51 protein-coding genes (2 of these 51 running past the window's edge) are annotated in these 57,462 nt (G+C 75.3%); 9 read left to right on the plus strand and 42 right to left on the minus strand.

The features are described 5' to 3' along the window. Positions 1-36, plus strand: the 3' end of a protein-coding gene (locus ABD994_RS07055; RefSeq protein ID WP_285647969.1) for an RNA polymerase-binding protein RbpA. The gene continues 309 nt to the left of window position 1, outside the view; the window shows 36 of its 345 coding nt (coding positions 310-345); the start codon falls outside the window, past its left edge; the stop codon is at positions 34-36. Between the two features lie 54 nt (positions 37-90). Here ABD994_RS07055 and ABD994_RS07060 read toward each other — a convergent pair whose 3' ends face one another. From ABD994_RS07060 to ABD994_RS07075, 4 genes are all read right to left on the minus strand, one after another. Continuing rightward, positions 91-852 (minus strand): polyprenol monophosphomannose synthase, encoded by a 762-nt coding sequence (locus tag ABD994_RS07060; RefSeq protein ID WP_345412267.1) that lies wholly within the window; start codon positions 850-852, stop codon positions 91-93. Then, positions 849-2,384: an apolipoprotein N-acyltransferase gene (gene lnt, locus ABD994_RS07065; protein ID WP_345412269.1), complete on the minus strand. Its 1,536-nt coding sequence runs from the start codon at positions 2,382-2,384 to the stop codon at positions 849-851. Before lnt ends, ABD994_RS07060 begins: the two co-directional genes overlap by 4 nt. A gap of 41 nt (positions 2,385-2,425) precedes the next feature. After that, positions 2,426-3,532 (minus strand): M24 family metallopeptidase, encoded by a 1,107-nt coding sequence (locus ABD994_RS07070; protein ID WP_345412272.1) that lies wholly within the window; start codon positions 3,530-3,532, stop codon positions 2,426-2,428. A 78-nt stretch (positions 3,533-3,610) separates the two neighbouring features. Next, complete coding sequence (locus ABD994_RS07075; RefSeq protein ID WP_345412274.1) at positions 3,611-3,817, minus strand: hypothetical protein; 207 nt, start codon at positions 3,815-3,817, stop codon at positions 3,611-3,613. A 143-nt stretch (positions 3,818-3,960) separates the two neighbouring features. Between ABD994_RS07075 and ABD994_RS07080 the strand changes: the two genes are divergently transcribed. Continuing rightward, complete coding sequence (locus ABD994_RS07080; RefSeq protein WP_345412276.1) at positions 3,961-5,916, plus strand: DUF2339 domain-containing protein; 1,956 nt, start codon at positions 3,961-3,963, stop codon at positions 5,914-5,916. Here ABD994_RS07080 and ABD994_RS07085 read toward each other — a convergent pair. Continuing rightward, complete coding sequence (locus ABD994_RS07085; RefSeq protein WP_345412469.1) at positions 5,811-7,172, minus strand: FAD-dependent oxidoreductase; 1,362 nt, start codon at positions 7,170-7,172, stop codon at positions 5,811-5,813. The two genes, ABD994_RS07080 and ABD994_RS07085, sit on opposite strands and share 106 nt — an antisense overlap. Before the next feature lie 100 nt (positions 7,173-7,272). On the opposite strand from ABD994_RS07085, the gene ABD994_RS07090 reads away from it, so the two are divergent. After that, entirely contained in the window at positions 7,273-8,289 is a 1,017-nt protein-coding gene (locus ABD994_RS07090; RefSeq protein ID WP_345412278.1) for a 5'-3' exonuclease, read from the plus strand. Here the strand turns inward: ABD994_RS07090 and ABD994_RS07095 are convergent. From ABD994_RS07095 to pafA, 10 genes are all read right to left on the minus strand, one after another. After that, complete coding sequence (locus tag ABD994_RS07095) at positions 8,286-8,690, minus strand: MmcQ/YjbR family DNA-binding protein (protein ID WP_345412280.1); 405 nt, start codon at positions 8,688-8,690, stop codon at positions 8,286-8,288. The two genes, ABD994_RS07090 and ABD994_RS07095, sit on opposite strands and share 4 nt — an antisense overlap. Beyond that, on the minus strand, positions 8,690-9,571 hold the full coding sequence (locus tag ABD994_RS07100; RefSeq protein WP_345412284.1) for a DUF4333 domain-containing protein: 882 nt from the start codon (positions 9,569-9,571) through the stop codon (positions 8,690-8,692). Before ABD994_RS07100 ends, ABD994_RS07095 begins: the two co-directional genes overlap by 1 nt. A 3-nt stretch (positions 9,572-9,574) precedes the next feature. Next, on the minus strand, positions 9,575-12,427 hold the full coding sequence (locus ABD994_RS07105) for a DEAD/DEAH box helicase (protein WP_345412287.1): 2,853 nt from the start codon (positions 12,425-12,427) through the stop codon (positions 9,575-9,577). A 39-nt stretch (positions 12,428-12,466) separates the two neighbouring features. Continuing rightward, positions 12,467-13,462 (minus strand): twin-arginine translocase subunit TatC, encoded by a 996-nt coding sequence (gene tatC / locus ABD994_RS07110; RefSeq protein ID WP_345412290.1) that lies wholly within the window; start codon positions 13,460-13,462, stop codon positions 12,467-12,469. 6 nt (positions 13,463-13,468) lie between these two features. Continuing rightward, positions 13,469-13,735 carry a Sec-independent protein translocase subunit TatA gene (gene tatA / locus ABD994_RS07115; protein ID WP_345412292.1) on the minus strand — a complete coding sequence of 89 codons (267 nt, stop codon included), beginning with the start codon at positions 13,733-13,735 and terminating at the stop codon, positions 13,469-13,471. Positions 13,736-13,765: 30 nt separating this feature from the next. Then, positions 13,766-13,963: a hypothetical protein gene (locus tag ABD994_RS07120; RefSeq protein ID WP_345412295.1), complete on the minus strand. Its 198-nt coding sequence runs from the start codon at positions 13,961-13,963 to the stop codon at positions 13,766-13,768. A 183-nt stretch (positions 13,964-14,146) separates the two neighbouring features. Further along, on the minus strand, positions 14,147-15,136 hold the full coding sequence (locus tag ABD994_RS07125) for a helix-turn-helix transcriptional regulator (RefSeq protein WP_345412297.1): 990 nt from the start codon (positions 15,134-15,136) through the stop codon (positions 14,147-14,149). Further along, on the minus strand, positions 15,133-16,122 hold the full coding sequence (locus ABD994_RS07130) for a helix-turn-helix transcriptional regulator (RefSeq protein ID WP_345412299.1): 990 nt from the start codon (positions 16,120-16,122) through the stop codon (positions 15,133-15,135). Before ABD994_RS07130 ends, ABD994_RS07125 begins: the two co-directional genes overlap by 4 nt. Before the next feature lie 63 nt (positions 16,123-16,185). Next, positions 16,186-17,904: a serine/threonine-protein kinase gene (locus ABD994_RS07135; protein WP_345412301.1), complete on the minus strand. Its 1,719-nt coding sequence runs from the start codon at positions 17,902-17,904 to the stop codon at positions 16,186-16,188. Between the two features lie 182 nt (positions 17,905-18,086). Further along, the gene (gene pafA, locus ABD994_RS07140) at positions 18,087-19,445 is read right to left on the minus strand and encodes a Pup--protein ligase (protein ID WP_345412303.1); all 1,359 of its coding nucleotides are present in this window, start codon (positions 19,443-19,445) and stop codon (positions 18,087-18,089) included. A gap of 183 nt (positions 19,446-19,628) precedes the next feature. Between pafA and ABD994_RS07145 the strand changes: the two genes are divergently transcribed. Beyond that, a complete protein-coding gene (locus ABD994_RS07145; protein WP_425550039.1) occupies positions 19,629-21,164 on the plus strand; it encodes a bifunctional phosphatase PAP2/diacylglycerol kinase family protein in 1,536 nt (511 codons plus the stop codon). Between the two features lie 8 nt (positions 21,165-21,172). Then, a complete protein-coding gene (locus tag ABD994_RS07150) occupies positions 21,173-22,630 on the plus strand; it encodes a bifunctional phosphatase PAP2/diacylglycerol kinase family protein (RefSeq protein ID WP_345412307.1) in 1,458 nt (485 codons plus the stop codon). A 13-nt stretch (positions 22,631-22,643) separates the two neighbouring features. On the opposite strand, the gene ABD994_RS07155 is transcribed toward ABD994_RS07150, so the two are convergent. The 18 genes from ABD994_RS07155 to ABD994_RS07240 all read right to left on the minus strand — a co-directional run bounded on the left by ABD994_RS07155 (position 22,644) and on the right by ABD994_RS07240 (position 41,391). Then, a complete protein-coding gene (locus ABD994_RS07155; RefSeq protein ID WP_345412309.1) occupies positions 22,644-23,522 on the minus strand; it encodes an ABC transporter permease in 879 nt (292 codons plus the stop codon). A gap of 3 nt (positions 23,523-23,525) precedes the next feature. Continuing rightward, entirely contained in the window at positions 23,526-24,386 is an 861-nt protein-coding gene (locus tag ABD994_RS07160; RefSeq protein ID WP_345412311.1) for an ABC transporter ATP-binding protein, read from the minus strand. 53 nt (positions 24,387-24,439) lie between these two features. Then, positions 24,440-25,486, minus strand: coding sequence for an ABC transporter substrate-binding protein (locus tag ABD994_RS07165; protein WP_345412313.1), 1,047 nt, complete (start codon positions 25,484-25,486; stop codon positions 24,440-24,442). Continuing rightward, complete coding sequence (locus tag ABD994_RS07170) at positions 25,483-26,607, minus strand: amidohydrolase family protein (RefSeq protein WP_345412315.1); 1,125 nt, start codon at positions 26,605-26,607, stop codon at positions 25,483-25,485. Before ABD994_RS07170 ends, ABD994_RS07165 begins: the two co-directional genes overlap by 4 nt. After that, positions 26,604-27,707 carry an amidohydrolase family protein gene (locus ABD994_RS07175; protein WP_345412318.1) on the minus strand — a complete coding sequence of 368 codons (1,104 nt, stop codon included), beginning with the start codon at positions 27,705-27,707 and terminating at the stop codon, positions 26,604-26,606. The genes ABD994_RS07170 and ABD994_RS07175 overlap by 4 nt, the downstream gene beginning before the upstream one ends. Further along, positions 27,704-28,168: a Rieske (2Fe-2S) protein gene (locus tag ABD994_RS07180; protein WP_345412320.1), complete on the minus strand. Its 465-nt coding sequence runs from the start codon at positions 28,166-28,168 to the stop codon at positions 27,704-27,706. The genes ABD994_RS07175 and ABD994_RS07180 overlap by 4 nt, the downstream gene beginning before the upstream one ends. Then, a complete protein-coding gene (locus ABD994_RS07185) occupies positions 28,165-28,632 on the minus strand; it encodes an aconitase X swivel domain-containing protein (RefSeq protein WP_345412322.1) in 468 nt (155 codons plus the stop codon). The genes ABD994_RS07180 and ABD994_RS07185 overlap by 4 nt, the downstream gene beginning before the upstream one ends. Continuing rightward, the gene (locus tag ABD994_RS07190; protein WP_345412325.1) at positions 28,629-29,909 is read right to left on the minus strand and encodes an aconitase X; all 1,281 of its coding nucleotides are present in this window, start codon (positions 29,907-29,909) and stop codon (positions 28,629-28,631) included. Before ABD994_RS07190 ends, ABD994_RS07185 begins: the two co-directional genes overlap by 4 nt. Before the next feature lie 11 nt (positions 29,910-29,920). Beyond that, on the minus strand, positions 29,921-31,237 hold the full coding sequence (locus ABD994_RS07195; protein ID WP_345412327.1) for an FAD-dependent oxidoreductase: 1,317 nt from the start codon (positions 31,235-31,237) through the stop codon (positions 29,921-29,923). 86 nt (positions 31,238-31,323) lie between these two features. Continuing rightward, entirely contained in the window at positions 31,324-32,280 is a 957-nt protein-coding gene (locus tag ABD994_RS07200) for a LysR family transcriptional regulator (RefSeq protein WP_345412330.1), read from the minus strand. Positions 32,281-32,340: 60 nt separating this feature from the next. Continuing rightward, positions 32,341-33,153 carry a proteasome subunit alpha gene (prcA, locus tag ABD994_RS07205; RefSeq protein ID WP_345412333.1) on the minus strand — a complete coding sequence of 271 codons (813 nt, stop codon included), beginning with the start codon at positions 33,151-33,153 and terminating at the stop codon, positions 32,341-32,343. A gap of 52 nt (positions 33,154-33,205) precedes the next feature. Continuing rightward, a complete protein-coding gene (gene prcB, locus ABD994_RS07210; protein ID WP_345412336.1) occupies positions 33,206-34,039 on the minus strand; it encodes a proteasome subunit beta in 834 nt (277 codons plus the stop codon). A 157-nt stretch (positions 34,040-34,196) separates the two neighbouring features. After that, positions 34,197-34,391 (minus strand): ubiquitin-like protein Pup, encoded by a 195-nt coding sequence (locus tag ABD994_RS07215; protein WP_274194800.1) that lies wholly within the window; start codon positions 34,389-34,391, stop codon positions 34,197-34,199. Between the two features lie 148 nt (positions 34,392-34,539). Beyond that, positions 34,540-36,057: a depupylase/deamidase Dop gene (dop, locus tag ABD994_RS07220; RefSeq protein WP_345412343.1), complete on the minus strand. Its 1,518-nt coding sequence runs from the start codon at positions 36,055-36,057 to the stop codon at positions 34,540-34,542. Between the two features lie 10 nt (positions 36,058-36,067). Beyond that, complete coding sequence (locus tag ABD994_RS07225; RefSeq protein ID WP_345412345.1) at positions 36,068-37,261, minus strand: multidrug effflux MFS transporter; 1,194 nt, start codon at positions 37,259-37,261, stop codon at positions 36,068-36,070. Next, positions 37,258-38,508: an esterase/lipase family protein gene (locus tag ABD994_RS07230; protein ID WP_345412347.1), complete on the minus strand. Its 1,251-nt coding sequence runs from the start codon at positions 38,506-38,508 to the stop codon at positions 37,258-37,260. The genes ABD994_RS07225 and ABD994_RS07230 overlap by 4 nt, the downstream gene beginning before the upstream one ends. A 38-nt stretch (positions 38,509-38,546) precedes the next feature. Further along, positions 38,547-40,364: a proteasome ATPase gene (arc, locus tag ABD994_RS07235; protein ID WP_345412350.1), complete on the minus strand. Its 1,818-nt coding sequence runs from the start codon at positions 40,362-40,364 to the stop codon at positions 38,547-38,549. A 157-nt stretch (positions 40,365-40,521) separates the two neighbouring features. Beyond that, positions 40,522-41,391, minus strand: coding sequence for a tRNA (adenine-N1)-methyltransferase (locus tag ABD994_RS07240; protein ID WP_345412352.1), 870 nt, complete (start codon positions 41,389-41,391; stop codon positions 40,522-40,524). Between the two features lie 199 nt (positions 41,392-41,590). Between ABD994_RS07240 and ABD994_RS07245 the strand changes: the two genes are divergently transcribed. Together ABD994_RS07245 and ABD994_RS07250 are read left to right on the plus strand one after the other, a co-directional pair. Beyond that, positions 41,591-42,424, plus strand: a complete 834-nt coding sequence (locus tag ABD994_RS07245; protein ID WP_345412355.1) for a RecB family exonuclease — start codon at positions 41,591-41,593, stop codon at positions 42,422-42,424. 5 nt (positions 42,425-42,429) lie between these two features. Beyond that, positions 42,430-43,230 carry a thioesterase family protein gene (locus tag ABD994_RS07250; protein ID WP_425550040.1) on the plus strand — a complete coding sequence of 267 codons (801 nt, stop codon included), beginning with the start codon at positions 42,430-42,432 and terminating at the stop codon, positions 43,228-43,230. A gap of 4 nt (positions 43,231-43,234) precedes the next feature. Here the strand turns inward: ABD994_RS07250 and hisG are convergent, their stop codons facing one another. From hisG to metH, 4 genes are all read right to left on the minus strand, one after another. Then, on the minus strand, positions 43,235-44,131 hold the full coding sequence (hisG, locus tag ABD994_RS07255; RefSeq protein WP_345412357.1) for an ATP phosphoribosyltransferase: 897 nt from the start codon (positions 44,129-44,131) through the stop codon (positions 43,235-43,237). Positions 44,132-44,165: 34 nt separating this feature from the next. Further along, positions 44,166-44,429: a phosphoribosyl-ATP diphosphatase gene (locus ABD994_RS07260; RefSeq protein ID WP_345412359.1), complete on the minus strand. Its 264-nt coding sequence runs from the start codon at positions 44,427-44,429 to the stop codon at positions 44,166-44,168. Between the two features lie 203 nt (positions 44,430-44,632). Further along, a complete protein-coding gene (locus tag ABD994_RS07265) occupies positions 44,633-45,346 on the minus strand; it encodes an HAD family hydrolase (RefSeq protein WP_345412362.1) in 714 nt (237 codons plus the stop codon). Next, positions 45,339-48,896: a methionine synthase gene (metH, locus tag ABD994_RS07270; RefSeq protein WP_345412365.1), complete on the minus strand. Its 3,558-nt coding sequence runs from the start codon at positions 48,894-48,896 to the stop codon at positions 45,339-45,341. Before metH ends, ABD994_RS07265 begins: the two co-directional genes overlap by 8 nt. A 128-nt stretch (positions 48,897-49,024) precedes the next feature. On the opposite strand from metH, the gene ABD994_RS07275 reads away from it, so the two are divergent. Then, positions 49,025-49,906: a PAC2 family protein gene (locus ABD994_RS07275; RefSeq protein WP_345412473.1), complete on the plus strand. Its 882-nt coding sequence runs from the start codon at positions 49,025-49,027 to the stop codon at positions 49,904-49,906. Continuing rightward, on the plus strand, positions 49,903-51,027 hold the full coding sequence (locus ABD994_RS07280) for an MFS transporter (RefSeq protein WP_345412367.1): 1,125 nt from the start codon (positions 49,903-49,905) through the stop codon (positions 51,025-51,027). The genes ABD994_RS07275 and ABD994_RS07280 overlap by 4 nt, the downstream gene beginning before the upstream one ends. Position 51,028: 1 nt before the next feature. On the opposite strand, the gene ABD994_RS07285 is transcribed toward ABD994_RS07280, so the two are convergent. The 5 genes from ABD994_RS07285 to ABD994_RS07305 form a co-directional block, all read right to left on the minus strand. Next, complete coding sequence (locus ABD994_RS07285; RefSeq protein ID WP_345412370.1) at positions 51,029-52,186, minus strand: MFS transporter; 1,158 nt, start codon at positions 52,184-52,186, stop codon at positions 51,029-51,031. A gap of 114 nt (positions 52,187-52,300) precedes the next feature. Continuing rightward, positions 52,301-53,716 (minus strand): type VII secretion protein EccB, encoded by a 1,416-nt coding sequence (gene eccB / locus ABD994_RS07290; RefSeq protein ID WP_345412372.1) that lies wholly within the window; start codon positions 53,714-53,716, stop codon positions 52,301-52,303. A 51-nt stretch (positions 53,717-53,767) separates the two neighbouring features. After that, a complete protein-coding gene (locus tag ABD994_RS07295; protein WP_345412374.1) occupies positions 53,768-54,124 on the minus strand; it encodes a DUF2237 family protein in 357 nt (118 codons plus the stop codon). Between the two features lie 18 nt (positions 54,125-54,142). Continuing rightward, positions 54,143-55,393, minus strand: coding sequence for a cysteine--1-D-myo-inosityl 2-amino-2-deoxy-alpha-D-glucopyranoside ligase (gene mshC, locus ABD994_RS07300; RefSeq protein ID WP_345412376.1), 1,251 nt, complete (start codon positions 55,391-55,393; stop codon positions 54,143-54,145). 302 nt (positions 55,394-55,695) lie between these two features. Next, on the minus strand, positions 55,696-57,462 hold the 3' portion of the coding sequence (locus ABD994_RS07305) for a VWA domain-containing protein (RefSeq protein ID WP_345412378.1). It continues 222 nt past the right edge of the window; 1,767 of the gene's 1,989 nt are visible here — the last part of the coding sequence; its start codon lies off the right edge, out of view — the gene reads right to left on this strand; its stop codon occupies positions 55,696-55,698.

The raw sequence follows: 57,462 nt of genomic DNA on the forward strand, positions 1-57,462 counted from the left end.
GGCCTGCTCAAGGAGCGCCGCTCCGAGAGCGCCTGAGCCTCAGGACACCAGGGCCGTCCCGGCATCGCCGGGGCGGCCCTTTCGTGTTCCTCAGCGCGGCCGGGCGCGGCGGCGACGGACCAGGTCGCGCAGACCCCAGGAGGTCGTGCGCCACAGCGCCTCGCGCACCACGGCGCCGCTCATCTTCGACTCGCCCTGGGCGCGCTCGACGAACGTGATCGGCACCTCCCGCACGCGCAGGCCCGCCCGGTGCACCCGGAAGGCGACGTCGACCTGGAAGCAGTAGCCCTCCGACGCCACCGTCGCCATCCCGAGCTCGGCCAGGGCGGCCCGGCGGAAGCACCGGTAGCCGCCGGTGACGTCGTGCAGGGGCAGGCGCAGCACCCGCCGCGAGTAGACGTTGCCCGCCCGCGAGAGCAGCCGGCGGTGCCACGCCCAGCCCTCGGTGCCGCCGCCGGGCACGTACCGGGACCCGAGCACGACGTCCGCGTCCCGGGCCGCGGCCAGCAGGCGCGGCAGCTCCTCGGGGGCGTGCGAGCCGTCGGCGTCCATCTGCACGACCCACCCGACGTCGGCGGACGCGTCGTCGAGCACCCGGGAGAACGCGTCGACGTACGCCGCGCCCAGGCCCGCCCGGGGCCGGTGGTGGTGCACCCGCACCCTCGGGTCGACGGCCGCGATCGTGTCCGCCAATGCGCCCGTCCCGTCCGGGCTGCCGTCGTCGACGACGAGGATCCGCAGGCCGGGCAGGGTGTCGAGCAGGCGCGTCACGAGCCCGGGCAGGCTCTCGCGCTCGTTGTACGTCGGGACGGTGACCAGCACGTCCGACCCGTCGGGGCACGGACCGCTCACGCGCGCGACCCCCGGCGTGCCACGACGACGCCCGCGATCACCGCCGCCGCGCCCAGCCCCGCGAGGACCCACTCCGGCCCCGGGCCGAGCCGGGTGGCGAGCGTCGTCGTCGTGCGCAGCGGCACCCGCTCGACGAGCAGGCCCGGGGTGAACAGCGGTCCCGTGCGCGCCACCAGCGTCCCGTCCGGCGCCACGATCGCGCTCTGCCCGCTGGTCGCGGCGATGACGACGGCGCGGTCGTGCTCGATCGCCCGGATCCGCGACATCCCCTGCTGCTGGTAGGTCATGTCGCTGTAGCCGAAGGTCGCGTTGTTGGTGGGCACGGTCAGCAGGTCGGCCCCGCCCCGGACGGCGTCGCGCACGGCGTCGTCGAAGACGACCTCGTAGCAGGTCACGACGCCGAGGCGCGCCGGCCCGGCGGTCAGGACGCCCGAGCCGGTGCCGGGCTCGAAGTCGGTGACCCGGTCGACCAGCGACGACACCGCCCGGGCGACCGGGCGCAGGGGGATGTACTCGCCGAACGGGAGGATGTGCCGCTTCGTGTACGTCGCCGCCGGGCCGGTCCCCGGCATCCAGACGATCGCGGTGTTCCGCGGCCCCTGCACGATCGTCCCGTCCGGGTCGCGGGTGCCCGACAGCACGGCGCCGACGACCACCGGGACGCCGACCTCGTCGGTCACCGCCTGGATCTCCGCGCCGGCGTCGGCGTTGCGGATCGGGTCGATGTCCGAGGAGTTCTCGGGCCAGATCACGAGGTCGGGACGCGGGGTGCGCCCGGCGCGGACGTCGTCGGCGAGCCGGCGGGTCTGCGCGACGTGGTTGTCGAGCACCGCGCGGCGCTGGGTGTTGAAGTCCAGCCCGGCGCGCGGCACGTTGCCCTGCACGGCGGCGACGGTGATCGTCGGTCCGGGCGGGTCGGCGGCCACCGACGGCCACGTCGCCAGGCCCGCGATCGGCCCGAGCAGCAGCGCGACGAGGGCCCCGGCGAGCGTCGCGGCCCGGCGGCGGCTGCGCAGCGTCCGGACCAGCGCCCACAGCCCCGCGCCCGACAGCGCCACCGCGAAGCTCACCAGCGGCGCGCCGCCCAGGGACGCCAGGGGGGCGAACGGTCCGCCGGGCTGGCCGAACGCGAGCTTGGCCCACGGGAAGCCGGCGAACGGCCACCGCTCGATGACGGCCTCGCCGGCCACCCACAGCGCGGCCGCCCACAGCGGCGCCCCGGGCAGGCGCAGCACCAGCGGCGCCAGCGCGACCGGCACGGCGACCACCACCGTCAGGGCCACCAGCAGCAGCAACCAGACGCCGCCGACGTACTCGCCGGTCCAGTGCAGCAGCGGCCACTGGTACGCCACGCCCGTGAGCAGCCCGAGCCCGAACGCCGTCCGCACCCGGCGGCCCTCGACGACCGCGAGCACCAGGGCGATCCCGAGCGGCGCCGCCCACCACGCCCCCAGCGGCGGGAACGCCACGTAGAGCAGCAGGCCCGCGACGACGGCGCCGGCGACCCGGACCCACGCGCCGCGGGAGCGCACGCGCCGCTCGCCCCCGACCGACGGGCTGCGTCGTGGCGTCGTCAGCACGACAGCAGGTCGTGCGGGCGCCGGTTGACCGCCTCGCACCCGGTGTCGGTGACCACGACGATGTCCTCGATCCGCGCGCCCCAGCGGCCCGGGAAGTAGATCCCCGGCTCGATGCTGAACGCCATCCCCGGCTCGAGCACGAGGTCGTTGCCGCCGACGATGTAGGGCTCCTCGTGCACCTCGAGCCCGATGCCGTGGCCGGTGCGGTGCACGAAGTACTCGCCGTAGCCGGCGTCGGCGATGATCGCCCGCGCGGTGTCGTCGATGCTCGCGGCCGTCACCCCGGGCCGCACGGCGTCGACCGCCGCGGCCTGGGCCCGCTGCAGCACGTCGTAGACCTCGCGGACGTCGCCCGCGGGCTCGCCGACGACGTAGGTGCGCGTGGAGTCGGAGTTGTAGCCGTCGGGCAGCGGCCCGCCGATGTCCACGACGACGACGTCCCCGGCCTGGATCACCCGGTCGGACACCTCGTGGTGGGGGCTCGCGCCGTTGGGCCCCGAGCCGACGATGACGAACGCGGCCTCCGCGTGGCCGGCCTCGACGATCGCGCGGGTGATGTCGGCGCCGACCTCGGCCTCGGTGCGTCCCGCCACCAGCCAGTCGGGCACCTGGGCGTGCACGTCGTCGATCGCGGCGCCGGCCTGGCGCAGCGCCGCCACCTCGGCGTCGTCCTTGCGCATCCGCAGCTGCCGCAGGATCGGCGTGGCGAGCTCGAGCGTCGCGCCGGGCATCGCGTCCCGCAGGCCCAGCACGTGCAGGGCGGGCATGTCCGAGACGACCGCGACCCGGCGCACGTCGCCCAGCCGCGACGCCACGAGGGCGTGCGGGTCGACACCGTCGGTCCAGGTCAGCGCGTCCATGCCGTCGACCGCCGAACCCGCCAGCCCGGGCCGCTCCAGGGTCGGGACGACGAACGCGACGTCACCCTCGGCCGGCAGCAGCAGGGCCGACAGGCGCTCGTGGGAGTGCTTGACGACGCCGGTGAGGTACTGCAGGTCGGGCCCCGGGGTGACGACGAGGGCGTCCACGCCGGCCTCGCGGGCCGCCGCGCGGGCGCGGGCGAGTCGGGCCGTCACGGGGTCGGGGGCGCTGCCGCTCATGGTCGCCGAGCCTAGGTCAGCGCCGCGCGGTGCGGGCGCGCCCTGCGCGGACGCGCCCGCGACGCGCGGGTGGCCGGATCAGTCGGCGAGCTTCGCGATGGCCTGGGCCCAGAGGAAGTACTTGTTGGTGCCCAGGTCGCGCACGGTCTTGATGTTGAACGCCTCCTTGAGCTTCTCGGCGTCGCCCTCGCTGACGCCCTTGAGGGCGTCGACCGGCGCGTCGGCGATGTCGGAGACGGACTTGTCGGCGTAGGCCTTGTCGACCTTGTCGGTGATGTCGCTCATGGATGAGCTCTCCTCTCCTCGTGGCCGGCCGGGCGCCGGCGACGGGCCTGTGCCCGATCCACCCGCCCGCCACGCGGGCCGGCGGGGGCGACTAGGTAGTTGTCCCCTGGGCGACCGATCGGCGGTCCGGGACGCTGCGCTCCATGACCACACCGCTGTCCCCCGACGCCCTGATCGCCCGGCTCGACGACGACCTCGCCGGCGTCGGCCGCGAGGTCGCCCGCATCCGCGCCTCCCTCGACGGCCTGCGCAGCGCCCGGGCCACGACCACGCCGCCCCCGGCCTCCGCCCCGCTCGCGCGGCCCGCTCCCCCGCCCGCGCCGCCCCTGGGCCCCCCGCCGGCCCCACCCGGCTGGTCGCCCCCGCCCGCCGGCACCTGGGCGCCCCCGCGCGGCTGGCCCGTCCGGCGCCCTGGGCCCCCGGTGCCACCGCCCGCCGCGCCCCGGACCCCGCGGATCGCCTGGTCCCCGGCCCGCCTGCTCGCGGTCACCGGCGCCGCCATGACGGTGCTGGGCATCGTGCTGCTGCTGGTCCTGGCCGCCAACCGCGGCTGGCTCGGCCCCGAGGCGCGCGTGCTCGCCGGTGCCGCGCTGGGCCTGGTGCTGGCCGGCATCGGCGTGCGGGTACGCGAGCGCGCCGTCGACGGGGCCGTCGCCCTGGTCGTCACCGGCGTCGCCGCGCTCTTCCTCGCCGACGCGGCCGCGGTCTCGCTCTACGCCTTCCTGCCCGTCGCGGTCGCGGTGCCGATCGCCCTGCTCGTGACCGCAGGCGGGTTCCTGCTCGCCGACCGCTGGCGCCACGAGGGCCTCGCCCTCGGCGTGCTCGTCGCCTCGGCCCTGGCCGCGCCCCTCGTCGTCGGCGCGCTGACGCCGACGCTGGTCGCCCTGCTGCTCGGTGCGCAGGTCGGCGCCGTCGTCGTGGCCCGCCGCCGCGCCTGGCCGCGGGTCGCGACCGTCGCCGCCGTGGCGTCGACGGTGGCGGCGCTGGGCGCGGCGGTCCGGCTGCTCGCGGGCGGGGCCGACGTCATCGACGCCGACCTCCCCACGACGCTCGCCGTCGTCGCCGTCCTCGTCGCCGGGGGCGTCACCGCGGTCCTGCTCGGGGCCTCGAACCAGGCCGTCGCCGTGTCCCTGCTCGGCGGCCCGGTGCTCCCGGTGCTGCTCGTGGCGATCGGGTTGGCCCGCGTCCCGGGCACCCTGCTGGCCGGGCTGGTCGCCGTGGCACTGCTCGCCCTGGTGACGGGATTGGACCGCGTGGGCGCGCCGACCGGGCACCGCGCCCTCGCCCTGGTCGCCGGTGGCGGCGCCACCGCCGCGCTGCTCGTCGCCACCGCCGTCGCGATCGGCTCCGGCCCGCTGGCCGTGCCGGTGCTCGCCGAGGCGGCCGTCCTCGGCGTCGCCGCGGCCGCCACCCGCCGCACCGGGCCGCTCGTGGCCGGCGCGGTGTTCGGGCTCGTCGGCCTCGTCGCCGCCCTCGGGACGGACGCCCCGGTCGACCTCGTCGTCGACTTCCCCGTCTCCCCGTTCGTGGTCACCGCGCCGGGCGGGACCGCGACGGCCGGCGCCGTCGGCGCGCTCGTGGGCGCCCTGGCGACCTCGCTGCTGCTCGCGGCGGCGGCGGTCGTCGGGCTCGTCGCCCTCGCGCGGCTGGGCCTGCTGGCCGACCGGTCGCGGGCCGCGGTCGCGGGCGCCGGGCTGGGCGTCGTCGGCCTCTACGGCGCGACGGGCACCGTCATCAGCGCCGCCCTGCTCGTCTCCCCCACCCGCGACGCGTTCCTGGTCGGCCACGTCCTCGTGACGGTCTCCTGGACCGCGCTCGCCCTGGTGCTGCTCGTCCGGGGCCTGCAGTCGTCGCTGCCCCGCGTGCTCGGCGGCGTGCTGGTGGTGTCGGCGCTGGTCAAGCTGCTGCTGTTCGACCTCACCGCCCTCGACGGCCTCGCCCGGGTCGCCGCCTTCCTCGGCGCCGGGCTCGTGCTGCTCGCGGCGGGGACGCGCTACGCGAAGGCCGTCGCCGCCGGACCGGAGGACGCGGCGACCAGCTCCGCGAGCTCGTCCACCGTCGGCCCCCGCACGAACCCCGGCCGCCACCCCGAGGCGTAGATCTCCTGCACGCGCGGGTGCACCGCCGTGAGCGTCGCGGGCAGGGCGGACATGTCGAGGTAGGGGCCGACCACCGGCATCAGCGACGGGTCGACCTGGGCGGCGGCCGCGACGAGGTCCGAGGTCGGCGGGCGGGCGGGGTCGACGTCGACGCCGGCCCAGCGGTCGAGCTGGGCGGCGTCGACGGCCAGGTGGTCCTCGTACCAGGGGCGGATCCGCTCGGTGCACCAGGCGTCCAGCGCGAGGACGGCGTCGGCGGCGTCGGCGGGGTGCTCGTCGAGCAGGGCGAGGAGCCGCTCGACCTGCATCAGCGACGTCGCGATCCCGCGGCCGGCCGTCGGGTTGGTGGTGCACACGGCGTCGCCGAGGAACACCAGCCCCGGCAGCGGGACCCGGCCGTCGGGGTCGAGCTGGCCCCGGTAGGTGTTGTGGAGGCGCCCGCCCGGCAGGACGGGGGTGACGGGGACGGCGCGTCCGGGGTCGGTCCAGGTCGCGAGCAGCGGGACCGCCCGGGCCGCCGCCTCCCACGCCGCCTCGTGGCGCAGCGCGGTGAGGCGGGCGTCGGTGACGGGGCGCGCGATGAGCGCCGAGAACACCCCGTCGTCGTGGGGGAAGACCACCGCCGCGTAGCCGTCGTGGCCCGCGAACTCGAGGACCGGGAACCCCATGGGCGGGAACGCCGCGCCCGGCCGGAGCCGGTACTGGCGCGACACGTAGGCGACGCCGCAGTCGGCGGACTCCCCGGGCGCCCGCAGGTCGTCGGCGAGGTGCCCGGCGCGTCCGGTGGCCAGCAGGACGAGGTCGGCGTCGAGCCGCCGGTCCCCCACGCGGACGCCACGCGCCCGGCCACGGTCGGCGAGGACCGCGTCGGCGCGGCCGAGGACCGTCGTCACGCCCGGCTCGCGCTCGGCGACCCGGCGCAGCTCGCGCTCGACGACCATCCGCCGGGACCGCAGCCCGGCCCCGGCCGGCACGACGCCACCGGTCGTCGCGACGGTCCCGGTCCGGTCGATCGGCTCGGCGCCGCGGGCCACCATCGCGCGCACCGCGTCGGGCACCTCGCCGGACAGCACCGCGACGGCCTGCGGCCGGAAGGCGTGGGGGTGGTGGAACTGCATGACCCCGCGCCGCTCCCAGCGCTCCTCCGACGCGGGTCCCGGGTCGTTGTCGACGAGCGCCACCCGGTGACCCCGCCGGGCCAGGCCGACGGCGCTCACCAGCCCGGTGGGTCCCGCACCGACCACGGCCACGTCCATCACGTCCACCAGGCCAGAGCACTCCTCCCCCGGGGGTGCGTCAACCCCCGTTGACCGTGTGCGGCCGGGCGTGCGCGGGGGGTCGTGGGAGGCTCTCGCCATGGACGCGAAGCGCAGCGGAGCCGGACCCTCGAGCCCCGTCGCGCCGGTGATGCTGCTCGACTCGGCCAGCCTGTGGTTCCGCGCCTTCTACGGCGTGCCCATGAGCCTGACCGCCGACGACGGCACGCCGGTCAACGCGGCCCGCGGGTTCTGCGACATGGTCGCCCGCCTCGTGCGCGAACGGCAGCCGGGCGCGGTCGTCGCCTGCCTGGACCGCGACTGGCGCCCGGCGTTCCGGGTGCAGGCGCTCCCGTCGTACAAGGCCCACCGGGTCGACCCCTCGGCCGGCGACCCGTCCTCCCCCGTCGGCGGCGCGCCCGACGCGGAGGCCGCCCCGCCGGAGCTGGGCGCGCAGGTGGACATCATCCTCGAGGTGCTCGCCGCGGCCGGGATCCCGACCGCCGGGGCCGAGGGCTACGAGGCCGACGACGTCATCGGCACCCTGTGCGCCACCGAGGCCGCCGACGCCGTCGAGGTCGTCAGCGGCGACCGCGACCTGCTCCAGCTGGTGCGCGACGAGCCGACGCCCGTGCGCGTGGTCTACATCGCGCGCGGGGTGTCGAAGTACGAGCTCTACGGCCCCGAGGACGTCGCCGCCCGGTACGGGGTGCCGGTGGACCGCGCCGGGGCGGGCTACGCGGAGATGGCGATGCTGCGCGGCGACCCTTCCGACGGGCTGCCCGGCGTGGCCGGGATCGGGGAGAAGACCGCCGCGCAGGTGGTGTCCAAGTTCGGCTCCTGGGACGAGATGATCGGCGCCGTCCTCGACCGCTCGGACCAGCGGATGTCCTCGGCGGTGCGGGCCAAGATGGCCAAGGCCGGCGACTACCTCGTCCAGGCCCCGAAGGTCGTGGTCGTCGCGCCCGACGCGCCCATCGACTGGACCGGCGAGCGCCGGACCCTCCCCCACGGCCCCGTGGACACCGACGCGCTCACCGCGCTCGCGGAGCGCTGGAACCTCACCGGCTCGGTCGACCGGCTCGTCGCCGCCCTGAGGGGCGAGGACGCGCCCTAGCCGCGGCCCTGCTCGGCCAGCCAGGCCGCCGAGACGGTCCGTGGGGCCCGCTGCAGCCAGGCCTCCTCGACGAGCTCGCGCAGCTCGTCCTCGCCGATCCGCTCGAGGCGCACGAGCACCGCGGGGTAGCCGTCGAAGTGCGGCGTCGTGAAGTAGACGTCCGGGTCGTCGGCGAGCAGGGCCTGCTTGACGCCCTCGTCGGCCACCCGCACGCCCAGCACGTCACCCACGGGCAGCGGCACGCCGGCGGCCCGCAGGGCCTCCTCGTCGCCCCGGCGCAGCGGCCGCTCCCACACGAAGCCCTTCGACGACACCGTCCAGTGCGCCGAGCCCCACGACTGCTTCTCGCCGGTGCGCGGGAGCGCCAGCGCGAGGCGGCGGACGTCGTCGAGGGTGGCCATCAGCGTGGCTGGCCGACCGAGTACGTGCCCTGCTGGTCGAGGATCGCCACGGGCACCTGGGCGGGGCGCCCGTCGACAGTCGCGGAGCAGGTGAAGCGCACGCCCGGGCGGACCTCCTGGTCCGAGGGGCACGAGACCCCCGTGATCTGCCGGCGCCAGTCCTCGGTGACGACGCGCGTGACGCCCTGGGCCACCGCGTCACCGTCGAGGACGTCCACCCGCGCGAACTTCGGACCCACCACGAACGCCAGCAGCCCGACGACGACCAGCGCCACGAGCAGCAGCGCGCCGAGCACGATGCCGACGACCTTCCACGGGAAGGGGCGGCGCGTCCGCGGCGGGTACGGGCCGCCCCAGCCCTGGGTCGGCTGACCCCATCCGGGCGGCGCGCCGCCCTGCGCCGGGGGCGCCGCCCACACCGAGGTGCCCTGCGGGCCCGGCTGCGGGAACTGCCCGGTGCCGGGCGGGGCGCCGTGCGGGGGTTGGACGCCGTAACCCTGCTGGCCGTAACCCTGCTGGCCGTACGGCTGCTGGCCGTAGCCCTGCTGGCCGTAGCCCTGCTGGCCGTAGGGCGCCTGGCCGTAGGGGGCCTGGCCGTAGGGGGCCTGGCCGTAGGGGGCCTGGCCGGGCGGCGGCTGGCCGTAGGGCTGCTGGCCGTGGCCCGTCGGCTGGCCCCAGCCGCCCGGACCGGCCGCACCGGGCGTCGTCGGGGCCTCGCCGCCGCCCGGGCGCGCGAAGGCGGGGTCGGTCGGCCGGTGCTGCGCCTGGTCCGGCTGCTCGGTGGGCTGCTCGTCGGTGCCCCGCTCGGCGGGCACCGACCCGTCCGGACGGGCCCACGGGGACGCCTCCCCGGTGCCCGGTTCGTCCGGCGGCGTGCTCATGCCTCAGCCCTCCCCGACGGCGACCACCCCGCGCCGGATGGCGCGGACCGCGTCCGCGGCCGCGCGCCCGACGGTGTCCTCGGTGCCCGCGACGGAGCGGATCTGGTCGAGCAGGTCGACGACCTGCCGGCACCAGCGCACGAAGTCTCCCGCGGACAGCTCGATGCCGTGCGCGTGGGCCCCGGCGAGGACGCTCGCCAGGGTGTCGCCGCGGACCCACCGGTGCACCGGCCACGCGAAGCCCAGGTCGGGCTCGCGGGTGCGGTCGAGGTGGTGACGACGCTCGTCGGCGACGAGGCCCGACCACAGCGCCACCGTCGCCTCGATGGCGGCCGTCGCGTCCTCGGGCACCCGCGGGACGCCGCCGTCGTCGCGGCGGCTGTCGTAGACCAGCGACGACGCCACCGCGGCGATGTCGGCCGGCCCCAGGCCGCGCCAGATGCCCTGGCGCAGGCACTCGGCCACCAGCAGGTCGGACTCGCCCCACAGCCGGGAGAGCCGCCGCCCGTCCTCGGTGACGCCCTGCTCGGCGTCGGGCGCGTCGTCGAGGTAGCCGCGCTCGTGGAGCAGGCCGCGGATGCGGTCGAAGTTCCGGGCGAGCGAGTGCGTCGTGGAGCGCACGCGGTGCTGGAGCTGGTCGGTCTCGTGCTCCAGGCGCTGGTGACGCTCGTACCAGCGGGCGCGCTCGTCGCGGTCGGGCGCCTCGTGGCAGGGGTGGGCGCGCAGGGCCCGGCGCAGCGTCGCGAGCTCGACGTCCTCGTTCTCCGCGCCCCGGCGCCGCCGGGCCGAGCCCGTGCGCGTCGGCGGCTCGAGCCCGGTCTCGCGCAGGGCGTTGGCGACGTCGCGGCGCACCCGCGGGATGCGGTGGTCGACCTTGCGGGGCAGCTTCATCGTGCCGAGCACCCCGACCGGCTCGGGGAAGTCGGCCAGCGAGAGCCGCCCGGCCCACCGGTCCTCGGTGCACACCAGCGGCCGCGGCTCCATCCCGCGCGGGCTGCGGTCGATGCCCGGGTCGAGCACCACGGCCAGGCCCGCGCGCTTGCCGCCCGGCACGGCGATGACGTCGCCGGGCTTGAGCGACTCCAGCGACTCCGCCGCCTCCGCCTTCTGCGCCGAGCGGCCCTGGCGGGCGAGCATCTTCTCGCGCTCGGACACGCGCCGGCGGAGGTCCATGTACTCGGCGAACGACCGGAAGTCGGCGTCGTCGCCGGTGCGCCCGCCGGCGGCCTCGGCGTACCCGGCGAGGGCCTCGCGGTTCTTCTCCAGCCGCTTCGCCAGCCCGACGACGCTGCGGTCGGCCTGGAACTGCGCGAACGACTGCTCGAGCAGCTCGCGGGCGTCCTCGACCCCGAGACGGTCGACGAGGTTGACGGCCATGTTGTAGCCCGGCCGGAACGACGAGCGCAGCGGGTACGTGCGGGTCGACGCCAGGCCGGCGACCTGCTCCGGGTCCACCCCCGGCGTCCACACGACCACCGCGTGGCCCTCGACGTCGATGCCCCGGCGCCCGGCCCGGCCCGTGAGCTGCGTGTACTCCCCCGGCGTCAGCTCGACGTGCGCCTCGCCGTTGTACTTGACGAGCTTCTCGAGCACGACGGTGCGCGCCGGCATGTTGATGCCCAGCGCGAGCGTCTCGGTGGCGAACACCGCCCGCACCAGGCCGCGGACGAACAGCTCCTCGACCGTCTCCTTGAACGCCGGGAGCATCCCGGCGTGGTGCGCCGCGACCCCGCGCTCGAGGCCCTCGCGCCACTCCCAGTAGCCCAGGACCTCCAGGTCGGCGTCCGGCAGCCCCGCCGTGCGGCGCTCGACCACCTCGCGGATGACCGCCACGTCCTCGGGCGCGGTCAGCCGCAGGCCCGAGCGCACGCACTGCGTCACCGCGGCGTCGCAGCCGGCCCGGCTGAAGATGAACGTGATCGCCGGCAGCAGCCCGGCCGCGTCGAGGCGCTCGATGACGTCCACCCGCGACGGCGGCCGGAAGCCCGACGGACCGCCGCGTCCCGGCGGACCCTGCCGGCGCCCCGGGCCCCCGCGCCGGTCGCCGTTGCGCCCCGGCGGGCCGGAGCGGGCCCGGCCGCCCCGGACCGAGGGCCCGCGGTCGATCTCGGCGACGGCCCGCACGAGCGTCGGGTCCACCTTCAGGGCGGCCGTGCCGCCGCGGCGCTCCTCCGCGAACAGGTCGAACATCCGGTGCCCGACCACCATGTGCTGCCACAGCGGCACCGGCCGGGTCTCGTCGACGACGACCGTGGTGTCGCCGCGGACGGTGACCAGCCAGTCGCCGAACTCCTCGGCGTTGCTCACCGTCGCGGACAGCGACGCCAGCTGGACGTGCTCGGGCAGGTGGAGGATGACCTCCTCCCACACGGCGCCGCGGAAGCGGTCGGCGAGGTAGTGCACCTCGTCCATGACGACGTAGGCGAGGCCCTCGAGCGCCGGCGCCTCCGCGTAGAGCATGTTGCGCAGCACCTCGGTGGTCATCACCACCACCGGCGCGTGCCCGTTGATCGCGGCGTCGCCCGTCAGCAGCCCGACCGCGTCCTCACCGTGGCGTTCCACGAGGTCGGCGTACTTCTGGTTCGACAACGCCTTGATCGGCGTCGTGTAGAAGCACTTCTGCCCGCGGGCGAGCGCCAGGTGCACGGCGAACTCGCCGACGACGGTCTTGCCGGCGCCGGTCGGGGCGCACACCAGCACGCCGTGGCCCTGTTCGAGGGCCAGGCAGGAGCGGCGCTGGAAGTCGTCGAGCTCGAACGAGAGCCCGGCGGCGAAGCGGGACAGCTGAGGATGTGCGGAGCGGGTACGAGCCTGCTCGTAGGCCTCGGCGGGAGAGCGCGTGGCGCGAGTGGCCATGGTCTCCACAGTGTCACATCTCGGGCTGCTACCTCTGGCTCAGGTGACGTCCCACCGGTCGGACGAGGGCTCCTGCGGCGGGAGGGGCTGGATCCGCGGCGCGGGACCGGGCGGCGGCGACGTGGATCCGAGGCGGTCGTCGAGCGGGGAGGGCTGGTCGGGGTCGATCCCGTCCCAGCCCTGCTCGAGGCGCCTCTGGGCGACGCGCTTGTCGTGCACCCGCGCGACCTGGATCGAGAACTCGAGCAGCACGACCAGCGAGACGCCCAGCGCGAGCATCGAGATGGGGTCCTGGCCGGGCGTGGCGACGGCCGCGAACACGAACAGCCCGAAGATCAGGCCCCGTCGCCAGCGCTTGAGCTGCGCGTACGAGACCACCCCGACGCGGTTGAGCATCACCACCAGCAGCGGCAGCTCGAAACTCACCCCGAAGATCACCAGGAGCGCGACGAGCAGGCTGAAGTAGTCCGAGCCCCGCAGGACGGTCTCCTGGATGTCACCGCCGACGGTGAACAGGAACTGCAGGGCCTGCGTGACCACGAAGTACGCCAGCACGGCGCCGGCGGTGAACAGCACCACCGCGGTGCCCACGAACGTGTACGCGAAGCGCTTCTCCTTCGCGTACAGCCCGGGCGTGATGAAGCCCCAGAGCTGCGCGAACCAGATCGGGCTCGACATGATCACGCCCGCCGCCGCGCCGACCTTGAGGCGCAGGGTGAACTGCTCGAACACCCCGAACGCGACGAGCCGGCACTCCTGCCCGCCGCCGAACTGGACCCGGTTCTCGGGCGGCAGCGCGCAGTAGGGCTCGGTGAGGATCTGCCCGAGCGAGGGCAGCCCGAACGGGTGCGCGGTGTACCAGACGAAGCCGAGCACCGTGCCCACCGCGACGGCGAACAGCGCGATCGCGAGGCGCCGGCGCAGCTCGTAGATGTGCTCGACGAGCGTCATCGTGCCGTCGGGGTTGGCCCGACGGCGCGCCCCGGGCCAGCGCAGGCTGCGCCACCACCGGGCGCGGGACCCGGAGGACGTCACCACCGACTACGAGGAGCTAGAGCCCGGCTGCGGGGACCGCGCCGTGTCCTGCTGGGGGGCGCCGTCGGGGGCCTGGTCGATCTGGCGGCCGGGCGCCTGCGGCTCGGCCGAGGCGTGGCCGCCCTTCGACGCCTGCTCGTCCTCGCGCAGCCCGCGGGTCTCGGCCTTGAAGATGCGCATCGACTGGCCCAGCCCCCGTGCCATGTCGGGCAGCTTCTTGGCGCTGAACAGCAGCACCACGCCGACGATCGCGACGATGACCCATTCGCTCACGGTGTGGCTCCTTCCACGGTGGGGCCGATGCTACGCGCGGCGGTCGGCGAGGCGGACCTTGAGCGCGGCCACCCGGGCGTTGACGAGACCCGCGTCCCGGCCGAGCTGCTCCCGCGCCGCGCCGGCGACCACGCCGAACCGCTTGACGGGCCCGAGCAGCGCGGCGACGACCACCCCGAGCACCACGAGCGCGGCGACCACCGCCACGACGCTCCACAGGTACGGCACGTCCTCGACCCTAACGCCCTGCCGTGACCGGACGGTGAACGGCCGAGCGCGCGGCGTCCGCGCCCCAGCGGCCGCCCGGACCAGCGTGCACACCCGTTCGCGCGCCGTCCCCCAGAACGAACGGCGCTCTCGCTGCTTGCGAAGCCGCGAGAGCGCCGTTCGTTCCTCGAGGAGGCGCCGGTCCTACTCGCCCTCGCCGTAGGCGGCCAGGGCCTCGCGGGCGCGGGCGGCGCGGGCGTCGACGAGCTCGGGCGGGGCGAGGACCTCGACGGCGTCGCCGAGTCCGAGGAGCAGGCGCACCATCCAGTCGCGGTCGCCGTAGCGCATCGTGATCCGGGCCGAGCCGTCGTCGGCGGCGTGCAGGCTCTCGACCGGGTAGTACTCGGCGACCCAGCGGGCGGCCGGGCCGAGCACGAGGGCGGCGACGTGCGCGCCGTCGTCGGGGCGCAGGAGGTCCTCCCCCGACCCCTCGCGGCCGCGGGCCCCGGGCGGCGGGGCGGAGGGCTCGTCGAGCACCTCGGCGTCGTCGACGCGGTCGAGCCGGAACAGCCGCACGCCCTCGGCCTGGCGGCACCACGCCTCGAGGTAGGCCGAGGCGTCGACGAGCAGGAGGCGCATCGGGTCGACGACCCGGCGGCCGACGGCGTCGCGGGAGGCCGAGTAGTAGGTCAGGCGCAGCGCCCGCCCCGTCTCGACGGCGCGCCGCACCGCGTCCTCGGCGCCGCCGGGCACCCGGCCCAGGCCGACGGCGACACCGTCGCCACCGGGCTCGGGGTCGTCGGGCGCGGGGCTGCCGGCGCGGCCCGCGGCGTCCTCGATCTTGGCCAGGGCGCGCTGGACGGCGTCGGCGTCGACCATCCCCGGCGCGTCGGCGAGCGCCCGCAGCGCCACGGCGAGGGTGGCCGCCTCGGCCCCGGAGAGCCGCAGCGGGCGGCGCATGCCGGCGTCGAAGGTGACGGTGACGGTGTCGCCCTCGAACGAGAGGTCGACGAGGTCGCCGGGCCCGTAACCGGGCAGGCCGCACATCCACAGCAGCTCGAGGTCGCGGCGCAGCTGGGCCTCGGCGACGCCGAAGTCGGCCGCCGCCTCCGCCACCGGGATGCCGGGCCGGGCCAGCAGGTAGGGCACGAGCGTCAGCAGCCGGGGCAGACGCTCGGAGACGCCGGCGGTCACGGCGCGCTCGCCGCGTGCTCGGGGGCCGGGTCCAGCGAGCCCCGCAGCAGCGCCACCACGGCCTTGCGCAGCTCCGGGGGCTCGAGGACGACGGCGTCCGGGCCGTGGCCGGCGACCCAGCGGGCGGCGGTGTCGACGCGGGAGAGGTCGATCTCGACGACGTCGGGGTCGCCCTGCGGGTCCGGGTGGGCGCCGCGGCGCAGGCCCTCGGCGCGCCCGGGCGTCAGGCGGATCCGGGCGCGGCCCGTCGGCGGCGGCGGGCCGGCGGACGCGGCCACGAGCGCCACGAGGTCGACGCCGGGCGGTGGCGTCACCGCACCCCGCGGCCCGACCGCGCGGACGTCGTCGCCGATGCGGGAGAGGCGGAAGCAGCGCACGTCCTCGCGGTCGCGGTCGTGCCCGACGAGGTACCAGCGGCCCCGCCACGACACGACGCCCCAGGGCTCGACGGTGCGGGTGCGGGCCTCGGCGGTCGGGTTCGACCGGTGGGTGAAGGTGACGACGCGCCCGGCCCGGCTCGCGGCGAGCAGGGGCGCGAACGCCTTCTCCGCGGCCCGCAGCCGGGGCTGGACGGCCGACGCCGCGTCCGGGTCGACCGCGATGCCGGCCGCGCGCAGCTTCTGCAGCGCCGTGCGGGCGGCGCCGGCCAGCGCCGGGGAGTCCCACAGGCGGGCGGCGAGGGCGACGGCGGTGGCCTCGTCGGGGGCGAGGTCGATGTCGGGCAGCTCGTAGTCGCCGCGCGCGATCCGGTAGCCGTCCACGGGCTCGGCCAGCGTCGACCGCCCGGTCTCGAGCGGCACCCCGAGCTCGCGCAGCTCGGACTTGTCCCGCTCGAACATCCGGAAGAACGCCTCGTCCGAGGCCACGTCGGAGTACCCCGGCACCGTGGCGCGGATCCGCTCGGCGCTGAGGTACTGCCGGGTGGACAGCAGGCAGAGCACGAGGTTGACCAGGCGTTCGGCACGCGCGGACGGGCTGGTCGTCACGGCGGAGAGCCTACCGAGGTCTCGCCCAGGTGTTCGAACGCCGTGCCCGGCGCGTCCGAGCGATCAGCTGGAGTCCGAGCTGCGCTGGGCACGCTGGATGCGCAGCTGGCCGTCGTCGTCGCGGTCGACCTCGAACCGGTAGTTCTCCCGGGTGCTGCGCCCGCCGGCGGTGGTGAACTCGATGTCGGCGGTCACGACGTCGCCGCGCTCCGACACGTTCGTCGCCCGGACGTCGCTGATGCCCGACCAGAAGCGGCGGTAGCCGTCGTAGCCGCCGGACTCGTCCTTGGCCTGGTCGGACAGCACCCCCCAGGCGCCGTCGATGTCGTCGGGCAGCGACGCGTAGTAGGCGGTGACGACCGTGGCCGGGTCCGCGGACGCGGCCGGGTCGGCCGGGTCGCTCGGCGAGAGGGGCGCGGCGACGCTGGGCGTCGGGGTCGGGGTGTCGGGCGCGCCGGCGCCGCCCAGGGGATCGGCCGGTGCCGTCGTCGTCGGCACGCCGGGCTGGGGTGCGGACGGCGCGGCGACCGTGCTCCCGCCGGTGCCGGCGGCCACGGCCACCCCGATCCCGGCGGCCAGCACGGCCCCGGAGGCGGCCGCGACGACGGCGACCCGCCGGCGCCGGCCCTCCCGGCGCCGCTCCATGCCGAGCGCCGGGGTCATGAGGGGGCTGATCCTCGGGGCCGCAGCCGCCGGGGTGGCCGCCGCGGCCGGAGCGGACGCCGCCGCAGGCTCGTCGGCCACGGCCGGCGCCCCTCGATGGGTCGAGCTCCGCTCCGCTGCGTCTCCCGCCCCGGCCGTCGCGGGCAGGTCCGCGGTGTCGACGCGCGGGGCGGGGACCGCCGGGGCCACCGGGACCGCTGAGGGCTCGGGGGCCTCGGCGGCCTGGCCCTCGGCGGGGGCCGAGCGCGGCGGCGGCACGAACGGCGTGGTGCCGGCCCGGGCGCGCAGCGCGCGCTCGACGGCGCCGGTGCCCGGCCGGTGCTCGGGGTCGAGGCGCAGCATGGCCGCCAGCGGGCGCCCGAGGACGCCGGCGCGGGTCGCCGGGCGCAGGCGCCCCTCGGCCATCGCGTGGAGCACGGCGAGGGTGTTGTCGTGCCGGCCGCACACCAGCTCGTTCTCGACCGCGGCGTAGAGCGTCGCGCCGAGGGAGAAGATGTCGGACGCGGGCGTCGGGTCGCCGCCGCGGGCGACCTCGGGCGCGAAGTAGCCGGGCGTCCCGGCCACCATCCCGCCGCCGGTGGACGTCGTGTCCCACGTGGCGCGGGAGACCCCGAAGTCGGTGATCTTGGCGGTGCCGTCGTCGGTGATGAGGACGTTGCCCGGCTTGATGTCGCCGTGGACGATCCCCGCCTCGTGCACGGCGCCGAGGGCGTCCGCCACCTGGGCGCCGACCCAGGCGGCCTCGCGCGGCTCCAGCGGGCCGCTCTCGGCGAGCAGGGCGGCCAGCGAGCGCGACGGCAGGTACTCCATGACCAGCCAGGGCCCGCCGCTGATGCCGCCGTCGTCGACCACCACGTCGAGCACGGCGATCGCCCGCGGGTGCACGACGCGGGCGGCGATGCGGCCCTCCCGCATGGCCCGGGCGCGGGCGACGCGCTCCTCGGTGGCGTCGCGGTGGCCGCGGGCGGCGAGCTGCTTGACCGCGACCGTGCGCCGCAGCCGCCGGTCCCACGCCGTCCACACCACGCCCATCGCCCCGGCGCCGATGCACTCGCCGATGCGGTAGCGGCCGCCGAGGACCGTGCCGACGACCGCGTCGTCGACCGGCGCCGGGGGCACGTCGTGCAGCGTGCTCGGTGCTGCGTCACCCGGGAGAGGGCCCGGCTGGTGCAGTCGGGAGGTGCGGGGCTGGTGCTCCATCAGCGTTCTCGTGCCGTCCTCGGCGTCGTCGGGCAGTGCGTGCTGGGGCCGTCCCGGGTTACCTCGTGCGCCCCCGACGCACGCCGCCGACGTGTCCCTCGTTACAAGGTCGCGATCAGGCGGTCGACGCGTTCGTCGACGGCGCGGAACGGGTCCTTGCAGAGGACGGTTCGCTGGGCCTGGTCGTTCAGTTTGAGGTGCACCCAATCCACGGTGAAGTCGCGGCCGGCGGCCTGGGCGGCGGCGATGAAGTCGCCGCGCAGCTTGGCGCGCGTGCTCTGCGGCGGGGTGTCCTTGGCCGCCTCGATCTCGCCGTCGTCGGTGACGCGGTCGACCATGTCCTTGCGCTGGAGCAGGTCGAAGATCCCGCGGCCGCGACGGATGTCGTGGTAGGCGAGGTCGAGCTGGGCCACCCGCGGGCTGGAGAGCCCGAGGTCGTTGCGGGACCGGTAGCGCTCGACCAGGCGGTGCTTGATCGCCCAGTCGACCTCGCGGTCGATCAGCGAGAGGTCCTGGCGCTCGACGGCGTCGAGCGTGCGACCCCACAGCTCGACGACACGGTCGGTGATCGGGTCCGAGCCGCGGCGCGCGACGTGCTCGACGGCGCGGGCGTGGTACTCGCGCTGGATGTCCAGCGCGCTCGCCTCCCGTCCCCCGGCCAGGCGCACCGGGCGTCGGCCCGAGAGGTCGTGGCTGATCTCCCGGATGGCACGGATGGGGTTGTCGAGCGTGAAGTCCCGGAACTGCACGCCCTGCTCGATCATCTCGAGCACCAGGTGGGTGGTGCCCACCTTGAGCAGCGTGGTGACCTCGGACATGTTCGAGTCGCCGACGATGACGTGCAGGCGCCGGTAGCGCTCGGCGTCGGCGTGCGGCTCGTCCCGGGTGTTGATGATCGGGCGGCTGCGCGTCGTGGCCGACGAGACGCCCTCCCAGATGTGCTCGGCGCGCTGGGACAGGCAGTAGACGGCGCCCCGCGGGGTCTGCAGCACCTTGCCCGCACCCGCGATGAGCTGGCGGGTGACGAGGAACGGCAGCAGCACGTCGGCGATGCGGGAGAACTCGCCCGAGCGGCCGACCAGGTAGTTCTCGTGGCAGCCGTAGGAGTTGCCGGCCGAGTCGGTGTTGTTCTTGAACAGGAAGATGTCGCCGCCGATGCCCTCGTCGGCCAGGCGGCGCTCCGCGTCGAGCAGGAGGTCCTCGAGGATGCGCTCGCCGGCCTTGTCGTGCGCCACGAGCTGGGTCAGCGAGTCGCACTCCGCGGTGGCGTACTCCGGGTGGCTGCCGACGTCGAGGTAGAGCCGCGAGCCGTTGCGGAGGAAGACGTTCGACGAGCGTCCCCACGACACGACCCGGCGGAACAGGTAGCGGGCGACCTCGTCCGGCGAGAGCCGCCGCTGGCCGTGGAAGGTGCAGGTGACACCGAACTCGGTCTCGACCCCGTAAATCCTCCGCTGCATCCCTCCACCCTAGGTCAGTGGAGCGGGCTGCGGAGGACGCGGAGCGCAGCGGAGCCGGACCGGTCTGGAGGCTCGGCGATCGGCCGGGTCACGGTGCGTCGGGACCGGATCACTACGGTCGGTGCCGTGGCGCTCCCGGGACGCGAACTGGCATCGGACATCTCCCACGGCGTGGGGCGCCGGGTGCGCCAGGGGGCGCGCGGGAGCCGTCGCCGCCTCGCCGACGTCAACGACCAGGACTGCCGCATCACCACCGCGATCGGTCACCTGCCCTACACGGTGGCGGACCCTGCGCTGGGTGCGCTGACGCGCTCGGCCAACCACAGCAAGCTCTGGTTCGTGGCGGCGGGCGTCCTCGCCGCGGGCACCCGGCACACCCGCCGGGGCGCGCTGCGCGGCGTCCTCGCCATCGCCGGCGCGAGCCTGCTGGCCAACGGCGTGCTCAAGCCCCTGGTCCCCCGCCGCCGGCCCGCCGCCGAGCTCCTGCCGTCCCACCGGTCCCTGGACGACCCGCCGACCTCGTCGTCGTTCCCCTCCGGCCACGCGGCGTCCGCGGCGGCCTTCGCGACGGCCGTGGCCATGGAGAGCCCGAAGGCGGCGTCGTGGGTGGTCCCGCTGGCCGCCGCCGTCGCCTACTCGCGGGTGCACGTCGGCGTGCACTGGACCACCGACGTCGCCGCCGGCGTCGGGCTCGGCACCCTCGCCGCCCTGGCCACCCGGCGCTGGCTCCCGATCCGCGACATCGACGAGGCCGCCGCCCGCCCCGTCGCCGGCGCCCCCTCGCTGCCCGACGGCGAGGGGCTCGTCGTGCTCGTCAACACCCGTTCGGGCAAGGCGGGCGTCGACCCCCACGACACGCTGGCCACCGCCCTGCCCCGCGCCCGGGTGCTGCGCCTCGAGGACGGCGCCGACCTCGTCGAGACGCTGTCGTCGGCGGCGCGCGAGCCCGGCGTCCGCGCGCTCGGCATCGCCGGCGGCGACGGGTCGGTGGCCGCCGCCGCCCGGGTCGCCGAGGACCTCGACCTGCCGCTGGCCGTCGTCCCGGCGGGCACGCTCAACCACTTCGGACGCGATGTCGGGGTCTACGACACCCAGGAGGCCATCGACGCGACCGGCGCGGGCGAGGCCGTCGCGGTCGACCTCGGCGAGCTGCGCGTCCACGCCGACCTGGAGGGTCGCCAGGAGCCCCGGCGCATCGTCTTCGTCAACACCTCGGCGTTCGGCGGCTACCCGGAGATGGTCCGGCTGCGCGAGGAGTGGCAGAAGACCTGGGGCAAATGGCCCTCCGCGATCGCCGCGCTGCTCGTCACGCTCAAGCGCAGTCGGCCCATCCGTGTCCGCCTCAACGGCGTGGAACGGTCGGTGTGGATGCTGTTCGTCGGCAACGGGCCGTACGTCCCGACCGGGATGGTGCCGTCGTACCGCCCCCGGCTGGACACCGGCGTGCTGGAGGTCCGTTACCTGCGCGCCGACCGGCGGTTCGCCCGCGTCCGGGCGTTCCTCGCGCTGGCCACGGGCGTGCTCGGGCACAACCGGATCTACCAGGAGAGCGCCATGCGGTCGCTGGACATCGAGCTGCTCGACGGCCCCGTCGACGTGGCGGCCGACGGCGAGGTCGTCGGCCGCGGCCGGCGCCTGCGCTACCGCGTCGCCGACCACCCCGTGCCGGTCTACCGGCGCGACGAGGCGCTGTGGCCGCAGCGCGCGACCGGCCGCTGAGCCGGCCCGTGACCTCCCGCCTCCCCCTCTGGCTCGAGCGACTCGACCGCACCGCGGACCGCGGCCTGCTCTGGGCCGTGGTCGCCGGCGGTCTCGTGGCGTCCGGGCGGGGACCCCGCCGACGTGCCGGCGTGCGCGGCGTCATGGCCGCCGCGGCGACCTCGGGGATCGCCCACGGGCTGGCCAAGCCCCTGCTCCCGCGGGCCCGCCCGTGGGGACGGCGGTTCCCGTCGGCGCACGCGGCGTCGTCGTCGGCGTTCGTGCTGGCCGCGGCCATGGAGTCGCCCGTGCTGGGCGCCGCGCTGGTGCCGGTGGCGGTCGGCGTGTCCGCCGCGCGGATCTCCCTGGGCGAGCGGACGGTCGAGGACGTGCTGGCCGGCGCCCTGCTCGGCGCCGGCGTGGCGGCCCTGACCCGGCGCTGGTGGCCGGTGGTGCGCCACGCGCCCGCCCGCGCCCGCCCCGCCGGCGACGCCCCGCCGCTGGCCGACGGCTCCGGGCTCGTCATCGTGGCCAACAGCTCGGCCGGCACCCCGGGCGCGCTGGAGACGCTGGGCCAGATCGTGGCCCCCGTGCTCGGCGCCGACGAGCCCGAGGAGGACGCGCCCCCGGCGCCGCCGTCGGCGATCCACGAGGTCCTCCCCCGCGCCCAGGTGATCGTCCCCGAGGCCGGCGTCGACTTCGTCGAGGAGGTCGAGGCGGCCCTCGACCGCCCGGCCCCCGACGGCATCGCCCCGCGCGCGGTCGGCGTGGCCGGCGGCGACGGCTCGGTGGCGGCGCTGGCCGGGCTCGCGCAGCGCCGCCGGGTTCCCCTGGTGGTGCTGCCCGAGGGCACGCTCAACCACTTCGCCCGCGACGTCGGCATCGACGACACGCCCTCGGCGCTCGCCGCGGCCCGCGACGGCGAGGCCGTGCTCGTCGACGTCGGGGTGGTCGACATGGCCTCCACCGAGAACGGGGTCGACCGCACGGTCGCGTTCGTCAACACCGCGAGCCTCGGCGGCTACCCCGACATGGTCCGGCTGCGCGAGCAGTGGGAGGACCGCTGGGGCAAGTGGCCGTCGGCGGCGTTCGCGCTGGTCCGCGTGCTGGCCGAGGCGAGCCCGCTCGTCGTCGAGCTCGACGGCCGCCGGCACACGATCTGGCTGCTCTTCGTCGGCAACGGCGGTTACGAGCCCCGCGGCATGGCCCCGCTGTTCCGTCCGCGCCTCGACGCCCGGGTGCTCGACGTGCGCTACCTGCGGGCCGACGTGCCCTTCTCCCGCACCCGGTTCGTGCTCTCGGTGCTCGGCGGGACGCTCTCGCGCAGCCGCGTCTACACGGCGATGTCGCGCACGCGGCTCTCGGTGCGCGTCGTGGGCCCGGCCGTCGGGCTGGCCACGGACGGCGAGGTGCAGCCCGACGCGGACCGGTTCACCTTCCGGATAGCGCCGGGTGCCATCCCGGTCTACCGCCCGCCCGAGGTGTAGCCCGCCTCCCTGCTCAGACCCCGGTGCGCACCGAGTCGTGCCAGGGGATCACGAGCTTCTTCACCGTCGTCACGGCGACGTAGAGCAGCGAGCCCAGCACCGCGAGCAGGACGATCACGGCGAACAGCCGGGGCGCGTCGAGGGCGTTGAGGCTCGACACGACGAGGTAGCCGAGGCCCTCGCTGCCGCCCAGGTACTCGCCGACGATCGCGCCGATCACCGAGAACACGATGGCCACCTCGGCGCCGGCGAAGACGTAGGGCAGCGTCGTCGGCAGCTCCATGTCGCGGAACGTCGCCCACCGCCCCGCGCCCAGGCCCCGCATGACGTCGCGGTGCCCGCGGTCCACCGAGCGCACCCCGAGCATCACGTTGAGCATGATCGGGAAGAACGCCAGCAGCGCCGCCATGATGATCTTCGAGGTGGGCCCGAACCCGAACCAGATGACGAAGATCGGGACGAACGCCACCTTCGGCACGACCTGCAGGGCGACCAGCGCCGGCTGCACCGCGCGCTGCAGCCAGGCGATGCGCCCGAGGGTCGCGCCGACGGCGACCCCGACCACGAGGGCGATGCCGAAGCCCGCCAGCACCTCGAGCAGCGTGACGCCGATGTGGCCGCCGATGTCGGGGTCGGCGAACAGGTCGCCGAGCGCCCCGACGACCGCCGCGGGCGCGGGGAGGATGAACTCCGAGACGCCGACGACGGACACCGCGAACTGCCACACCCCGAGCAGCGCGAGCAGCATCAGCGGCCCGCTGACCCACGGCAGCCGTCGCATCCAGGGCGACTCGCCCTCGGCCGGGGTGGCGTCGGCGTCGAGGGGGCGCGGCGGGGCGCCGTCGGTGCGGGTGTCGGTGTCCCGGGCCGGAGAGGTCGTCGAGGTCGTCACCGTTCAGTCCTCCTCGTCCAGCTGGCGGCGCAGCCCGACGACGAGCTCGCCGAACTCCGGGGTGGCCTCGACCTCGACAGTGCGGGGCCGCGGCAGGTCGATCGGGGTGATCGACCGGATGCGCCCGGGCCGCGGCGTCAGGAGCACCACCCGGTCGGCGAGGAACACCGCCTCGCTGATCGAGTGCGTCACGAACACCACGGTCGTCCCCGAGGACGCGTGGATGTGCTGCAGCTCGAGGTTCATCCGGTCGCGGGTCATGGCGTCCAGCGCCCCGAAGGGCTCGTCCATGAGCAGCACCGACGGGTCGCAGGCCAGGGCGCGCGCGATCGCCGCCCGCTGGCGCATGCCGCCGGAGAGCTCGCGGGGGTAGGAGTCCTCGAACCCCGTCAGCCCGACCGTCGCGCACAGCTCGCTCGCCCGGGCCCGCCGCTCCGCCCTGCCGACCCCGCGCAGCTTGAGCGGCAGCGCCACGTTGTCGACCACCGTGAACCAGGGGAAGAGGTTGGCCTCCTGGAACACGAGCCCGAACTCGGCGAACACCGCGTCGTCGCGGCGCCCGGCCACCCACGCGGGTCGGTCCCCGGCCTCGACCGTGCCCGCGGTCGGCGCGAGCAGGCCCGACAGGACCCGCAGCAGCGTCGTCTTCCCGCACCCCGAGCGCCCGACCAGCGAGACGAACTCGCCCCGGGCCACCTCGAGGTCGATGCCCGACAGGGCGTGCACGTCGCCGCGCCGCGTCGTGTAGGTCTTGTCCACGCCCGCGACGCGCAGCCCTGCGGCGCGCGGGACGCCGGGCTCGGTGGCCTCCTCGGCCGGTGGTGGTGGTGCCCACGTCGCCGTGGGGGCCTGGTGCGTCGTCATCGCCGCCTCCTTCACCTGGTGCGGTGCGTTGCTCGGGTGGCCGTCCGTCCCGGTCAGGACGGTGCGGCGGGCGCGAGGGTGGTGTCGATCCAGCGGTTCGGGTCCAGGCCCCCGGGGAGCTGCCCGACGCCGACGATCTCGCCGTAGGTCTGCTGCCAGCGCTGGGGCGAGATGCCCGTCAGGCTCGCGCCGCCGGTGTAGGAGTCGACGTAGCCCGCGAGCGCGAGGCGCGCGGTCTCCGGGTCGCGCAGTGCGGGGACCTGGTACTTCCCGCCGATCGCGGCCATGGTCCCGGCGAAGCCGTTGGCCTCGTCGGCCACGATGAACCGCACCGCGTCGTCGATGGCGGCGAGGTAGCGGCGCAGCTTGTCCTGCTCGGCGGGGTCCTGGGCGGTCCGCGCGGACGTCGCGTAGATCTGCGAGCCCGCCGAGATCGACTGGTTGGGGTCGAGGACCACGGCCTGGGGGCGCGTGCGCTGCAGCAGCACCGCGGTGTCCAGGGAGACCATGTAGCCGTCGATGCGCCCCGAGGTGAGCAGGTCGAACACCCCGGGCGCGAGCCCGACCACCTGACGCCGGACCTCGGCCGCGGGCACGCCGGCCGACGCGGCGAGCAGGTCGAGCGTGATCGAGCTCGTCCCGCCCTCCGACGGGGTCCCGATGAGCTTGCCGCGCAGCTGGGCGGGCTGGGTGATCGGGTCGTCGTTCGCCGAGACCACACGGATCGTGCCGCGGTGGATGACCTCGCCGATCCCGAGGAGCGGCGCCTGGCGGTTGCCCGCCGCGATCATGGTCTCGATGTCGCCGATGCGGCTGATCTCCGCGGACCCCGCGAGCAGCGTCTGGATCGCCGGGGCGGAGCCCTGTGTCGTCTCGAACCGGACCTCGAGCCCGCGGGCGGCGAAGAACCCGCGCGTGTCCGCGATCAGCTCCGGGGCGTAGGACAGCGACTCGAGCGGCAGGATGTTGAGGAACGTCATCCGCTGCCGGCCGTCGTCGGTGGTGTCGCCCTGCCCGCAGCCGGCGAGGACCGCGCACGCGACGAGCACGGCCGCGAGCACGCGGAACCAGGGTCGGCGGAGCCTTCGGGTGGGGGTCATCGGGGGGCCTCCTCGCGCCGCTGCGATGGGGTGGACGTGCCGGTGCCGCGACCGCGGCGGAGCAGGAAGTCCTCGGCGGTGCCGCCCAGGACCGCGGCGCGCCCGGCCGGGTCGAGCGCCGCGAGCAGGCGGGCGGCGCCGTCGCCGTGGACGTGGGGGTGGTCGCCCGCGTACATGACCAGCCGGTCGGCGCCGATCACCGCGAGCGCGTCGGCGAGCTCGCCGGCGGCGGCCGGCAGGTGGGCCGGGGTGCTGGTGAAGCGCACCTGCTGCTGCAGGTACGACGACGGTGGGCGGCGCACCCAGGGCACCTCGCGCCAGATGCCCTTCCACTCCTTGTCGAGCCGCCACAGCAGCGGCGGCAGCCACGAGAACCCGCACTCGGCGACGACCACCCGCAGGTCGGGCAGCCGGTCGAGGGCACCCTCGACGACGAGGCTGGTGAGCTGCGCCTGGGCGAGGTGGCCCTGGGAGAGGTAGTCGGCGAGGTAGGTGTGGGTGAACCCGGTGGGGGTGGCCGCGCTCCCCGCCCGGCCCCACGCGTGCAGGGTCACCGCGAGCCCGGCCGCCACCGCGGCCTCCAGCACGGGCAGGAAGCGGCGGTGGCCGTAGCGGTGGTCGTGGCCCCGGACCGGGAGCAGCACCTGGACGAACCGCGGGTCGTCCGCGCGCCGATGGATCTCGGCGACGGCCGCCTCCGGGTCGCCGGACGGGACCGCGACGCTGCCGCGCAGCCGGTCGTCGCGGTCGAGGAAGTGCTCGACGACCCAGTCGTTGAGGGCCCCGCACAGGGCGGCGTCGTAGTAGGGGTTGCGGCTGACGTCGAACGCCGAGGTGGCGCTGAGCACCGCCGCCCGCACCGGCACCCCGCCGGGCGCGGGCACGTCGAGCACCCGCTCGCGCAGCGTCGCCAGGTCCGCCGGGGCGGGGCCGTCGGTCGCGCCGGGCGGGTAGGCACCGGCCTGCGCGGGGTCGAGGCGCAGGGCGGCGCCCTCCGCGTAGTCGCGCCAGAACGGGGCGAGGTGGGGCATCAGGGCGTCCAGCGACGCCGGCGCGACGTGGGTGTCGGTGTCGACGGCCCCGGCCACCACGTCCACCGCGTCCACCGCACCGGCCGTCACGGCGTCCCCTCGGGCAGTTCGAGGCCGTAGAGCGCCGCGCCCGTGCGCGCCATCATCGGCCGGCGCAGGTCGGCGGGCAGGACGCGCAGCGCCGTCACCGGGTCGTCGAAGTCCCAGTGCGGGTAGTCCGAGGCGAAGAGGATGCGCTCGGCGAGCCCGCTCTGGCGGATCGTCACCGCGAGGTGCTCGAGGTTCTCCGGCTCGTCGATCGGCTGCGTGGTGAACCAGCACCGCTCGCGCACGACCTCCGAGGGCGGGCGCCGCAGCCACGGCACGTCGTCTCCGAACCGCGCCCAGGCCTCGTCGAGGCCCCACAGCATCGACGGCACCCACGTCAGCCCGCCCTCGACGAGCACGAGGCGCAGGTCCGGCACGGCGTCGAGCACGCCGCCGGCGACGAGCGTGGTCAGCGCCATCGCCATCGCGTTGCCGTACCAGCCGTGCTGTTCGAGGTAGAACGACGGCCAGCCGTCGCCGCGGTGGCTCTCCGTGCCGCCGAGGTGCATCCCGATCGGCAGGCCGGCCTCGGCGGCGGCGGCGAGCACCGGGCGGTACTTGGCGTCGGTGAGCGGGAGGTGCGTGCCGCTGGGGAAGAGGACCTGGACGAACCGGGGGTCGCCGGCCCGGCGCTCGATCTCGGCGATCGCCTGCTCGGGCGACTCGTGGGCGAGGCAGATGCTGGCGCGCAGGCGCGGCTCGGGGTCGAGGAAGTCGGCGACCAGCACGTCGTTGAGCGCGCGGCACAGGGCGGCGGCGAAGTCCGGCTCCTCGGCGCCCCAGGTGTGGCCCTGCAGCGGGATGAGCACGCCGGCCAGCACGTCGTAGGGGTCGAGCAGCTGCTCGCGCAGCATCCCGAGGTCGCTGCCCGGGGGCCCCGCGGCGGGGTGGGAGTCCGCGCGCATGCCCCCGTTGCGGGTCCGCGGGTAGATCGCGGGCGGCGGGGCCCCGCGCACGCCGAAGCGCTCGTAGCGGCGCCGCCACGGCTCGGGCAGCTCGCGGGCCAGGCGCTGCGGCGTCACCGCGGGGTGGATGTCGGCGTCGACGACGGGCGTGCGCGACGCGCGGCGGGGCCGGGCGGCGGCCGGCAGGGTGTCGGTCACGGTGTCTCCTCCGCCCCGGCGGCCGGGGCTGGTCGACGTGCGGAGGTGTCGACGACGACCACGCGGTCCTCGACGGTCACGGCGTAGGTGTCCGCGACGTAGGGGCCGGGGACGCGGCCGGTGGCGGGGTCGGCGGGCGCGACCTCGGCGGGGTAGCTGCGCACGGGCGCCTCGCCCGGGCCCAGGAACGACTGGCCGGTGGTGACGTCGTACTCCCAGCCGTGCCAGGGGCAGGCGACGAAGAGCCGGTCGGGGTCGAGCGCGACCTCGCCGGGCGCGCCGGCGGTGGCGAGCGGCGCGACGCGGCCGCGGCACAGCGGGCCGCCCTGGTGCGGGCAGTGGTCGGCCAGCGCGTAGTACTCGTCGCCGACGCGGAACACCCCGATCGAGCGCCGCCCGACCTGCACGACGCGGTGCTCTCCGGGGGCCAGCTCGTCGGCGCGCATCACCGCGACCCTCATCGGTCCTCCCCCGCCGCGGTGGCCGGGCGGTCCAGCAGCTCGACGACCCCGGCCGTCGCGTCGAGCCGGATGCGGTCGCCGGTGCGCAGGACCGCGACCGGGTCGGCGTCGAGGTCGCTGAGGGCCGGCACGCGGGTGACCACGGCCCCGAGCGCCGCCTTCGTCGTCGTGACCGCGAAGACCATGCCGATCGGCGCGGTGCCCACCAGCCGGGTGGTCTGGAAGAAGCCGGACCAGCCCGAGGACCCCTTCGCGCCGGGGAAGACGAGGATCTTCCCGGAGAAGCAGACGCCGGCCAGCGGGTGGCGGGCCTCGATGATCGTGCCGGTGGCGGGGTCGATGCCGCCCCAGCCCGAGATCGTCTCCGGGGACACGAGCGCCTCGCCGGTGACGACGCCGGGGACGACGGTGCGCCCCCGCAGGACGACGTCGGGGCGGATCGCGGGGCGCTGGAGGTCGGTCACCGCAGCTCACCCCGCCAGCGGCCGGTGACGGCGGCGTCGACGCACTCGGCGGTGGTGCCGAACCACGCCTCGATGCCGAGGATCGCCGGCAGGTAGTGCGCCTGCTTCGCCGAGTCGGTGGCGAACACCCGGGTGCCGTCGGGCGCGGTGCGCGACATGGCCGGGCACGAGTCGGTGAGCACCCGCCCGCCGGCCGCCTCGATCAGCGCGGTGTAGCCGGAGCGCTCGGCGACGGCGGCCAGCGCCCGCGGCGCCATGATCCACAGCTCGGTGCCGTCGGCGAGGTGCCGGCCCTCGAGGGCGCGGGCGGCGTCGCGGATCTGGTCCAGCGACGCGTGCGGGCAGCCGAGCAGCACGAAGTCGACGTCCTCGCTGCTGCCCTGGTCGTTGAGCCGCGCGTAGGCGGCGCGGCGCTCGGCCGCCCCGAAGACGACGGTCTCGGGCGGCGTCCGGCCCCCGAACGCCGCCGCGGTGTCCGGCGCCTCCGGGGTGATCCCGGGGACGTGGTACATCTCCACCCCGCCCGACGACGCCGCGGCCGCGCCGAAGTGCTTGAGGTCGGTGAGGTCGGGCAGCGCGAGGTCGCCGGTGACGACGGGCCGGCCCTCCTGCACCGCGTCGCCCACCGCGTAGCCGAGCAGCCCCCAGTCGAGGAAGGTCTCGACGGGGGTCTCGACGCGCACGTGGTGGGTGCCGAGGCGCTCCTCCTCGCGGTGGTTGCCCCAGCACGGGATGCGGCCGGTCAGGCTCGCCGCACCGGTCGACGCGCCGCCCTCGCAGTTGGTGCGCGCACCGAGCACGCTGTTGGCGTAGACGACCGCCGAGGACTCCATCCAGGCGCAGTGCTCGCCCCGCACGGGCAGGTTGCCGACCTGGTAGGGCGTGCAGGTGGCGAGCACCGAGACCCCGCGGGCCCCGACGAACGCCTCGCCGTCGTCCTGCAGCGCCACCATCTCGGGGGCGTAGGGCGCGACACCGAGCGCGTCGCGGCCGAAGCCGTGCTGGAGCTGGCAGGTGGGGACGGCCATCGGCGGGATCGGCAGCGTCTCGTCGGCGTCGAGGTTGATCAGCGAGAACGCCCGGTCCCAGCCGCCCTCGGCGACCAGCCGGGCCTTCACCGGGGAGGGCTGGGTGGTCGTGCCCGCGACGTTGCGGACGTCGCAGAGGCGCTCGGCGTCCAGGGCCTCGCCGTAGCGGACCAGCAGGTCCATCGCGGCCGCCACCGCGGGCCCCTCGTCGCCGTCGCGCCGGCGGCGGTCGTCGTCGGTGAGGATCATCGCGGGTCGCCTCAGCCCTCGACGTTGGGGCGGATGCGGTCGGTGAGCTCCGCGGTCCGGCGGGTCGCGACGTCGTGGACGGTGCCGTCCGGACCGGCGAGGTCGAGGACGTGCGCCGCCGCGTGGCCCATCGCCGCGCAGGGGCCCATCACCCGCACGCTGGAGAGCGCGGCGGCGTCGCCGTCGACGCAGCGGCCCGCGACCAGCAGGTTCGCGGTGTCCGGCGGCGTCATCGCGCGCAGCGGCACGTAGTGCACGTGGTCGGGCCCGAAGGTCTCCCACACGTAGCCGGCGGGGGTGTCGTGCAGCTCGATCGGCCAGGCCGTGCGGGCCACCGCGTCGGGGAAGCGGGTGCCGGCCCGCACCTCGTCCACCGTGAGCTGGTGGGCCGCCGCGACCCAGCGCGTCTGGCGTCGCCCGGGCAGCCCGTACGAGCGGACCGTCGCCTTGCCGAACACCTCGGGGAACTCGGCGCGCAGGAACGCCACGACGCGGTCGGCCTGCGCCTTGCCCTCGAGCTGCGCCTCGGCGGCGGCGATCGGGTCGAGCGGGGCCTCGATGTGGGTCATGTTGAGCACGGCGGTGCCGCGGCCGGGGAAGTAGAACGCGAGGCCGTCGTGGCGGCGCAGCCCGTACTCGGCGGCCTTCGCCGCGACCCGCGCCGCGAGGTCCGCCGGCTCGGGCGGGTCGGACTCGTCGAGGTGCTCGACGACCAGCTGCTGGCTGCCGTAGATCTCCCGCTCCGGCAGCCGGCAGGGCAGCCCCGCGGCCCAGCACAGCGCGGCGTCGCCGCTGGCGTCGACGAACCCGTGCGCCCGGACGTCGACCGCCCCGTAGCGGGTGGCGAACCGCGCGCCGACGACCCGCTCGCACTCGCGGTCGACGCCCACCAGCGAGGCCCCGGTGAGCACCTTGATGCCGTGCTCGCGGACGGTGTCCTCCACCCAGCGCCCGAGCCGGACCTCGTCGTAGCCGACCGTGACCGTGTGGCCGACGCGGTAGAAGAGGTCCCCGCTCGCCCCGAGGTCGGTGAAGATGTCGTCCAGCAGCCCGTAGGTCAGCCGGCGGAGCTCCGGGGCGTTGCCGAACGCGCCGCAGAACAGCCCGATCAGCGAGTTCACCATCTGCCCGCCGAGCGCCGGCAGCGCGTCGACGAGCACCACGTCGCGGCCCAGGCGCGCCGACTCGACCGCGGCGGAGAGCCCGGCGATGCCGGCCCCGACGACGCAGACGTCCGCGTCGACCCGGTGCTCGGCGGCGTCGGCCGGGTGCAGGACCGCATCGCGCACGACGGTGCGGACCGGGAGGTCGGTGAGCGGGTGCGGCATGCGTCACACGCTAGGAAGGGGCGTCGACCGCGCGGAAATAGCGATTCGCGCTGCCCCACCATCAATGCCGTTGATGGTGGGTGCGGTCAGGCGGCGGCACCGAGCTCGACGAGGAGCTCGCGCAGCCAGCGGTGGGCGGGATCGCCGTCGAGGTCGGCGTGCCACCACAGCCGCTCCCGGATCTCCGCCGCGGCCGTGGCGCGCTCGGAGGCCGGGGCCTCCCGCACCACCAGGCCCAGGCGCGGGGCGACCTCCCGCGCGAGCCGCTCCTGCACCAGGGCCACCCGGTCGGTGCCGGCGACGAGGTGGGGCACCCCGAGGTAGCTCTCGACGCGCACGCGGGTGTCGGGCTCGATCCCGAGGCGGGCGAGCTCGCGGGTCATCGGCACCGCGGTGGAGAACCCGCGGTCGGGGGCGAACGGCACCACCCAGGGCAGGGTGGCCAGCACGGCCGGGGTGAGCTCGTCGTCGGCGGCGGGGTGGCCGGCGTCGAGCAGCAGGACCCACCGGTCCCGGAACAGCTCGACCGAGTGCAGGTCAGGGCGGTCGAAGCGCGGCGACGGGGGCGCGATCACCCCGTCGATCAGCCGGCTCGTCTCGGCGATGTCGGCGGTGAACGCCTCGCGCACCAGCCGCAGCCGCAGCTCCACGCCGGGCGCGCGCGCCGCGAGCGCCGAGGAGAGCGCGGTCCCGAGCACGGCGATCGTGTAGTCGGCGAGCAGCAGGGTGAAGCCGCGCCGGGTCGTGGCGGGGTCGAACCGCCGGCCCGTGGAGAACAGGCGCTCCGCCGCGGCGCACACGCCCTCGACCTGCTCGGCGAGCTGCGCGGCGAGCGGGGTGAGCACGTAGCTGCCGTGGTGGCGGGTGAGCAGCTCGTCGTCGAAGTGGCGGCGCAGCCGGGACAGCGCGGCACTCGCGGCCGGCTGCGTGATCCCGACCCGCGCGGCCGCCCGGGTCACGTTGCGCTCGCGCAGCAGCTCCCGCAGCGAGACCAGCAGGTTGAGGTCGAGGTTCGCGAGGTGTGACGCCGCCGGTGCCCGCACCTGCCCAGCCTGGTGTCCCCGCGCCCGGGACGGAAGGCCATCCGCGGCATCGATACCGCGTCAGGCCGAGGGGTCGGCGCCTCCCGCGCCCGAGACCTCGTCGCCGGCGCCGGTGTCGTCGGCCGGGGTCTCGGCCGGCTCGGTCGCCGCCTGCTCGCCGCTGGGCAGCAGGGCGGCGAGGGCCGCCCCGGTGACGCGGCGGAACGCGCGGCGCGGGCGGCGGGTGCGGTCGAGGACGGCGACCTCCAGGGCGTCGACGCCCAGCGTGCGGTCCTCGGTGCTCGACGACCCGCTCGACGAGCCGTTGGCGGCCTGCAGGGCCTCGAGGGCGATGCGCAGCGCCTCGCCGAGCTCGAGCCCCTCGGAGTACGAGCTCCGCAGGGCCGCGGAGATCGGCTCGGTGGTGCCGCCCATCACCACGAAGCGCGGCTCGTCGGAGATCGAGCCGTCGTAGGTGATGCGGAAGAGCTTGTCGCGCTCCGGGGTGTCGCCGACCTCGGCGACGCACAGCTCGACCTCGAACGGCTTCTGCTGCTCGATGAAGCTGGCGCCGAGGATCTGGGCGTACGCGTTGGCCAGCGACCGGCCCGAGACGTCGCGGCGGTCGTAGGAGTAGCCGCGCACGTCGGCGAAGCGGATGCCGGCGGTGCGCAGGTTCTCGAACTCGTTGTAGCGCCCGACGGCCGCGAACCCCAGCGCGTCGTAGATCTCCGAGACCTTGCGCAGGGAGTTCGAGCGGTTCTCCGCCACGAAGAGCACGCCGCCGGCGAACGTCAGCACGACGACGCTGCGGCCCCGCGCGATGCCCTTGCGCGCGAGGTCCGAGCGGTCGCGCATCAGCTGGTCGACCGACGCGTAGAACGGCATCGTCATGGCGGGGAGCGCTCCTGGGTCTGTGGGCTCGGTGGAGGGGGAAGGGTGCTGCTCAGCCGCCCGGACGCTCGCGGCGTCCGGCGACGACGGCCTCGGCGACGGCGGCCGTCTCGTCCTCGGGCAGCTGCACCGCGCCCTCGGCGTCGATGGTGACCACGATCGGGTAGATCGCGCGGATGGTGTCCGGGCCGCCGGTGGCGCTGTCGTCGTCGGCGGCGTCGTAGAGCGCCTCGACGAGGGTGCGCACGACGTCGTCGCGCGAGCCGTCCGGGTCGTGACGCTTCTTGAGCGACGACTTCGCGAACAGCGACCCGGAGCCGACGCCCGCGTAGTGGGTCTCCTCGCTGCGGCTGCCGACGACGTCGTAGGAGACGATGCGCCCGGCGCGGGCCGGGTCGGCGGCGTCGACGTCGAAACCGACGAACAGCGGCACGAACGACAGGCCCTGCATGGCGGCGCCGAGGTTGCCGCGCACCATGCCGGCCAGCTTGTTGGCCTTGCCGTCGAAGGTGAGCGGGACGCCCTCGATCTTCTCGTAGTGCTGCAGCTCGACGGTGAACAGCCGGACCGCCTCGACGGCGATCCCGGCGGTGCCCGCGATCCCCGCGGCCGACCAGTCGTCGGTGACGTACACCTTCTGCATGTCGCGCTGGGAGATCAGGTTGCCCATCGTGGCGCGGCGGTCGCCGGCGATGGCGACGCCGCCGGAGAACGTGGCGGCGACGATCGTCGTGCCGTGGGGGGCCACCGGTCCCGCCTGCTCGGCGGTCACCGGCCGCGCCGTCGCGCCGGGCAGCAGGTCGGGCCGCACCTCCCGCAGGAAGTCGACGAACGAGGCCGTCCCGGCGGAGAAGTAGGCCGGGGGCAGGGCCGACGAGGGCTCCATCGGTGGGGCGCTCCTAGGGCAGGTGTGTCGGGGCAGGTGTGCGGGGCAGGTGTGTCGGGGAATGGACCGCCGCCCCCGCGGCTCGACCAGGGCGGCCGTGCCACGGGGGCGGCGTGGTGTCTCTGTGGTGCCGGCGGGCTCGGGGCTCGCCGGGAGGTTACTGGCCGCCCTTCTGGACGTACGCCCGGACGAAGTCCTCGGCGTTCTCCTCGAGCACGTCGTCGATCTCGTCGAGGATCGTGTCGACGTCCTCACCGAGCTTCTCGCGGCGCTCCTGGCCGGCGGCGGTCGAGTCCTCGCCGCCGTCGCCGTCGTCGCCCCCGCCCTGCCGCTGGGTCTGTTCCTGCGCCATGGGGTGCCTCCCGGGGTCCCTTCGTACAGCGAGGTACTGCAGTTCGAACCCTACAGATCGGGAGCGACGTCCGCCCGCGTCAGCCCACGCGCCGGCGGCGCTGGACGCGCGACGGAGGAGCGCCGGGCTGCGGCGCCTCGGCGCGCGACTACCCCCGCGTGAGGGCCTCCACCAGCGCCGTCGCGTCCGCGGAGTTGTCGATGAGCTCCCCGACGTGCCCGCGGGTGCCCCGCAGCGGTTCCAGGGTGGGGATGCGCACGAGCGACTCCCGGCCCAGGTCGAAGATGACGGAGTCCCACGACGCCGCGGCGACCTCCGCGGGGTAGCGCTCGAGGCACCGGCCGCGGAAGTACGCGCGCGTGTCCTCCGGCGGGTGGGTGACGGCGGAGCGGACCTCGTCCTCGCTGACCAGGCGCTTGATGGACCCGCGGGCCACGAGCCGGTTGTAGAGGCCCTTGCCCTGCCGGACGTCGGCGTACTGCAGGTCGATGAGGTGCAGCTTCGGCGAGTCCCAGGGCAGGTTGTCGCGCTGCTGGTAGCCCTGCAGCAGGTTGAGCTTGGCCACCCAGTCGAGGCGGTCGGCGCAGCGCAGCGGGTCGGTGCCGAGGTCGTCGAGCACCTGCTGCCAGGTGTCGAGCACCTCACGGGTCATCGGGTCGATCTCGCCGTCGCCGCTGGTCTCCTCGTGCTTCCAGGCGCGCTCGAGATAGGCGTGCTGGAGGTCCAGCGCCGTCATCCTGCGGCCGTCCGAGAGCTCGACGGTGGTCTTCAGCGTCGGGTCGTGGCTGATGCGGTGCACCGAGCGCACGGGCTCGAGCAGGCGCAGGTCGTCGAACCGGACGCCGGCCTCGATCATCGAGAGGACCAGCGCCGTCGTGCCGACCTTGAGGTACGTCGAGTACTCGGCCAGCGTCGCGTCGCCGATGATGACGTGCAGGCGCCGGTACTTGTCGGCGTCGGCGTGCGGCTCGTCGCGGGTGTTGATGATGCCGCGCTTGAGCGTCGTCTCCAGGCCGACCTCGACCTCGATGTAGTCGGCGCGCTGGGAGAGCTGGAACCCGGGCTCGTCGCCGGACGCCCCGAGACCCACCCGGCCCGCGCCGACCACGACCTGCCGCGACGCGAAGAACGGCGTCAGGCCCGTGATGATGGTGGGGAACGGCGTCTGGCGGGCGCACAGGTAGTTCTCGTGGGAGCCGTAGCTCGCGCCCTTGTTGTCGATGTTGTTCTTGTAGAGCTGGATGCGCGGGGTGCCCGGGACGGTGGCGGCCCGCTCGGCGGCGTCCTCCATCACCCGCTCCCCCGCCTTATCCCAGATCACCGCGTCGCGCGGGGTGGTGACCTCGGGGGCGGAGAACTCCGGGTGCGCGTGGTCGACGTAGAGCCGCGCGCCGTTGGTGAGGATGACGTTGGCCGCGCCCAGGTCGTCGAGGTCGCCCGCATCGGGCGGCGGGCCGGCACTCGGGCCCAGGTCGAAGCCCCGGGCGTCGCGCAGCGGCGACTCGACCTCGTAGTCCCACCGCGCCCGGCGGGCCCGCGGGACGTCCGCCGCGGCCGCGTAGGCCAGCACGATCTGCGTCGAGGTGATCACCGGGTTCGCCGCCGGGTCGCCGGGGACGGAGATGCCGTACTCGATCTCGGTGCCCATGATGCGGCGTGCCGTCATGGCCCCGACCCTACGTCGCCGCGCGTCCTGCGGTGCGCCACAGGACCCCGAACACGACCGCGCCCAGCACCACCGCGGCCGCCATGGTGGCCGCCATCGGCACCGCCGAGCGCCCGCCCGCGAGGCCCACCAGCGGCGCGGTCCCGGCCCCGACGAGGAACTGGGCCGTGCCGAGCAGGGCCGACGCGCTGCCGGCGTGCTCGGGGTGGTCGGCGAGGGTCAGCGTCGTGGCGCTGGGCAGGACCTGACCCACCCCGACGACGGTCACGAACAGCCCGGCGACGATGCCGCCCAGCCCGGCGTCGAGCAGCGCCGAGGCCAGCAGCACCCCGGTGCCGAGCACGGCGATGCCCAGGCCGCCGACGAGCAGGCGCTCGGGTCGCACCCGCCCGGAGCCCGCCAGGCGCCCGGCGAGCTGCACCGACGCCACGATCCCGACCGAGTTGGCCGCGAAGACCCCGGAGAACGCCTGCGGCGAGAGCCCGTAGAGGTCCTGCAGCACGAAGGTCGAGCCGGAGATGTAGGCGAACATCGCCGAGAACAGCAGACCGGCGGCCAGGACGCACGCCAGCACCCGGCGGTCGGCCAGCAGCACGCGGAACGACGCGATCGTGGCCGCCGCGCTGCCCGCCCGCCGCCGGGTCGGGGGCAGCGACTCGCGCACGAGCGCCAGCACCGCCAGCCCGGACAGCGCCCCGTAGACGGCGAGGACCACGAACACGCCGCGCCAGCTGGTCACCCGCAGGAGCTGCCCGCCGAGCACCGGCGCGACGATGGGGGCCACCCCGGAGACGAGCATGAGCGTCGCGAACGCCCGGGCCGAGCGCGTGGCGTCGCTGGTGTCGCGCACTACCGCCCTGGCCACGACGATCCCGACCGCCCCGAGCAGCCCCTGGGCCAGGCGCAGCGCGACGAGGACCTCGATGCTCGGCGCCACCGCGCACAGGGCCGACACCACCGCGAACCCGGCCGCGCCCACGAGCATCGGGCGCCGCCGCCCGAGCACGTCGGAGAGCGGGCCGGCCACCAGCTGGCCCAACGCCAGCCCGACCAGGCACGACGTCAGCGACAGCTGCGCCACCGACGGCGTCGTCGCGAGGTCGGCGGTGAGGGCCGGCAGCGCCGGCAGGTAGGTGTCCAGCGACAGCGGGGCCGCGGCGGTGAGGGCGCCGAGCACCACGAGGCGCGCGCGGCGCCCGCTCACGGGGCCGGCTCGTCCTCGTCGTCGGGGGCCGTCAGCCAGCGCATGAGGTGCTCGTGCACGTCCGGGTCGTTGAGCAGGTGGAAGTGGTGCGACGACGTCAGCGGCTCGACGTCGGTCAGCGCGCCGCGGGCCGAGTCGACGGGCACCAGCAGGTCGCCGAGCGCGTTGGCCAGCGGGTGGTGCTCGGAGCTCGTGACACAGGCGGCCACGGCGTGGTGCGACGCGTGGGCGAGCAGCGGCACCTCGGTGTCCGACACCCCGGCCACGAGGTCGCGGATGCCCGCCGAGCGGCGGTCGAGGAACTCGCCCCACGTGCGCGACCGGGACCACCGCGAGAGCTGCGTGGCCAGCTGGTCGACGCGGTGGGCCAGGGGCGCCCCGCGGTGCGGCGAGCCGAGGTAGATCATCCGCCGGACGGCGCCGACCCACGGCTGACCGGTCTGCACGGCGTGGTGGCACGCGTGGCGCAGGACCAGCCCGCCCATGGAGTGCCCCACGAGGTCGAGGCGGCTCACCTGCTCGGGCCAGCGTCGCCACAGGTCGGTGAGCACCATCGAGAGCGCGGCACCGTTGTCGGCGATGCGCAGGCCGGTGTTGTAGCGCAGCAGCAGCGGCGTGGCGCCCGTCGCCGAGGCGACGCGCTCGGCGTAGCCCTCCCCCGCGCTGGCCTCGCCGTAGAGCCGCCAGGCGTGCTCGGTCTCGCCGAGGCCGTGGACGAACAGCACGAGGCGGGTGAGGTCGCGGTCCGGGTGGTCGCACACCACCGTCCGCAGGGCCTCGGGGTCGGTCGGCAGCTCGCCGTACTGCTCGCCGTAGGAGTCGGCCACCGTGGCCGTGTACAGCGTCATGGGGACGGCGAGGTCGTTGTCGAGGGCGACCATGTGGTCGCCGACCAGCCCGTTGATCGCCCCGGTGAGCACGGCGCCGCGCGGCGACCCCGTGATCGGGCGCCACTCGCCCGGACGGGCCAGCGCCGCGGCCGCGCCGACGCCGCGCCCGGCGAGGTGCGAGATGCCGCGGACGGCGGCGTAGACGCCGGTGCTGATGCCGTCGTGCATCACCTGCACGGGCTTCGAGGCCGGCCCGAGCCCGACGCGGCGCAGCGCGCCGAACACCGTGCCGGCGATCGCCTCGTGGGTGCCCTGCACCGGCCGGGAGATGATGTCGACGGCCTCCGACGCGACACCGGCCGCCCCGCGGACCTCGTTGCGGTCCTGGCGGGACGGCCGGCGTGCGCTGTCGGTCATGCCCTACACGGTACCCACTGTCACAGGTACCGGCCCGGTCACAGGTACTGGCCGGTGTTCGACGCGGTGTCGATCTCCTTGCCCTGCGTCGCTCCCTTGCCGGTGACGAGCGTGCGGATGTAGACGATCCGCTCGCCCTTCTTGCCCGAGATCCGCGCCCAGTCGTCCGGGTTGGTCGTGTTGGGCAGGTCCTCGGACTCGGCGAACTCGTCGACCACGGCGTCGAGCAGGTGCTGCACCCGCAGACCGGGCTGCGAGCTCTCCAGCTCGGACTTGATCGCCGACTTCTTCGCCCGCCCGACGATGTTCTCGATGACCGCGCCGGAGTTGAAGTCCTTGAAGTACAGGACCTCCTTGTCCCCGTTGGCGTAGGTGACCTCGAGGAACCGGTTGTCGTCGGTCTCGGCGTACATCCGCTCGACGACCCGCTCGATCATGCCCTCGAGGCAGGCCGCGCGGTTGCCGCCGAACTCGTCGACGTCGTCCTCGTGCAGCGGCAGGCCGTCGATCAGGTACTTCGCGAAGATGTCCTGGGCCGCCTCGGCGTCCGGACGCTCGATCTTGATCTTCACGTCGAGCCGGCCCGGCCGCAGGATCGCGGGGTCGATCATGTCCTCGCGGTTCGAGGCGCCGATCACGATGACGTTCTCGAGCCCCTCGACACCGTCGATCTCGCTCAGGAGCTGGGGCACGATCGTCGTCTCGACGTCGCTCGACACGCCGGACCCGCGGGTGCGGAAGATCGAGTCCATCTCGTCGAAGAACACGATCACCGGGGTGCCCTCGGACGCCTTCTCGCGCGCCCGCTGGAAGATCATCCGGATGTGCCGCTCGGTCTCGCCGACGAACTTGTTGAGCAGCTCCGGGCCCTTGATGTTGAGGAAGTGCGCCTTGACGTCGCGGCTGTCCTCGCCGCGCGTCTCGGCGACCTTCTTCGCCAGCGAGTTGGCCACGGCCTTGGCGATGAGCGTCTTGCCGCACCCGGGCGGGCCGTAGAGCAACACGCCCTTGGGCGGACGCAGCTGGTAGGTCCGGAACAGGTCGGCGTGCAGGAACGGGAGCTCCACCGCGTCGCGGATGGAGTCGATCTGCCGCGAGAGCCCGCCGATGTCGGTGTAGGCGACGTCGGGGACCTCTTCGAGGACGAGCTCCTCGACCTCGGCCTTCGGCACCTTCTCGTAGGCGTAGCCCACGCGGGTGTCGACCATCAGCGAGTCGCCGGGCTTGAGCTCCGGCCCGCCCGCGGCGAGCAGCGACTCGGCCAGGTGGACGATCCGCTCCTCGTCGGCGTTGCCGATGATGAGCGCGCGGTTCCGGGTGCCGTCCTCCTCGGTGAGGATCTCCCGGAGCGCGACCACCTCGCCGATGCGCTCGTAGCTGCCGGCCTCGACCACGGTGAGCGCCTCGTTGAGCCGCAGGGACTGCCCGCGGACCAGGTCGGCCACCTCCACCGCCGGCGAGACGGCGACGCGCATGCGGCGGCCGGACGTGAACACGTCCACCGTCGAGTCCTCGAACGCCTCGAGGAAGACGCCGTAGCTCGACGGCGGCTGCGCGAGACGGTCGACCTCCTCGCGGAGCGCCACGAGCTGGGCCCGGGCCTCCTTGAGGGTCTCGGTGAGCTTGTCGTTGCGTTCGGTCAGCTGGGCGACGCGCTGCTGCGCCTCGCCGAGACGCTGCTCGAGGATGCGCGCGTGCCGAGGGGATTCGGTCAGCTTGCGACGCAACAGCGCGACCTCGTCCTCGAGGAAGCGCACCTGTGCTGCCATGTCCGCCGAGCCGCGGTCGTGTCGCTCGCCGCGGCCGGCGTTGTCTGCCCTGTCGGATCGGCCCCTGGGGTCGTCGTCAGCCGTCACGGCGCCCTCCTCCGCTACTCCGTGGCTAGAACCGTACCCGCGAATCGAGGTGTCCGTGGAGTAGCGCGCCGGTGACGGAGTTCTCACGCACCCCTCTTGCGTCAGGTCACCCAGGGTGAGTCTTCGGGCACCTGGGGACGTCGCCGTGCACGGAGGGTCAGCCTCGGCTCGGTCGGCGCTGGACGCGGGGTGGCGTGACGCCGTCGGCCAGCCGCCGCGCGGTCACCAGGAACGCGGTGTGGGCGATCATGCGGTGCTCCGGACGGACGGCCAGACCGACCGCGTGCCACGGCCGCACCATCGCCTCCCACGCCTGCGGCTCGGTCCAGCAGGCCTGCTCGCGCAGCGCCTCCGTCAGCGTCGAGAGCTGGGTCGTGGTGGCCACGTAGCCGACCAGCACGCCGCCGGGCACGAGCGTCTCCCGGACCACCGGCAGCACGTCCCACGGCGCCAGCATGTCGAGCACGACGCGGTCGGCGGTCCCGTCCGGCTCCGTGGGGTCGTGGTCGGCGAGGTCGCCCACCCGCAGGTCCCAGGTGTCGGGGCGTTCACCGAAGAAGCGCTCGACGTTGGCGACCGCGTGCTCGGCGTGGTCGGCGCGGACCTCGTAGGACCGCACGTGGCCCGAGGGGCCGACCGCGCGCAGGAGGCTGCAGGTCAGCGCGCCGGACCCCGCCCCGGCCTCGAGCACCCGGGCGCCCGGGAAGACGTCGCCCCACATGAGGATCTGCGCGGCGTCCTTCGGGTAGATGACCTGCGCCCCGCGCGGCATGGCCAGCACGTAGTCCGGCAGCAGCGGCCGCAGCGCGAGGTAGGGGGTGTTGGCGGCGGAGTGCACGACGCTGCCCTCGGGGGCGCCGATCAGCTTGTCGTGGTCGATGGCGCCGCGGTGGGTGTGGTAGCTCTGCCCCCGCTCGAGGACGAGGCTGAAGTGCCGTCCCTTGGGGTCGGTGAGCTGCACCCGGTCCCCGGGGAGGAACGGCCCGCTGCGCGCGGGACCGCGCTCCTCACCCACCTCGTTCTGCACGGCGGCACACCCTAGGCACCGGTGCGTGGGTCCCCGCGCGGCAGGGCGGCGCTCGCGACGAGCGCAACGTGCCGCTCGCGGTCGCGGGCGGGCGGGGTGAGGGAGCGGCCCGGCAGAGGTCAACCCGCCCCCACGGTCGCCGTGGAGATCGACAACGACCGTGAGGGCGGTGTCGGGGCGGTCATCTAGCCTGCGGATCGTGAGCACGGAGCTGGGAGCAGAGGTCGCGGCCCCGCCGCGCCCGCCGGCACTCTCGCCGTCGCGGGCGGTCGACTTCCGGCGCTGCGCCCTGCTCTACCGCTTCCGCGCGGTCGACCGGCTGCCCGAGACGCCGTCACCCGGGGCGCTGCGGGGCACGCTCGTCCACGCGGTGCTCGAGCGGCTGCACGGGCTCGCGCCCGACGAGCGCCGGCCGGAGACGGCGCAGCAGCTCGCCCGCACCCTCCTCGACGAGCTCGACGACGCGGACCGCGACCGCCTCGGCGACGACGCCGCGGCCCGGCTCGACGCCCTGCTCGCGGGCTACTACGCCGTCGAGGACCCGCGCACGGTCACGGCGGAGGGCCGGGAGCTGCGGGTCGAGGCGGAGATGGAGGACGGCACGCCCCTCCGCGGCTACCTCGACCGCCTCGACGTCGGGCTCGACGGGCTCACGGTGGTCGACTACAAGTCCGGTCCCGCGCCGCCGGTGCGCGGCGAGGGGCGCGCGATGTTCGGCGTGCGCTTCTACGCGCTGCTGCTCGCACGCACGCGCGGGGTCGCACCCACCGTGCGCCTGCTGCACCTCGGGGACGCGACGACGCTGACGCTGCGGCCCACGCCCGGCGAGCTCGAGCGGTTCGCCGGCGTCCTGCGCGCCGTGTGGGCCGCGATCCGGCGCGCCGCCCCCACCGGCGACTTCCGTCCGAACCCCGGGCCCGGCTGCGGGTACTGCGCGCACCGGCCCCTCTGCCCCGCCTGGGACGGCACGCCGCCGCCCTACCCCGGCTGGCCCGGGATCCCGCTCCCCCGCACCGGAGAGACGCCCTCGTGACCCTCGTGACCGACCCGTTCCTCCGGCTGCTGCCGCCCGCGGCGGACGACCCGCCGGACGCCCAGCGGGTGCTCGCCACGGGCTCCACCGCGGGGCCGTGGTTCCCCGACGGCCAGCACATGGGCCCGCCGAGTGCCCTGCTGGTCCGGGCCCTGGAGCGCTGCGCGCCGCGCGCGGAGATGGTGCTCTCGCGCCTGACCGTCGAGGTCCTCGGCCGGGTGCCGATGGGCGAGCTGACCGTCACCAGCCGGGTCGAGCGGGCCGGGCGCACCATCGAGCTGGTCGTCGCCGAGCTCGCGGCGTCGGGTCGGGCGGTGGCGCGGGCCAGCGGCTGGCGCCTCGGCGTCACCGACACGACGGCGGCCGCGACGGCCCCCGGGCCGGGCCTGCCGGGGCCGGACGAGGGCCGCGTCATCCCGACGCCGGAGGGGTGGCTGCCGGGCTACCTCGACGCGCTGGACTGGCGCTGGCTCGCCGGGCACCTCGGCGAGTCCGGTCCGGGGCGCGCCTGGGGCCAGCTGCGGGTGCCCGTCGTCGAGGGCGAGGAGCCGACGCCGTGGCAACGCCTGGCCGCGGTCGCCGACTCCACCAACGGCGCCGCCGCCCGCCTCGACCTCAACGACTGGCTCTTCGTCAACACCGACCTGACGCTGCACGTCCACCGGCCGCCGCGCGGCGAGTGGATCGGGCTCGACGCCGACAGCGTCATCGGGCCCGAGGGCGCGGGCACGGCGTTCTCGGTGCTCCACGACGAGCACGGGCCGGTCGGCCGGGCCGCGCAGGCCCTGACCGTCCGGCCCCGCTAGCGCGTCAGCGGCCGTTCTGCGGGACGCCGATGGCGCGGCAGGACTGCAGCGACGACGTCACGATGCCCGTGGCGCCGAGGTCGGCGAGCTCGTCCATGATGTCGTTGACCCGCTTGCGCTCGACCATCGCGCGGACGGCGACGAACTTGTCGTTCGAGAGGGGCGCGACCGTCGGCGACTCGATGCCCGGGGTCAGCTCGACGGCGCGGTCGAGCAGGTCCACCGGGCAGTCGTAGTCGAGCATGACGTAACGGCGGGCGTAGACGACGCCGCGCAGGCGCTCCACGAACCGGCTCTTGGCGCGCTCGGTGTCCGGGGTGTCGGGCACCTGGTCGAACTTGGCGTTGCGGTCGATGATGACCGCCTCCGACTCGGTGATCGGCTCGCCGATCGCGGTCAGCCCGTGCTGCGCCAGCGTCCGCCCGGAGCTCACGACGTCGGCGATGGCGTCGGCCACCCCGAGCTCGATCGAGATCTCGACCGCGCCGTCGAGCCGGATCACGTCCTTGGCCGCGATCCGCTGCTGCGCCAGGTTCGCGCGGACGAGCCGCGGGTAGGACGTCGCGATCCGCTTGCCCGCGAGGTCCTGCACCGTCCACTCGTTGCGCGTCGGCGCCGCGTAGCGGAACTTCGACTGCCCGAACCCGAGCTGGAGCAGCTGCTTGACCGACGCGCTCGACTCCTCGGTGAGGTCGTGGCCCGTGATCCCCAGGTGCAGCTGGCCCTCGGACACGTAGGTCGCGATGTCCTTCGGGCGCAGGTAGAAGAAGGTGACGCTGTTGGCCTCGTCGTGCAGGCTCAGGTCGCGGCTGTCCGCACGTTGCCGGTAGCCGGCGTCGCGCAGCATCGTCGACGCCTCCTCGGCGAGGGATCCCTTGTTCGGGACGGCGACGCGGAGCATGGTGCTTCTCCTCCTGACACCGGATCGGTGTCCACTACAGGTGCTTGTACACCTGGTCGAGCGTGAGCCCGCGCCCCAGCATGATCACCTGGACGCGGTAGAGCAGCTGGGAGATCTCCTCGGCCAGCTTGTCGTCGGACTCGTACTCGGCCGCGATCCACACCTCGCCGGCCTCCTCGAGCACTTTCTTGCCCTGGGCGTGCAGCCCGTCATCGAGGGCGGCGACGGTCCCCGACCCGGTCGGACGGTCACGTGCCTTGACGGCGAGCTCGGAGAAGAGCTCATCGAAGGTCTTCACGTCGAGCCATCGTCGCACGTGGTCGTTCCGGGTCGCACCACGTGGGTTCCCTCGGGCGGCCCCGGCGGTTCGGAGATCCGGCGCTGATCGCGCCGTCCGGGCGTCCGCACGCGCCGAACGGACGGTCGGCCGGGACACCGACCGGCGGATTCCCCCGAACGTGGGTGCACGCTGGGCCGACCGTGGCCCGCACCGCCCGGCGCTCAGTGCGCCCCGGACGGCGTCGGGTGGTCGGCGGCCCGGCCGGCCTCCTCACCGGCGAGGGCAGCCCGGAGGTCGTCGACGGTGAGCCCGACGAGGCTCGCGCGCAGCACGCGCCGCTCCCCCGCGGGCACCGCGACCTCGGAGGGCACGACGAGCACGGTGGCGCCGGCGGCGACCGCCGAGCGCGTCCCCGTCGGGGAGTCCTCCACCGCGACGCACGCGGCCGGGTCGACGCCCAGCAGCTCGGCCGCCCGCCGGTAGGGCGCGGGGTCGGGCTTGGTGGCCGCGACCTCGTCGCCGCACACCGTGACGTCGAAGAACCCCCGGCCGATCGTGTCCAGCGCGACGTCGGTGAGCTCGCGGTAGGTGCTGGTGACCAGCGCCGTGGCGAGCCCGGAGGCGCGCACCGCGGCCAGGGCCTCCCGGGCGCCGGGGCGCCACGGCAGGTCGTGGGCGAACAGCTCCTTGGTGCGCTCCAGCAGCCAGCGCCCGTCGGCGTCGACGCCGGCCCGGTCGTCCGGGTCGAGGCCCACCTCGGCACGGACCGCCGCCACCGACCGCGGCAGCGACGACCCGACGAGGTCCTCGCGCGTCGCGGCCGAGATCCCGCCGCCGAGGTGCGCGGCGAGGTCGGCCAGCGACACGTCCCAGAGCCGCTCGGAGTCCACCAGCGTGCCGTCCATGTCCCACAGGACGGCCGCCAGATCAGACATTGAAGTACTTGGCCTCCGGGTGGTGCACCACGAACGCGTCGGTCGACTGCTCGGGGTGCAGCTGGTCCTCGTCGGAGAGCTCGACGCCGATGCGGTGCGGGTCGAGCAGGTCGACGATCTTCGCCCGGTCCTCGACGTTCGGGCAGGCACCGTAGCCGAGCGAGAAGCGGGCGCCGCGGTAGCCGAGCTTGAAGTACTCGTTGACGTCGGCCGGGTCCTGGTCGGCCATCGTCGAGCCGTCGGCGAACGTCAGCTCCTCGCGCACCCGGCGGTGCCAGTACTCCGCCAGCGCCTCGGTGAGCTGCACGCCCAGGCCGTGGACCTCGAGGTAGTCGCGGTAGGCGTTCTCCGCGAACAGGGTGTTGGCGAAGTCGGCGATGGGCTGGCCCATCGTCACGAGGTTCATCGGCATGACGTCGACGCCGCCGAGCTCGCGGGCCTCGTCGCGGGTGCGGAAGAAGTCGGCGAGGCACAGGCGCCGGTCGCGCTTCTGGCGCGGGAACGCGAAGCGGTGCAGCTCGCCGGCGTCGGGCTTGGCCTCGTCGAGCACGACGACGTCCTGGCCCTCGGAGATCACCGGGAAGTACCCGGTGACCAGCGCGGCGTGGCTGGTGATGCCCTCGGACTGCAGCCGGTCGAGCCAGGAGCGCAGGCGCGGGCGGCCCTCGGTCTCGACGAGCTCCTCGTAGCTCGGGCCGTCGCCGCCCTTCTCGCCGCGCAGGCCCCACTGCCCGAAGAAGGTGGCGCGCTCGTCGAGCAGCGCGGCGAAGTCCTGCAGGCGCAGGCCGCGGACCACGCGGGTGCCCCAGAACGGCGGCTGCGGGACCTCGATGCGCCGTGCGACGTCGGAGATCGCGTCCGGGTCGAACGCCGGGTTCTCCTCGCCGGCCTCGGCCTCGCGCTTGGCCTTGATGCGGTTCGAGCGCTCGCGGCGCTCCTTGCGCTCCGCGGCCTTGGCCTTCTCCTCCTCGGAGGGACCGTCACCGGTCATCACCGAGTCCATGAGGCGCAGGCCCTCGAAGGCGTCCTTCGCGTACCGGACGTCGCCCTGGAACAGCTCGCCGAGGTCGTTCTCGACGTAGGACCGGGTCAGCGCCGCCCCGCCGAGCAGCACCGGGTACTTGTCGGCGACGCCGCGCTCGTTCATCTCCTGGAGGTTGTCCTTCATGACCACGGTGGACTTCACCAGCAGCCCGGACATCCCGATGGCGTCGACCTTGTTCTCCTCGGCCGCCTCGAGGATGGCGTTGATCGGCTGCTTGATACCGATGTTGACCACGTCGTAGCCGTTGTTGGACAGGATGATGTCCACGAGGTTCTTGCCGATGTCGTGGACGTCGCCCTTGACCGTCGCCAGCAGGATCTTGCCCTTGCCGGAGTTGTCGGTCGCCTCCATGTGCGGCTCGAGGTAGGCCACCGCGGCCTTCATGACCTCGGCCGAGGCCAGCACGAACGGCAGCTGCATCTTGCCGGCGCCGAAGAGCTCGCCGACGGTCTTCATGCCGGCCAGCAGCGTCTCGTTGATAATCTCGAGCGGGTCCTTCTCCTCCATCCCCGCGTCGAGGTCGGCCTCGAGGCCGTTGCGGTCGCCGTCGACGATGCGCCGCTCCAGGCGGTCGAACAGCGGCAGCGCCGCGAGCTCCTCGGCGCGCGCGTCCTTGGCCGACGCGGCCGAGACACCCTCGAAGATGCCCATGAAGTACTGGAGCGGGTCGGGGGTGTTGCGCTCCTCGTGCCGGCGGTCGTACACCAGGTCGAGAGCGGCCTCGCGGGCGTCGTCGTCGATCTGCGACATCGGCAGGATCTTCGAGGCGTTGAGGATCGCGCTGTCGAGCCCGGCCTCGACGCACTCGTTGAGGAACACCGAGTTGAGCACCTGGCGCGCCGCCGGGTTGAGGCCGAACGAGATGTTCGACAGGCCCAGCGTCGTCTGGACCTCCGGGTAGCGCTCCTTGAGCTGCTTGATCGCCTCGATCGTCTCGATGCCGTCGCGGCGGACCTCCTCCTGGCCGGTGGAGATCGGGAACGTCAGGCAGTCGATGATGATGTCCTCGACCCGCATGCCCCAGTTCTCGGTGAGGTCCTCGATGATCCGGAAGGCCACCCGCGTCTTCCACTCGGCGGTGCGGGCCTGGCCCTCCTCGTCGATGCACAGGCCGACCACCGCGGCGCCGTGCTCCTTGGCGATGCGCATGATCTTCTGGAACCGCGAGTCGGGCCCGGCGCCGTCCTCGTAGTTCACCGAGTTGACGGCCGAGCGGCCACCGAGCTGCTCGAGGCCGACCCGCAGCACGTCGGGCTCGGTGGAGTCGAGCACCACCGGCAACGTCGACGCGGTGGACACGTCGTGGGCGAGGCGGTCCATGTCCGCCTCGCCGTCACGCCCGACGTAGTCGATGCAGAGGTCCATGAAGTGCGCACCCTCGCGGGTCTGCGCCTTCGCGATGTCCACGCACTTCTCGTAGTCGTCCTCGACCATCGCCTCGCGGAACGCCTTCGAGCCGTTGGCGTTGGAGCGCTCGCCGATCATCAGCAGGCCGGTGTCCTGGCGGAACGGGACGGCCTGGTACATCGAGGCGAGGCCCGGCTCGGGCTTCGGGTCGCGCGGGGTGGGCGTGAGGTCCTTGCACTTCTCGGCCAGGGCCCTGACGTGGTCGTTCGTGGTGCCGCAGCAGCCGCCGACGAGCTGGAGGCCGTAGTCGGTGATGAACGAGGCGCAGTAGTCGGCGAGCTCGTCGGGCTGCAGGGGGTACTCGGGGCCGTTCGGGCCGAGCTCGGGCAGGCCGGCGTTGGGCATGACGCTGACCGGGATGCGGCTCTGGCGGCTGAGGGCGCGCAGGTGCTCGCTCATCTCGGCCGGTCCGGTGGCGCAGTTGAGGCCGATGCCGTCGATGCCCAGGGGCTCGAGGGCCGTCAGGGCCGCGGTGATCTCGGAACCGACGAGCATGGTCCCCGTGAGCTCGACCGTGACGTGGCAGATGACCGGGACACGCCTGCCGTACTGGTCCATCGCCCGGTAGGCACCGAGGATGGCCGACTTCGCCTGCAGCAGGTCCTGGCAGGTCTCGACGAGGATCGCGTCGGCGCCGCCCTCGAGCTGGCCGAGCACCGACTCGACGTAGGCGTCGCGCAGCTTGGCGAACGGGGCGTGCCCGAGCGTGGGGAGCTTGGTGCCGGGGCCGTTGGAGCCGAAGACGAAGCGGGGACGCTCGGATGTCGCGTACTCGTCGGCCGCCTGCCGCGCGATCTTCGTGCCCTCGAGCGAGAGCTCGCGGATCCGGTCGGCGATGTCGTACTCGTTGAGGTTCGGCCAGTTCGTGCCGAAGGTGTTGGTCTCGATGACGTCGGCGCCGGCCTCGAGGTGGCCCTGGTGCACGGTGAGCACCGCGTCGGGACGCGAGACGTTGAGGATCTCGTTGCAGCCCTCGAGCTGCTCGAAGTCGTCGAGCGAGAGGTCCTGGTCCTGCAGCGCGGTCCCCATGGCACCATCGCCGATGAGAACGCGGGAGTGCAGGGCGGTCAGGAAATCAGACTCACTCGACGTAGTCATCGAACGATCGTAACGTGATCGAGGAGCCGGTCCGCGTGCACTGCGAGCCTCGTCACGACCCGTAAGCTGGGCCGGTGACCGCCTCCGACGACCGAGGAATCCCTGCTCGCGAGCTGTCCGACCCGGTCATGTTGTGCGCGTTCGAGGGGTGGAACGACGCCGGCGACGCGGCCAGCACGGCCGTCGAGCACCTCACCCTGAACTGGGACGCGGCCGAGCTGGGTGCGATCGACCCCGAGGACTACTACGACTTCCAGGTCTCCCGCCCGACCGTGCGGCTGGTCGACGGGATCAGCCGTGCCATCGACTGGCCGACCACGCGCTTCACGCTCTGCCGCCCGCCGGGCTCCGAGCGCGACCTCGTGCTGGTGCGCGGCATCGAGCCGAACATGCGGTGGCGCTCGTTCGTCGCCGAGATCGTCGCGAAGGCCGAGGAGCTCGGCGTCACCACGGTGATCACGCTCGGTGCGCTGCTGGCCGACACCCCGCACACCCGTCCGGTGCCGGTCACCGGCTCGTCGTTCGACAAGGCCTCGGCCGCCCGCTACGGCCTGTCGAGCTCGCGCTACCAGGGGCCCACGGGCATCACCGGCGTCCTCAACGACGCCTGCGTCCAGGCCGGCATCCCCGCGATCTCGTTCTGGGCCGCCGTGCCGCACTACGTCTCGCAGCCGCCGGCGCCGAAGGCCACGATCGCCCTGCTCCAGCGGGTCGAGGAGGTCCTCGACGTCGAGGTGCCCCTCGGCGGGCTGCCCGAGCAGGCCGAGAAGTGGGAGCGCACGGTCTCGGAGATGGCCGACGAGGACGACGAGGTGCGCGAGTACGTCAAGGCGCTCGAGGAGGCCGGCGACGCCGAGACCGACCTCGAGGAGGCCTCCGGCGAGGAGATCGCCGCCGACTTCGAGCGCTACCTGCGCCGCCGCGGGCCGGGTGGCCCGGGCGACTCGGGTGGTCCCGGTGGCACCGCGGGCGGCCCGCCCGGCCCCGGCAAGGGTCCCTGGGAGCGGTGACCGAGGCTCCACCCCGTCCGACGGCGAGCCGCCTCCAGCTGGCGGCGCTCTACGCCGGCGGCTTCCTCGGCCCGTTCGGCGGCGGGATCACCGCCTCGATGCTGCCCGAGCTCGGCGCCGACCTCGGGATGTCGCCGTCCGCGGCGGCGACGTCGCTGACGGCGTACCTGCTGCCGTTCGCGCTGCTCATGCTGGTGTCGGGGACGCTCGGCCAGCGCTGGGGCGCCCGCCGCACGGTCCGCACGGCCTACGTCGCGTACGTGGTGTTCTCGCTGCTCGGGGCCGTCGCGACCGCCGGGTGGCTCTTCCTCGGAGCCCGTGCGCTGCAGGGCGCCGCCAACGCGTTCACGACGCCGCTGCTGCTGGCGTCGCTGGCGACGGTCACGCCGCCCGAGCGCCTGGGCCGCTCCCTGGGCGTCATGGGCTCGCTGCAGGCCGCCGGGATGACGTTCGCGCCGCTGGTCGGCGGGCTGGCCGCGTCGCTGGACTGGCGGGCCGCGTTCGTCGGCGTCGCGGTGGTGGCGGCGCTGCTGGCCGTGGCCGGGCTCCCCGCCGATCCGCAGGGCCTGCCGGACGACCGGCCGCGGCTGCGCGACGCGTGGCGCCGCCCGGTGCTGCGGATGGCCCTCGTGGCCGGGCTCGCGTGGGGCGCGCTCGGTGGCCTGTCGTTCCTCGTGGCCCTGCGCGTCGAGGACGCGTTCACGCTCGGCGCCGGCCTGCGGGGCCTGCTGCTCACCGGCTTCGGCGTGTGCGGGCTGCTCACCGCCCGCCTCATCGGGTCCGGGGTCGACCGGGTCGGGCCGGGCGTGTCGGTGCGCGTCGGGGCGGTCGCCGGCGCGGTGCTCGTCGCGGCCGTCGGGCTGCTGCCCTCGGTGGTCGCGGTGGCGGCGGTGTGGGCGCTCGCGGGCGCGGCCGCCCAGCTGGTGCTGGTCGGCGTCAACACCCTGGTGCTGCGCGGCGGCACCGCCGGCGGCGTCTCGGTGGTCCAGGCCGGGCGGTTCCTCGGCGCCTCCGCCGCGCCCGCGGTGTTCCTCGGGCCCTACCACCTCTCCCCCGTCGCCGGCTTCGGCCTGGCGGGCGTCCTGCTGCTCGGCGCGGCGGTGCTGGCCCCGCGCCGTTGACTCAGGCGGCGAGCCGTCGTGCCCCCGGCAGGGCGAGCAGCACGGCGAGGAGTGCCGCGACGGCGCCGAGCCCGGCGAGCGGCCCGAGCAGGCTGCCGTCACCGGCGAGCGCCGAGAGCAGGTAGGGCACGCCGAAGCCGAGGTAGGCGCACGCGTAGAACGTGCCGGTCAGGGCGCCGCGCTCGCGGGGCAGGGCGAGGGCGGCGACCATCGCCAGCCCGGACGCGAGGCACAGGCCGTAGCCGGCGCCGAGCAGCAGGGCCGCGGGGAGCAGCAGCGGCCAGGCGTCGAGGCCGAGCGCGAGCAGGGCCAGTCCGAGCCCGACCGCCCCGAGACCCAGCCCGACCGGTCCCCCGCGGGCGGCGCCGAGACGGCGCTGCAGCGGCGGCACGAGGGCGCCCGTCGAGAGCGTCACCCCGGCGACGATCCCGGCGACGGCCACCGCGATGCCCGGCACCTGAGGGGTGAGCAGCAGCGGCAGCACCGTCGCGGCCGTCGAGGGGAAGGCGAAGACCCCGAGCGCCACCGGCACCACGACCAGCACGAACGGGCGCCGCGCGTGGACCGGCACGCCGAGGTTCACCAGCGGGCCGCCGGTGCGCCTCCGCTCGGGTCCGAGGGTCTCGGGCACGCCGGGCAGCAGGGCGACCGCGACGACCATGAGCGCGACGTGCACCAGGTACGGCAGGACGGTCGGCAGCGGAGCCCACTGGCCCATCAGCCCGGCGACCAGCGGTCCGCCCGCCCAGCCCGCGGCGAGCGCGATGGTGGTCAGCCGGGCGGAGCGTCCCGGGTCGTCGACGAGCTCCCCCAGCCACGCCGTGCCGACGCTGAACACGACCCCGGACACCGCGCCCTGCAGGAAGCGGCCCAGGAACAGCACGAGCACCGACGAGCCGGCCGCGAGGAAGAGCACGGAGACCAGCCCGGCGAGCACCACGAACGGCACGACGACCGGCCGGCGCCCGAGGCGGTCCGACGCGGGCCCGGAGAGCAGCAGCGCCGGGATGAGGCCGGCCGCGTAGACGCCGAAGGCCGCCGTGAGCGTCGTCGGCGCGAGGTCGAGGGTCTCGCGGTAGACGAGCAGCAGCGGTGTGGGGACGTTCGTCCCGAAGGCGACGACGAACACGACGGTCCAGAGGGCCGCCGTCGGTCCCACCCTCGCGCCGCGCCGCACTCCGGCACCCTGCCGCACACCGACCGACGGAGCGAGGGCGTCCTTCGCTGCATCACACGGAACCAGGGAGTCCCTCGCTCCTCTCGCCGGCGCCTCTCAGCGGGCGGTCTGCGCGGCGAGGGGGTCGAGCGTGGGTCCGCGCGGGAGCAGGTCGAGCACGGCGCGCGGGGCCGGCCGGGGCGTGCCGAGGCCGAGCGCCGCGGCCGCGGCCGGGTCGGGGACGGCGAAGACCCGGCCGCCAGGGTCGACGAGCACGCCGCGGGCGGGGTCGAGGGGCGCGCCCGGGAAGGCGGGCACGAAGTAGGCGCCGCCGCCGGCCACCCAGGCCCCGTCGAGCGGGGGCCCGACCAGCGGCGTCGGCGCCACCGGGCCGGGCAGGGCCGGAGCCGCGAACACGGCCGCGGTGCCGGCGGCGTCGGCGCGCACGCAGGTCGTCGTGGCCTGGTCGTAGGTGACCAGGCGGGGGAAGGTCGAGGGGTAGGCGCCGGCGTCGACGACGCGCACCCGCGGGGCAGCGGCGAGCCGGGGCGCCGGGACGGCGGCGATCCCGGGGTCGGCGGCCGGGTCCGGGTTGGCGAACCGCGCGAGCTGGGCGACCACCGGCGGCACCTCCTGCACCCCGGTGATCGCGACGAGGAAGAAGCGGGCGCCGTCGGGGCTCACCACCGCGCCGACGGGGACGCCGAGCGCCGCGGTGCGCGGCTCGGCCGGGGTGGCCCCGCTGCCCGGCACCCCGGGCAGCACGAGCGCCGGGGCGTCGGGCCGCGCCCCGAGCAGCGCCGGGCTGGCGGCGCGGGGCCGGGCGCCGGTGAGGTCGAGGCCGCGCACGACCGAGCCCTGGGTCGGGTCGATCCGCGCCCGCCGCCCGTCGGTGACCAGCCAGAACGCGTCCGGCCCGCGCAGCAGCAGCGCCTCGCCGGCGGCCAGCGGGCGGCCGGGGGCGGGCAGCCCGCCGAGCGCGACCGTCGTCAGGGTCGGGTCGGCGGCCGGGTCGGGCACCGAGGGGTCGAGCACGGCCTGGTCGCACACGGCCCACGCGTCGGGGACGGGGACGCGCGGGTCGGGCAGGACGGCGGGGGCGCCGGGGATGCCCGCGGGTGCGGTGCGGGGCGCGTCGGCGACGGCGTCGTCGCGGACCGGCACCGGCGGGCCCGACAGGCCCCCGGCGTTCGCCGGGTTGCCGGCCGCGGCCGCGAGCAGGCGGGCCGACGCGAGGTTGAGGGCGGGCACGAGCCGGTCCGGGCCGTGCGCGACGGCGTAGAGCGCGCCGGACGGCTCCCCGCGCACGACCGCCTCGTCGCTCCATCCCTCGTCGCCGCGCACCAGCCCGACGACGGCGAACCCGACGAGCGCGAGCACCCCGAGCACCACCCCGACCAGCAGCGCGCGGTCCTGGCGGCGTCCCGGGTCGTGCCGCGGCGTCGGGTCGCGGCCCACCAGCGCCGACGACAGCCGCCGCACCGCGAACCGGTGCGCCTGCACCTGGGTCGGGGTGGGCGGTTCGGAGTTCACCCGCCGATGCGTACCGCATGTGAGCGGTCCGGGTCGTGACAACGGCCCGGATCACTCACCTGCGCGGTGCGCCTCCAGATCGGCCAGGTCGACCCACTCCAGGGTGCGGGCGTGCGTCGCCTCGAGGACGACCGGGGGCGCGACCCCGCCGTCGAGGGCCTCCTTCCAGCGGCTCGCGCACAGGCACCAGCGGTCGCCGGGGTTCAGCCCCGGGAAGCCGGCGTCCGCGCGCGTCAGGTCGTTGCCGCGGGCGGCGCTGAACTCGAGGAACTCCGCGGTGACGCGGGCGCACACGGTGTGCACGCCGGCGTCGTCGGGGCCGGTCTCGCAGCAGCCGTCGCGGTAGAAGCCGGTGACGGGGTCGTGACTGCAGTCGGCGAGCTCGCCGCCGAGGACGTTGCGGGCCATGGCGACGGCGTACCCCGCTCAGCGCAGCGTGACCCCGAGGAGGGCGTCGACGGCGTCGGCGACGCGGCTGGGGCCGTCGGGGGTCCAGCCCGCGCCGTCGCGGCGGGTGAGGACGTCGTCGGCCCAGGCGTCGAGCGCGGCGAGGGCGCCCGGGGTGTCGAGGTCGTCGGCGAGGTGCTGGCGCACGCGGGCCACGACGTCGTCGGGGTCCGGGCCGGTGGGCGCCGCCGCGGCCTCGCGCCAGCGGTGCAGCCGGGCCTGGCCCTCGGTGAGCAGCCCGGCGGTCCACGACCGGTCGGTGCGCCAGTGCCCGCTCATCAGCGCCAGGCGGACGGCCATCGGGTCGACGCGGTCGCCGCGCAGGCGCGAGACGAAGACGAGGTTCCCCTTCGACTTCGACATCTTCTCGCCGTCGAGCCCGAGCATCCCGGCGTGGCAGTAGTGCCGGGCCAGCGGGTGGGCGCCGGTGAGCGCCTCGGCGTGGGCCGAACCGAACTCGTGGTGCGGGAACGCCAGGTCCGAGCCGCCGCCCTGGACGTCGTACTGGTCGCCGAGGCGGTTGAGCGCGATCGCGGCGCACTCGACGTGCCAGCCCGGGCGCCCCTCCCCCAGGTCCGACGCCCACGACGGCTCGCCCTCGCGGGCCATCCGCCACAGCAGGGCGTCGAGCGGGTGGCGCTTGCCCTTGCGGTCCGGGTCGCCGCCGCGCTCGGGGAAGATCTCGAGCATCTCCGCCTCGCTGTAGCGCGAGACGTAGCCGAAGTCCCGGGTCGCGGTGTGGTCGTGGTAGACGTCCGGGAAGCGCTCGTCGTCGGCGCGGTAGCCCGCGCCGCTGGCCAGCAGCTTGCCGACCAGCTCGCTGATCTCGTCGACCGCCTCGACCGCGCCGATGTAGTCCCGCGGCGGGAGGATCCGCAGCGACTCCATGTCCTCGCGGAACAGCGCCGTCTCCCGCATGGCGAGCACGACCCAGTCCTCGCCGTCGCGGTCCGCGCGCTCGAGCAGCGGGTCGTCCACGTCGGTGACGTTCTGGACGTAGTGCACGTCGTGGCCGGCGTCGAGCCAGAGCCGGTTGATGAGGTCGAACGCGAGGTAGGTCGCCGCGTGCCCGAGGTGGGTCGCGTCGTACGGGGTGATGCCGCAGACGTACATCTTCGCCGTGGCGCCCGGGGCGGTGGGCCGCACGCCGTCGCTCGCCGTGTCGAACAGCCGCAGCGGGGGTGGGGTACCGGGGACTCGGGGGACGTCGATGGCCGACCACGCTCGCATGGGCTGAGCCTATGCCCGGGCCCACGGAGATTCCGTGACTCGTGGCGAACCGCTCGCGGCGCCGGGACGAACCCCGGGTGGACCCCGGCCGGGTCGTGTCGCAGGGGCGTCGGTGGGCGAGCACCGGTGTCCCTGCACGGGTGACGGACCCGGCCGGGGTGGCCGGGAGCCGCGGGGGGGATCGGCTCCAGCCACGATCGAGCGTAACCGCTTTCCCTCCGTCGTGGCGGGACGTGGTCACCCTCGATCTCCGCCGGCCACGGCGTTGCCCCGGACGGCGGATCGATGGTTCTGCCGATGTCTCAGCGTCGTCGGCGACTCGCCAGGTAATCACTCACCACAGCGGCCCCCAGGCCGTCGAGGTCCGGGTTGACGACCCGGCCCCCGGCGCGGCGCGCGACCAGGTCGACGAACGCCTCCAGACGCGGGTCCTCCCCGAGCATGAAGACCGTCAGGGCCGCGTTCAGCCGCGCCAGCGCGTCGACCTCCCCGAGCGTCGCCCGCAGCGTCTCCGGGCTCGGCGGGTAGTCGAACGCGGCGTGCCCGTCCGGCTCGAGGTGCGCCGTGGGTTCGCCGTCCGTGACGACGAGGACGACCGGCGCCGCGTCGGCGTTCTTCCGCAGGTGCTTCCCGGCCAGCAGGAGCGCGTGGTGCAGGTTCGTGCCCTGCTCCCACGCCCCCTCCAGCGCGGTGAGCTCGCCGAGCTCGACCTCCTTGGCGTGGCGGCCGAACGTGATGAGCTGCAGCGCGTCGCCGCGGAACCGCGTCGAGACGAGGTGGTGCAGCGCCAGCGCCGTGCGCTTCATCGGCACCCACCGCCCGTCGGCGACCATCGACCACGACGTGTCGACGCACAGCGCCACCGCGGCCCGCGTGCGCTGCTCGGTCTCGACGATCTCCACGTCGGTGACGTCCAGCGCCCGGGAGTCACGGCGGCCCGCTCCCGCTGCGTGCCGCATCTCGGCGTTGAGCAGCGTCCGCGAGACGTCCCACCGCTCGGTGTCGCCGAACGCCCACGGCCGGGTCGCGCCCGTGGCCTCCCCCGCCGCGCCGGAGCGCTGGGTCTCCCGCTCGCCGCGCCGCGTCGACAGCGACCCGACGACGTCGCGCAGCGACGACTGGCCGAGCTGGCGCAGGGCCTTCGGCGAGAGCATCAGCGACCCGTCCGCGGCCCGCTGGAACACGCCCTGGCGCTCGAGCTCGCGCTGGAGCTCGGCCAGGCGCTGCGCGTCGACGCGGGCCTGCTCGCCGAGCGTCGCCTCGAGCGCCTCGAGGTCGATGTCCTCCATCCGCGCGCCCGGGTAGGACTGCGAGAGCTGCTCGGCCAGGGCGTCCATCTGCCCCAGCTCCTCCATGGCCCGGGTGGCCTCGCCCATGCCCAGCGGGTCCTCGCCGCGGAAGCGGCCCCGGCCCTGCCAGTCCTCCCCCGGGCGCAGGCCCTGGAGCTGCTGGTCGAGCCGCCCGAGCTGGTCGGCGAGGCCCGGGTCGCCGAAGGCCTGCTGCATGAGGCCCTCGAGCTCGGCGCGCTGCTCGGCGGACAGCGAGTTCATCATCCGTTGGGCCGCGGCCGCGCGTTCGGCGAGCAGGTCGACCAGCTCGTCGGTGGTCTGCGGGTTCTCCGGGAAGAACTGGCCGTGCTCGTCCATGAACTCGCGGAACTGGTCCGCGGTGTCCTCGCCGCGGCCGTGCGCCTCGAGCAGGTCGTTCAGGTCGGAGATCATCTCCTTGACCCGCTCGACGTCCTCGGGCGTCGCGTTCTCCATCGCCTGCTTCATGCCCTGGAAGCGCTGGTCGAGCGCCTCCCGGCCCAGGAGGTCCTTGATCTGCTCGTAGGCCTGGCGCGCCTCGGCGTTGCGCCAGTCGTACTCCTCGAGCTCGCGCACCGCGCCCGCCGGCGAGGGCGGCAGGGCGTCGAGCTGCATCTCGCGGAAGCGGGCGTCGTCGGAGTCCTCGGCCTGCAGGGAGTTCCGCTCGGCCTCGAGCGCCCGCTCGAGCAGCTCGCGCACCTCCTGCAGCGTGCCGTCGAGGCGGTGGTTGCGCTGCAGGCGGCTGCGCCGCTCGTTGAGCCG

It is taken from the genome of Actinomycetospora chlora (assembly GCF_039542135.1).
GTDB classification, from domain to species: Bacteria; Actinomycetota; Actinomycetes; order Mycobacteriales; family Pseudonocardiaceae; genus Actinomycetospora; species Actinomycetospora chlora.

Bases quoted from the DNA above. Each gene is read 5' to 3' on its own strand.
- mshC (WP_345412376.1), bottom strand. From the start codon at position 55,393: ATGCGAGCGTGGTCGGCCATCGACGTCCCCCGAGTCCCCGGTACCCCA.
- ABD994_RS07275 (WP_345412473.1), top strand. From the start codon at position 49,025: ATGTTGTGCGCGTTCGAGGGGTGGAACGACGCCGGCGACGCGGCCAGC.
- ABD994_RS07160 (WP_345412311.1), bottom strand. From the start codon at position 24,386: ATGACGACGCACCAGGCCCCCACGGCGACGTGGGCACCACCACCACCG.
- ABD994_RS07180 (WP_345412320.1), bottom strand. From the start codon at position 28,168: ATGAGGGTCGCGGTGATGCGCGCCGACGAGCTGGCCCCCGGAGAGCAC.
- ABD994_RS07075 (WP_345412274.1), bottom strand. From the start codon at position 3,817: ATGAGCGACATCACCGACAAGGTCGACAAGGCCTACGCCGACAAGTCC.
- ABD994_RS07165 (WP_345412313.1), bottom strand. From the start codon at position 25,486: ATGACCCCCACCCGAAGGCTCCGCCGACCCTGGTTCCGCGTGCTCGCG.
- ABD994_RS07215 (WP_274194800.1), bottom strand. From the start codon at position 34,391: ATGGCGCAGGAACAGACCCAGCGGCAGGGCGGGGGCGACGACGGCGAC.
- ABD994_RS07090 (WP_345412278.1), top strand. From the start codon at position 7,273: ATGGACGCGAAGCGCAGCGGAGCCGGACCCTCGAGCCCCGTCGCGCCG.
- pafA (WP_345412303.1), bottom strand. From the start codon at position 19,445: ATGCAGCGGAGGATTTACGGGGTCGAGACCGAGTTCGGTGTCACCTGC.
- ABD994_RS07080 (WP_345412276.1), top strand. From the start codon at position 3,961: ATGACCACACCGCTGTCCCCCGACGCCCTGATCGCCCGGCTCGACGAC.
- ABD994_RS07085 (WP_345412469.1), bottom strand. From the start codon at position 7,172: ATGGACGTGGCCGTGGTCGGTGCGGGACCCACCGGGCTGGTGAGCGCC.
- prcA (WP_345412333.1), bottom strand. From the start codon at position 33,153: ATGACGATGCCGTTCTACGCGTCGGTCGACCAGCTGATGCGCGACCGC.
- dop (WP_345412343.1), bottom strand. From the start codon at position 36,057: ATGACGGCACGCCGCATCATGGGCACCGAGATCGAGTACGGCATCTCC.
- metH (WP_345412365.1), bottom strand. From the start codon at position 48,896: ATGACTACGTCGAGTGAGTCTGATTTCCTGACCGCCCTGCACTCCCGC.
- ABD994_RS07190 (WP_345412325.1), bottom strand. From the start codon at position 29,909: ATGATCCTCACCGACGACGACCGCCGCCGGCGCGACGGCGACGAGGGG.
- ABD994_RS07230 (WP_345412347.1), bottom strand. From the start codon at position 38,508: ATGACCGACAGCGCACGCCGGCCGTCCCGCCAGGACCGCAACGAGGTC.
- prcB (WP_345412336.1), bottom strand. From the start codon at position 34,039: ATGGAGCCCTCGTCGGCCCTGCCCCCGGCCTACTTCTCCGCCGGGACG.
- ABD994_RS07100 (WP_345412284.1), bottom strand. From the start codon at position 9,571: ATGAGCACGCCGCCGGACGAACCGGGCACCGGGGAGGCGTCCCCGTGG.
- hisG (WP_345412357.1), bottom strand. From the start codon at position 44,131: ATGCTCCGCGTCGCCGTCCCGAACAAGGGATCCCTCGCCGAGGAGGCG.
- ABD994_RS07265 (WP_345412362.1), bottom strand. From the start codon at position 45,346: ATGTCTGATCTGGCGGCCGTCCTGTGGGACATGGACGGCACGCTGGTG.
- ABD994_RS07295 (WP_345412374.1), bottom strand. From the start codon at position 54,124: ATGGCCCGCAACGTCCTCGGCGGCGAGCTCGCCGACTGCAGTCACGAC.
- ABD994_RS07195 (WP_345412327.1), bottom strand. From the start codon at position 31,237: ATGCCGCACCCGCTCACCGACCTCCCGGTCCGCACCGTCGTGCGCGAT.
- ABD994_RS07105 (WP_345412287.1), bottom strand. From the start codon at position 12,427: ATGGCCACTCGCGCCACGCGCTCTCCCGCCGAGGCCTACGAGCAGGCT.
- ABD994_RS07095 (WP_345412280.1), bottom strand. From the start codon at position 8,690: ATGGCCACCCTCGACGACGTCCGCCGCCTCGCGCTGGCGCTCCCGCGC.
- ABD994_RS07070 (WP_345412272.1), bottom strand. From the start codon at position 3,532: ATGAGCGGCAGCGCCCCCGACCCCGTGACGGCCCGACTCGCCCGCGCC.